Origin of the sequence: Pantoea phyllosphaerae, from assembly GCF_051025595.1 — a bacterium.
GTDB lineage: Bacteria > Pseudomonadota > Gammaproteobacteria > Enterobacterales > Enterobacteriaceae > Pantoea.
The window spans coordinates 170601-225337 of the sequence record NZ_JBPFDE010000007.1 but is presented as its reverse complement, the minus strand read 5'-3'; the positions used below and the strand labels follow the sequence as shown (position 1 = coordinate 225337).

General features: G+C 59.6%; 59 protein-coding genes (1 of these 59 only partly in view). 41 read left to right on the top strand and 18 right to left on the bottom strand.

Annotation, left to right across the window (positions count from 1 at the left end; genetic code table 11):
• From ACR6A7_RS11970 to ACR6A7_RS11935, 8 genes are all read left to right on the top strand, one after another.
• A protein-coding gene (locus tag ACR6A7_RS11970) for a fimbria/pilus periplasmic chaperone (protein WP_434125061.1) crosses the window boundary here: on the top strand, nucleotides 1–838 show its 3' portion. The gene continues 50 nt to the left of window position 1, outside the view; the window shows 838 of its 888 coding nt (coding positions 51–888); its start codon lies beyond the left edge, outside the window; its stop codon occupies nucleotides 836–838.
• A gap of 61 nt (nucleotides 839–899) precedes the next feature.
• On the top strand, nucleotides 900–3482 hold the full coding sequence (locus ACR6A7_RS11965) for a fimbrial biogenesis usher protein (protein ID WP_434125060.1): 2583 nt from the start codon (nucleotides 900–902) through the stop codon (nucleotides 3480–3482).
• A 53-nt stretch (nucleotides 3483–3535) separates the two neighbouring features.
• Entirely contained in the window at nucleotides 3536–4198 is a 663-nt protein-coding gene (locus tag ACR6A7_RS11960; protein WP_434125059.1) for a fimbrial protein, read from the top strand.
• 79 nt (nucleotides 4199–4277) lie between these two features.
• The gene (locus ACR6A7_RS11955) at nucleotides 4278–4823 is read left to right on the top strand and encodes a fimbrial protein (RefSeq protein WP_434125058.1); all 546 of its coding nucleotides are present in this window, start codon (nucleotides 4278–4280) and stop codon (nucleotides 4821–4823) included.
• Nucleotides 4816–5442 (top strand): fimbrial protein, encoded by a 627-nt coding sequence (locus ACR6A7_RS11950; RefSeq protein WP_434125057.1) that lies wholly within the window; start codon nucleotides 4816–4818, stop codon nucleotides 5440–5442. Before ACR6A7_RS11955 ends, ACR6A7_RS11950 begins: the two co-directional genes overlap by 8 nt.
• Before the next feature lie 108 nt (nucleotides 5443–5550).
• Nucleotides 5551–6090, top strand: coding sequence for a fimbrial protein (locus ACR6A7_RS11945; RefSeq protein ID WP_434125056.1), 540 nt, complete (start codon nucleotides 5551–5553; stop codon nucleotides 6088–6090).
• Nucleotides 6083–6640 (top strand): hypothetical protein, encoded by a 558-nt coding sequence (locus ACR6A7_RS11940; protein ID WP_434125055.1) that lies wholly within the window; start codon nucleotides 6083–6085, stop codon nucleotides 6638–6640. Before ACR6A7_RS11945 ends, ACR6A7_RS11940 begins: the two co-directional genes overlap by 8 nt.
• 88 nt (nucleotides 6641–6728) lie before the next feature.
• On the top strand, nucleotides 6729–7532 hold the full coding sequence (locus ACR6A7_RS11935) for a hypothetical protein (protein ID WP_434125054.1): 804 nt from the start codon (nucleotides 6729–6731) through the stop codon (nucleotides 7530–7532).
• Between the two features lie 64 nt (nucleotides 7533–7596).
• Here ACR6A7_RS11935 and pspF read toward each other — a convergent pair whose 3' ends face one another.
• The gene (pspF, locus tag ACR6A7_RS11930) at nucleotides 7597–8586 is read right to left on the bottom strand and encodes a phage shock protein operon transcriptional activator (RefSeq protein ID WP_434125053.1); all 990 of its coding nucleotides are present in this window, start codon (nucleotides 8584–8586) and stop codon (nucleotides 7597–7599) included.
• A 163-nt stretch (nucleotides 8587–8749) separates the two neighbouring features.
• Between pspF and pspA the strand changes: the two genes are divergently transcribed.
• The 7 genes from pspA to tyrR all read left to right on the top strand — a co-directional run bounded on the left by pspA (nucleotide 8750) and on the right by tyrR (nucleotide 14497).
• Nucleotides 8750–9415, top strand: coding sequence for a phage shock protein PspA (pspA, locus tag ACR6A7_RS11925; RefSeq protein WP_434125052.1), 666 nt, complete (start codon nucleotides 8750–8752; stop codon nucleotides 9413–9415).
• Nucleotides 9416–9451: 36 nt separating this feature from the next.
• Nucleotides 9452–9676 carry an envelope stress response membrane protein PspB gene (pspB, locus tag ACR6A7_RS11920; protein ID WP_033746941.1) on the top strand — a complete coding sequence of 75 codons (225 nt, stop codon included), beginning with the start codon at nucleotides 9452–9454 and terminating at the stop codon, nucleotides 9674–9676.
• A complete protein-coding gene (gene pspC / locus ACR6A7_RS11915) occupies nucleotides 9673–10020 on the top strand; it encodes an envelope stress response membrane protein PspC (RefSeq protein WP_434125051.1) in 348 nt (115 codons plus the stop codon). Before pspB ends, pspC begins: the two co-directional genes overlap by 4 nt.
• A 56-nt stretch (nucleotides 10021–10076) precedes the next feature.
• Entirely contained in the window at nucleotides 10077–10322 is a 246-nt protein-coding gene (gene pspD, locus ACR6A7_RS11910) for a phage shock protein PspD (RefSeq protein WP_033746947.1), read from the top strand.
• Nucleotides 10306–11700, top strand: coding sequence for a YcjX family GTP-binding protein (locus ACR6A7_RS11905; protein WP_434125050.1), 1395 nt, complete (start codon nucleotides 10306–10308; stop codon nucleotides 11698–11700). The genes pspD and ACR6A7_RS11905 overlap by 17 nt, the downstream gene beginning before the upstream one ends.
• Nucleotides 11697–12764: a TIGR01620 family protein gene (locus tag ACR6A7_RS11900; protein WP_434125049.1), complete on the top strand. Its 1068-nt coding sequence runs from the start codon at nucleotides 11697–11699 to the stop codon at nucleotides 12762–12764. The genes ACR6A7_RS11905 and ACR6A7_RS11900 overlap by 4 nt, the downstream gene beginning before the upstream one ends.
• Nucleotides 12765–12910: 146 nt before the next feature.
• Nucleotides 12911–14497 carry a transcriptional regulator TyrR gene (gene tyrR, locus ACR6A7_RS11895; RefSeq protein WP_434125048.1) on the top strand — a complete coding sequence of 529 codons (1587 nt, stop codon included), beginning with the start codon at nucleotides 12911–12913 and terminating at the stop codon, nucleotides 14495–14497.
• A gap of 18 nt (nucleotides 14498–14515) precedes the next feature.
• On the opposite strand, the gene tpx is transcribed toward tyrR, so the two are convergent.
• On the bottom strand, nucleotides 14516–15019 hold the full coding sequence (gene tpx, locus ACR6A7_RS11890; protein ID WP_434125047.1) for a thiol peroxidase: 504 nt from the start codon (nucleotides 15017–15019) through the stop codon (nucleotides 14516–14518).
• 143 nt (nucleotides 15020–15162) lie between these two features.
• Here tpx and ycjG point away from each other — a divergent pair, with 143 nt between their 5' ends.
• A complete protein-coding gene (gene ycjG, locus ACR6A7_RS11885) occupies nucleotides 15163–16146 on the top strand; it encodes an L-Ala-D/L-Glu epimerase (protein ID WP_434125046.1) in 984 nt (327 codons plus the stop codon).
• Here ycjG and mpaA read toward each other — a convergent pair.
• Nucleotides 16121–16828: a murein tripeptide amidase MpaA gene (gene mpaA / locus ACR6A7_RS11880; RefSeq protein ID WP_434125045.1), complete on the bottom strand. Its 708-nt coding sequence runs from the start codon at nucleotides 16826–16828 to the stop codon at nucleotides 16121–16123. The genes ycjG and mpaA overlap by 26 nt on opposite strands.
• A gap of 156 nt (nucleotides 16829–16984) precedes the next feature.
• Between mpaA and ACR6A7_RS11875 the strand changes: the two genes are divergently transcribed.
• From ACR6A7_RS11875 to ACR6A7_RS11865, 3 genes are all read left to right on the top strand, one after another.
• A complete protein-coding gene (locus tag ACR6A7_RS11875; protein WP_434125044.1) occupies nucleotides 16985–18604 on the top strand; it encodes a peptide ABC transporter substrate-binding protein in 1620 nt (539 codons plus the stop codon).
• A 119-nt stretch (nucleotides 18605–18723) separates the two neighbouring features.
• Nucleotides 18724–19707 carry a zinc transporter ZntB gene (zntB, locus tag ACR6A7_RS11870; RefSeq protein ID WP_434125043.1) on the top strand — a complete coding sequence of 328 codons (984 nt, stop codon included), beginning with the start codon at nucleotides 18724–18726 and terminating at the stop codon, nucleotides 19705–19707.
• 305 nt (nucleotides 19708–20012) lie between these two features.
• Nucleotides 20013–20159, top strand: a complete 147-nt coding sequence (locus ACR6A7_RS11865) for a hypothetical protein (RefSeq protein ID WP_434125042.1) — start codon at nucleotides 20013–20015, stop codon at nucleotides 20157–20159.
• A 51-nt stretch (nucleotides 20160–20210) separates the two neighbouring features.
• Here ACR6A7_RS11865 and ttcA read toward each other — a convergent pair whose 3' ends face one another.
• Nucleotides 20211–21140: a tRNA 2-thiocytidine(32) synthetase TtcA gene (gene ttcA, locus ACR6A7_RS11860; RefSeq protein WP_434125041.1), complete on the bottom strand. Its 930-nt coding sequence runs from the start codon at nucleotides 21138–21140 to the stop codon at nucleotides 20211–20213.
• A gap of 32 nt (nucleotides 21141–21172) precedes the next feature.
• Here ttcA and ACR6A7_RS11855 point away from each other — a divergent pair, with 32 nt between their 5' ends.
• Both ACR6A7_RS11855 and ACR6A7_RS11850 read left to right on the top strand, forming a co-directional pair.
• Nucleotides 21173–21382, top strand: coding sequence for a hypothetical protein (locus tag ACR6A7_RS11855; RefSeq protein ID WP_434125040.1), 210 nt, complete (start codon nucleotides 21173–21175; stop codon nucleotides 21380–21382).
• 176 nt (nucleotides 21383–21558) lie between these two features.
• Nucleotides 21559–21882 (top strand): colicin E1 family microcin immunity protein, encoded by a 324-nt coding sequence (locus ACR6A7_RS11850; RefSeq protein ID WP_434125039.1) that lies wholly within the window; start codon nucleotides 21559–21561, stop codon nucleotides 21880–21882.
• A gap of 34 nt (nucleotides 21883–21916) precedes the next feature.
• On the opposite strand, the gene ACR6A7_RS11845 is transcribed toward ACR6A7_RS11850, so the two are convergent.
• From ACR6A7_RS11845 to ACR6A7_RS11835, 3 genes are all read right to left on the bottom strand, one after another.
• Nucleotides 21917–23026, bottom strand: coding sequence for a colicin-like pore-forming protein (locus ACR6A7_RS11845; protein ID WP_434125038.1), 1110 nt, complete (start codon nucleotides 23024–23026; stop codon nucleotides 21917–21919).
• Nucleotides 23027–23841: 815 nt separating this feature from the next.
• Entirely contained in the window at nucleotides 23842–25050 is a 1209-nt protein-coding gene (locus ACR6A7_RS11840; RefSeq protein WP_434125037.1) for an MFS transporter, read from the bottom strand.
• Nucleotides 25051–25322: 272 nt separating this feature from the next.
• Nucleotides 25323–26096: a COG4705 family protein gene (locus tag ACR6A7_RS11835; protein ID WP_434125036.1), complete on the bottom strand. Its 774-nt coding sequence runs from the start codon at nucleotides 26094–26096 to the stop codon at nucleotides 25323–25325.
• A 260-nt stretch (nucleotides 26097–26356) separates the two neighbouring features.
• Between ACR6A7_RS11835 and ACR6A7_RS11830 the strand changes: the two genes are divergently transcribed.
• Together ACR6A7_RS11830 and ACR6A7_RS11825 are read left to right on the top strand one after the other, a co-directional pair.
• Nucleotides 26357–26650, top strand: coding sequence for a hypothetical protein (locus ACR6A7_RS11830; RefSeq protein WP_434125035.1), 294 nt, complete (start codon nucleotides 26357–26359; stop codon nucleotides 26648–26650).
• Nucleotides 26651–26763: 113 nt separating this feature from the next.
• Nucleotides 26764–26916, top strand: coding sequence for a hypothetical protein (locus ACR6A7_RS11825; protein WP_434125034.1), 153 nt, complete (start codon nucleotides 26764–26766; stop codon nucleotides 26914–26916).
• Between the two features lie 138 nt (nucleotides 26917–27054).
• Here the strand turns inward: ACR6A7_RS11825 and ACR6A7_RS11820 are convergent, their stop codons facing one another.
• Nucleotides 27055–27660, bottom strand: coding sequence for a TetR/AcrR family transcriptional regulator (locus tag ACR6A7_RS11820; RefSeq protein ID WP_434125033.1), 606 nt, complete (start codon nucleotides 27658–27660; stop codon nucleotides 27055–27057).
• 139 nt (nucleotides 27661–27799) lie between these two features.
• On the opposite strand from ACR6A7_RS11820, the gene ACR6A7_RS11815 reads away from it, so the two are divergent.
• The 3 genes from ACR6A7_RS11815 to ACR6A7_RS11805 all read left to right on the top strand — a co-directional run bounded on the left by ACR6A7_RS11815 (nucleotide 27800) and on the right by ACR6A7_RS11805 (nucleotide 30387).
• On the top strand, nucleotides 27800–28195 hold the full coding sequence (locus ACR6A7_RS11815) for a RidA family protein (RefSeq protein WP_434125032.1): 396 nt from the start codon (nucleotides 27800–27802) through the stop codon (nucleotides 28193–28195).
• 112 nt (nucleotides 28196–28307) lie between these two features.
• On the top strand, nucleotides 28308–28850 hold the full coding sequence (locus ACR6A7_RS11810; protein WP_434125031.1) for a GNAT family N-acetyltransferase: 543 nt from the start codon (nucleotides 28308–28310) through the stop codon (nucleotides 28848–28850).
• Nucleotides 28851–28962: 112 nt separating this feature from the next.
• Nucleotides 28963–30387, top strand: a complete 1425-nt coding sequence (locus ACR6A7_RS11805) for an alpha,alpha-trehalose-phosphate synthase (UDP-forming) (RefSeq protein WP_434125030.1) — start codon at nucleotides 28963–28965, stop codon at nucleotides 30385–30387.
• Nucleotides 30388–30551: 164 nt separating this feature from the next.
• Here the strand turns inward: ACR6A7_RS11805 and ACR6A7_RS11800 are convergent, their stop codons facing one another.
• The 5 genes from ACR6A7_RS11800 to dgoR form a co-directional block, all read right to left on the bottom strand.
• Nucleotides 30552–31943 (bottom strand): MFS transporter, encoded by a 1392-nt coding sequence (locus ACR6A7_RS11800; protein WP_434125029.1) that lies wholly within the window; start codon nucleotides 31941–31943, stop codon nucleotides 30552–30554.
• Nucleotides 31944–32028: 85 nt separating this feature from the next.
• Nucleotides 32029–33177: a galactonate dehydratase gene (dgoD, locus tag ACR6A7_RS11795; protein WP_434125028.1), complete on the bottom strand. Its 1149-nt coding sequence runs from the start codon at nucleotides 33175–33177 to the stop codon at nucleotides 32029–32031.
• Nucleotides 33174–33791, bottom strand: coding sequence for a 2-dehydro-3-deoxy-6-phosphogalactonate aldolase (locus tag ACR6A7_RS11790; protein WP_434125027.1), 618 nt, complete (start codon nucleotides 33789–33791; stop codon nucleotides 33174–33176). The genes dgoD and ACR6A7_RS11790 overlap by 4 nt, the downstream gene beginning before the upstream one ends.
• The gene (locus ACR6A7_RS11785; protein ID WP_434125026.1) at nucleotides 33775–34650 is read right to left on the bottom strand and encodes a 2-dehydro-3-deoxygalactonokinase; all 876 of its coding nucleotides are present in this window, start codon (nucleotides 34648–34650) and stop codon (nucleotides 33775–33777) included. The genes ACR6A7_RS11790 and ACR6A7_RS11785 overlap by 17 nt, the downstream gene beginning before the upstream one ends.
• Nucleotides 34647–35336: a D-galactonate utilization transcriptional regulator DgoR gene (dgoR, locus tag ACR6A7_RS11780; protein WP_434125025.1), complete on the bottom strand. Its 690-nt coding sequence runs from the start codon at nucleotides 35334–35336 to the stop codon at nucleotides 34647–34649. The genes ACR6A7_RS11785 and dgoR overlap by 4 nt, the downstream gene beginning before the upstream one ends.
• 289 nt (nucleotides 35337–35625) lie before the next feature.
• Here dgoR and ACR6A7_RS11775 point away from each other — a divergent pair, with 289 nt between their 5' ends.
• From ACR6A7_RS11775 to ACR6A7_RS11745, 7 genes are all read left to right on the top strand, one after another.
• On the top strand, nucleotides 35626–36855 hold the full coding sequence (locus ACR6A7_RS11775; RefSeq protein ID WP_434125024.1) for an MFS transporter: 1230 nt from the start codon (nucleotides 35626–35628) through the stop codon (nucleotides 36853–36855).
• Between the two features lie 21 nt (nucleotides 36856–36876).
• Complete coding sequence (locus tag ACR6A7_RS11770; RefSeq protein ID WP_434125023.1) at nucleotides 36877–37932, top strand: sugar phosphate isomerase/epimerase family protein; 1056 nt, start codon at nucleotides 36877–36879, stop codon at nucleotides 37930–37932.
• Nucleotides 37933–38065: 133 nt separating this feature from the next.
• On the top strand, nucleotides 38066–39046 hold the full coding sequence (locus tag ACR6A7_RS11765; RefSeq protein ID WP_434125022.1) for a LacI family DNA-binding transcriptional regulator: 981 nt from the start codon (nucleotides 38066–38068) through the stop codon (nucleotides 39044–39046).
• A 226-nt stretch (nucleotides 39047–39272) separates the two neighbouring features.
• Entirely contained in the window at nucleotides 39273–39497 is a 225-nt protein-coding gene (locus tag ACR6A7_RS11760) for a YgdI/YgdR family lipoprotein (protein WP_434125021.1), read from the top strand.
• Between the two features lie 121 nt (nucleotides 39498–39618).
• On the top strand, nucleotides 39619–39921 hold the full coding sequence (locus tag ACR6A7_RS11755) for a hypothetical protein (RefSeq protein WP_434125020.1): 303 nt from the start codon (nucleotides 39619–39621) through the stop codon (nucleotides 39919–39921).
• 77 nt (nucleotides 39922–39998) lie between these two features.
• Complete coding sequence (locus tag ACR6A7_RS11750) at nucleotides 39999–40421, top strand: DUF4354 family protein (RefSeq protein ID WP_434125019.1); 423 nt, start codon at nucleotides 39999–40001, stop codon at nucleotides 40419–40421.
• 782 nt (nucleotides 40422–41203) lie between these two features.
• Complete coding sequence (locus tag ACR6A7_RS11745; RefSeq protein WP_434125018.1) at nucleotides 41204–41902, top strand: RluA family pseudouridine synthase; 699 nt, start codon at nucleotides 41204–41206, stop codon at nucleotides 41900–41902.
• Nucleotides 41903–41950: 48 nt separating this feature from the next.
• Here the strand turns inward: ACR6A7_RS11745 and ACR6A7_RS11740 are convergent, their stop codons facing one another.
• A complete protein-coding gene (locus ACR6A7_RS11740; RefSeq protein ID WP_434125017.1) occupies nucleotides 41951–42487 on the bottom strand; it encodes a DUF2058 domain-containing protein in 537 nt (178 codons plus the stop codon).
• A gap of 137 nt (nucleotides 42488–42624) precedes the next feature.
• A complete protein-coding gene (locus tag ACR6A7_RS11735) occupies nucleotides 42625–42855 on the bottom strand; it encodes a transcriptional regulator (RefSeq protein ID WP_434125016.1) in 231 nt (76 codons plus the stop codon).
• A 295-nt stretch (nucleotides 42856–43150) separates the two neighbouring features.
• On the opposite strand from ACR6A7_RS11735, the gene ACR6A7_RS11730 reads away from it, so the two are divergent.
• Nucleotides 43151–43354 carry a DUF3606 domain-containing protein gene (locus ACR6A7_RS11730; RefSeq protein WP_434125015.1) on the top strand — a complete coding sequence of 68 codons (204 nt, stop codon included), beginning with the start codon at nucleotides 43151–43153 and terminating at the stop codon, nucleotides 43352–43354.
• A 6-nt stretch (nucleotides 43355–43360) separates the two neighbouring features.
• Here ACR6A7_RS11730 and ACR6A7_RS11725 read toward each other — a convergent pair whose 3' ends face one another.
• Nucleotides 43361–44809, bottom strand: a complete 1449-nt coding sequence (locus ACR6A7_RS11725) for a methyl-accepting chemotaxis protein (protein WP_434125014.1) — start codon at nucleotides 44807–44809, stop codon at nucleotides 43361–43363.
• Between the two features lie 332 nt (nucleotides 44810–45141).
• Here ACR6A7_RS11725 and ACR6A7_RS11720 point away from each other — a divergent pair, with 332 nt between their 5' ends.
• Entirely contained in the window at nucleotides 45142–46920 is a 1779-nt protein-coding gene (locus tag ACR6A7_RS11720) for a sensor domain-containing diguanylate cyclase (RefSeq protein WP_434125013.1), read from the top strand.
• Nucleotides 46921–46932: 12 nt separating this feature from the next.
• Here the strand turns inward: ACR6A7_RS11720 and ACR6A7_RS11715 are convergent, their stop codons facing one another.
• Nucleotides 46933–47115, bottom strand: a complete 183-nt coding sequence (locus ACR6A7_RS11715) for a hypothetical protein (RefSeq protein ID WP_434125012.1) — start codon at nucleotides 47113–47115, stop codon at nucleotides 46933–46935.
• A gap of 210 nt (nucleotides 47116–47325) precedes the next feature.
• Here ACR6A7_RS11715 and ACR6A7_RS11710 point away from each other — a divergent pair, with 210 nt between their 5' ends.
• The 3 genes from ACR6A7_RS11710 to ACR6A7_RS11700 all read left to right on the top strand — a co-directional run bounded on the left by ACR6A7_RS11710 (nucleotide 47326) and on the right by ACR6A7_RS11700 (nucleotide 50424).
• The gene (locus tag ACR6A7_RS11710; RefSeq protein ID WP_434125011.1) at nucleotides 47326–47565 is read left to right on the top strand and encodes a FeoA domain-containing protein; all 240 of its coding nucleotides are present in this window, start codon (nucleotides 47326–47328) and stop codon (nucleotides 47563–47565) included.
• On the top strand, nucleotides 47562–49691 hold the full coding sequence (feoB, locus tag ACR6A7_RS11705; RefSeq protein ID WP_434125010.1) for a Fe(2+) transporter permease subunit FeoB: 2130 nt from the start codon (nucleotides 47562–47564) through the stop codon (nucleotides 49689–49691). The genes ACR6A7_RS11710 and feoB overlap by 4 nt, the downstream gene beginning before the upstream one ends.
• 460 nt (nucleotides 49692–50151) lie before the next feature.
• Nucleotides 50152–50424 carry a putative hemolysin gene (locus ACR6A7_RS11700; RefSeq protein WP_033790146.1) on the top strand — a complete coding sequence of 91 codons (273 nt, stop codon included), beginning with the start codon at nucleotides 50152–50154 and terminating at the stop codon, nucleotides 50422–50424.
• 39 nt (nucleotides 50425–50463) lie between these two features.
• Here ACR6A7_RS11700 and ACR6A7_RS11695 read toward each other — a convergent pair whose 3' ends face one another.
• Nucleotides 50464–51462: a 2-hydroxyacid dehydrogenase gene (locus tag ACR6A7_RS11695; RefSeq protein ID WP_434125009.1), complete on the bottom strand. Its 999-nt coding sequence runs from the start codon at nucleotides 51460–51462 to the stop codon at nucleotides 50464–50466.
• Nucleotides 51463–51605: 143 nt separating this feature from the next.
• On the opposite strand from ACR6A7_RS11695, the gene ACR6A7_RS11690 reads away from it, so the two are divergent.
• The 3 genes from ACR6A7_RS11690 to ACR6A7_RS11680 are packed head-to-tail and all read left to right on the top strand — an operon-like array spanning nucleotide 51606 to nucleotide 54732.
• The gene (locus ACR6A7_RS11690) at nucleotides 51606–54218 is read left to right on the top strand and encodes a YdbH family protein (protein WP_434125008.1); all 2613 of its coding nucleotides are present in this window, start codon (nucleotides 51606–51608) and stop codon (nucleotides 54216–54218) included.
• Nucleotides 54215–54403, top strand: a complete 189-nt coding sequence (locus ACR6A7_RS11685) for a YnbE family lipoprotein (protein WP_033747068.1) — start codon at nucleotides 54215–54217, stop codon at nucleotides 54401–54403. Before ACR6A7_RS11690 ends, ACR6A7_RS11685 begins: the two co-directional genes overlap by 4 nt.
• Complete coding sequence (locus ACR6A7_RS11680) at nucleotides 54403–54732, top strand: YdbL family probable chaperone protein (RefSeq protein WP_434125076.1); 330 nt, start codon at nucleotides 54403–54405, stop codon at nucleotides 54730–54732. The genes ACR6A7_RS11685 and ACR6A7_RS11680 overlap by 1 nt, the downstream gene beginning before the upstream one ends.
• The last annotated feature ends 5 nt before the right edge of the window (nucleotides 54733–54737 follow it).

Here is a 54737-nt window from a genome sequence, read left to right as displayed (position 1 = left end):
GCAAATCGCGCATCGCTTTTATATTGCCTGCGCTTTCTGTTTTAGCCTTATTTATCCCATAAACGCCGCCTTACTTTTCCTGAGGGCAGGTAAGAACCGTTTCATTCGTCAAAAACGAGGTAAAAGCATGTCGTTCCATTACAGCTTCAGAAAAACCGCGCTGGCCGCTCTTACTGGCGCCTGCGCCTGCCTGAGTCTGCCAGCCCTGGCTGGCGGCGGCATCTCCATTCAGGGCACCAGGATCGTTTACCCGCAGGATGCAAAACAGGCGAGCCTGTCGGTAAGCAATTCTTCCGCGACTGACTCCTTTCTGGTGCAGTCCTGGGTGGAAGACGCGGCCGGGCATAAGACCGCGGATTTTGTCGTCACGCCGCCGCTCTACCTGAGCGGCCCGAAAAATGAAAATACCCTGCGGCTTATCCGCACGGGCGGGGGGCTGCCGACCGACCGGGAAACGCTCTACTACTTCACGGCCAAGGCCATTCCGTCAATCGACGACAGTCACTCCTCAAGCAACAGCGCCGTGCTGCATATCGCCACCGCCAACCGGATAAAGATGTTTGTCCGGCCGGCCGGGCTGAAGCCCGCGCCGGATCAGGCGCCGGCCCAGCTGGCATTTCATCAGCAGGGCGGTGAGCTGGCCATCAGCAATCCCACGCCGTACTACCTCACCCTGACGGGGATGAGCTCAGGCGGCAAGGCGCTGAAGGACGTGATGGTTCCGCCAATGGGTAGCGCATCCGATCCGCTTCCGGCGGGACACGGCGGCACGGTTTCCTACCGGACCATCAACGACTATGGCGCAACCACCCCAGCTCTTACCGCGGCCATCCGTTAGCGCCGTCAGAAGCTGCCTTCGTCGCTGTGTCGGGTTTTTATTGTGGGTGGGATTGCGCCAGATGTTCTTCAGGTTACGACCATTATTCACTCTGATAGGGCTCTCCCTGTCCAGCCACGCGCTGGCCGGGCTGCACTTTGATCCGGCCATGCTGTCGGATGACCCGCACGCCGTGGCGGACCTCTCGCGCTTTGAGAGCGGTCACGCCCAGGCGCCGGGCAGTTATCCGGTGGATATCTACCTGAACGGGACCTTTCTGCGCGCCGCTACCGTGCGGTTCGACGCCCTGGCGGGCGACGGCCAGCGGGAAGATATTCATGACAGCACTGGCCTGGCCGCCTGCCTGACTCGCCGCGACCTGACGAATATGGGCGTGAACGTAGCGGCCTTTCCCGGGCTGGCCTCCGCGCCTGACGACCAGTGTGTATCGCCGGGCAAGGTCATTCCACAAGCCTTCACGGCCTTTGACTTTCAAAAAATGCGTCTCGACGTCAGCATTCCCCAGGCGGCCTTGCTCAGTCACCCACACGGCTGGATAGCGCCTGAACGGTGGGACAACGGCATTAACGCTGCGCTGCTGAGCTACCAGTTTAGCGGCAGCGACAACCGGGGAAGCTACGGCGACAGCCGCAGCAGCTACCTCAATCTGACCAGCGGTCTGAACCTGGGAGCGTGGCGACTGCGCGACAACAGCACCTGGAGCGATAACCAGAGCCGCTACGGCGACCAGCGCCGCTGGCAGCATATCCGCACCTACCTGCAGCGGGCGATAGTTCCCTGGCGAAGCGAATTCACCGCCGGGGACGACTACACCAGCGGAGAGATGTTTGATTCCGTTTCACTGCGGGGCGTGCGGCTCACTACCGACGACGACATGTACCCAGACACGCAGCGCGGCTACGCGCCCGTTATCCGGGGGATCGCAAACAGCAATGCGCAGGTCAGCGTGCGTCAGAACGGCAACGAGATCTACCGCACCTTTGTGGCGCCCGGCGCCTTCGTTATCCGTGACCTTTACCCGGTGTCGTCAGGGGGCGATCTGGACGTCACCGTCACGGAGGCGGACGGCACGAAGCGCACCTTTACCGTGCCCTATTCGTCACTGCCGGTTCTGCAGCGCCAGGGGCACGTCCGCTATGACCTGGCCGCAGGCCGCTTTCGCGGCGGCAGCGATCGCTACGACACCCCGTCCTTTGCTCAGGGCTCCGTACTCTGGGGACTGCCTCACAACATCACGCTTTACGGTGGCGCCCAGCTGGCAAATAACTATCGCGCGCTTGCGGCGGGAATCGGATTCAGCATGGGCGAGTGGGGCGCGGCCTCAGCCGACGTGACCCAGGCCGACAGCACGCTTGCGGACGGGTCGCGGCATCAGGGGCAGTCTTTGCGGTTTATGTACGGCCGCTCGCTGGTCTCCACCGGCACCACCGTGACGCTGGCCGGCTACCGCTATTCCACACAGGGCTTTCACACCCTGGCTGAAACCGCCCTGAAGAGCATGTCGGGCTGGCTGCACGACGACGATGAGGTTGACGCTGCGGGCCGGCCGGTAAAGCGCAACTGGGCAGATCACTACAGCCTGTATAACAACCGGCGCGAGCGCATTCAGATCAGCCTCTCCCAGCGGCTGGGTAAGCTCGGTTCGCTCTATGTGACGGGCACACATGAGACCTACTGGCAGGAGAGTGAAAAGAGCGACACGGTGCAGGCTGGCTTCAGCAGCACGCTGGGGCCGGTCAGCTATAGCCTCTCCTGGGGCTACAGCCACGTCAGCGGTCAGCCCGGGGCCGACCGGACCCTGTGGCTCACCGCCTCGCTGCCGCTGGACGCGCTGCTGTCACATGAGGGCATCGCGTCGCACAACCATCAGCTGATGGCGACCTACAGCGCCGGGCAGAGCGCGGATGGACACCTTACCCATCAGGCCGGGCTCAGCGGAACGGCGCTGGAGGACGACAACCTTAACTGGAGCGTCACGCAGGCCTACGGGCAGGGCGCTGGCACCAGCGGGGATGTCAGCCTGGGCTATCAGGGTGGCGCAGGCAGCGCTTCGCTTGGGTACGGCTACAGCCACGACTACCGGCAGGTGCGCTACGGGCTGTCGGGCGGCGCGCTGTTGCACAGCGGTGGTCTGACGCTGAGTCAGCCGCTGGGCGAGACCAGCGTGCTGATTGCCGCCCCAGGCGCCGCAGAGGTGCCGGTGGAGAACGGCACCGGTATCCATACCGACTGGCGCGGCTACACGGTGGTGCCCTATGCCGGGCCCTATCGCGAAAACCGGGTAGCGCTGGACGTCAGTCGGCTGGACGACCACACCGATATCGACAACGCCGTTACCCACGTGGTGCCGACGCGCGGGGCGGTGGTTCGGGCAGAGTTCACCGCCCACACAGGCATTCACGCGCTGATGACGCTGCTGCATAACGGTGCGCCGCTGCCCTTCGGCACGCCAGTGAGCGCGGAGGGCGGCGGCAGCGGACTGGTCGGTGACGGCGGTCAGGTGTGGCTGACCGGCCTGCCGCTGAAGGGCATCCTGAAGGCGAAGTGGGGAGAGGACGCCGACCAGCACTGCACGGTGCGCTACAGCCTGCCGGTGAAAGTGCTCCGGGATCCGGTGGTTCAGGTGCAGGCGGTTTGCCGCTAAAGGTCGGCGCGACGCCAGCGCCGGCGACCGATTTTACCCGCGGCGGATGCCGCATGTGTTCATCATCCATAAACAACAGAGATAAGGAAAACGGTATGTCTTTCAACCTGAAAAAAAACGGTTCTGCCTGCGCCGTCGCGGCCGCGCTGCTGGCGGCGTCATGGGGGGCGCATGCCGGGAGCGGCGGCGGAAGTACGGCCACAACGAACCCGGCTCAGGCGGATGTGAAGTTCAAGGCGACGGTGACGGCGCAGACCTGTACCCCCTCGTGGAAAGCCACTGACGCCGTCACGGTGGACTTCAAAAACGTATCCGTTGCTGCCCTGAAGGGCACGGGCAGCGTCGGCTCGTCTCTGCCGTTCTCCCTCAGCCTGACGGAGTGCGCTGGCGTTCAGGGCGTCACCGTTCAGGCGGGCGGCACGGCGGACGCCAGCTACGCGCAGGCTTTTGCCAACACGAGTACGGAAAGCGGCGCCGCCACGGGCGTCGGCTTCGTGCTGCTGGGCGGAGACAAGCAGACGGTAATGACGCCGAATGACGCTACCACCGCAGTCGAATATGCCATGCCGATCGTCACTCCGGCCGGCGACAGCACCCCGGCTGTTTACGATACGAAGCTGACGATGCCATTCATGGCCGAGTTTGTGGCGACCGCCGATACGGTTGGTCAGGGACCGGCCAGCGGCGAAGCCACGCTCTACATGACCTACGAGTAAATCGAACCGGAACGGTAAGGCATCGGCGGCAGAGCGCCGCCGGTGTTTCGGCCGGAAAAGATAAGGAGGAGGGCCATCTGTGTTTAAACGAAACAAGGTAAAGGCGGTGTGTGTGCTTTCACCTCTGCTGACTCTTTTGTGGGCGACAGGGGCACAGGCCGGCGCCACGGCCAGTATTACCATCACCGCTACCATCGTTAACCGCACCTGCACGGCGAACTGGACGGATGACCCGACGAAAACAGACATCAAGCTGGGTGAGATTGATGCTGCAACGATGACGGCGAAAGGAATTATCGGCGGAAGTCGGGAGTTCACCCTGACGCTGACCGACTGCAGCAATGTCAATAAGGTCAAGGTGACCGCCAGCGGCACGCCTAGCGACGAAGATTCTACCGATTTCAAAAACAACGGCGATGCAGCGCACATCGGCCTTTATATCAAAGGTGGTCCGGATGAAAGCGTCACGCTGCATCCTGACGGTTCCGGCGAAGGGGATTATACGGTTAGCAACGGCACGGTCGCCATGAACTTCAAGGCTATTGTAGAGCGAACCAGTAGCTCGGATGCCCCAACGGCGGGTTCCATCAAGGTTCCGGTTACTCTCAAGATGAATTATGAGTAATACCCTAATGAAAATGCTGAATGAACCTGTGGATTTGCCTGTTCAGCGCCTGCGCTTCTGGCATGGCTTCACCTTGAAAAGATCGATATTTTTCAGTGGTATTCTGCTGCCGGTTTTCTGGACGGCGGTGGTCGATGCGGATGCGAGTGCCAGTGCCAGTGCCAACATGACCTTTACGGGTAGCGTCGTCAATCGAACCTGCACGCCGGGATGGCACGACACGATAACCGTTCCTTTTAATTCGGTTGACCAATCAAGCCTTCCAGCCCATGGCAGTATCAATAGTATTTACAAAGTATTTACCCTTTCACTGACGAACTGCAGTAGCGACGTCAGCAAAGTCAAGGTCACTGCCAGCGGCGCAGTTGACCCGGCTGATGCCAATATGTGGGCGAACAGCCTTGATTCGGGCGCAACGGGCATCGGCATGTATTTGATGGCTGAAGATGAAGATGGCACAGCATTACTGGCTGATGGTCGTGGTCAGGCAACCTTCCCGGTATCCAGTGGGGCTGTTGACATGAAGTTCAAGGCCTATCTGGAGGTCGATAACGATGCCAGGACGGTTACAGAAGGTAAGTTCAGCGTCCCGGTTACGCTCAACATAAATTATGAATAGGCGCGGGAGACGCCGGGCTCTGCCAGTACGGACAGAGAAAGCGGCGAGGCTATGCGCCTGCGAGCACAACAAACCGGACCTCAGCTCAGAAGGGTGAGAAAGGAGAAGATGTTGTATCAGAAGAAGTTAAGGGCTGCGCTGGTGCTTTCTACCCTGATGACCGTTTTAGGGTCGGCGGAAGCACTGGCTGGTGACATGGCCAGCGTTGACGTAACCGCCACGCTGGTAAACCGCACCTGCACGCCTGACTGGACCAATGACCCGAATAAAACAAACATCAAGCTGGGTACGATTGATGCCGCCTCTGCTGCCAAAGGAGACCTGAAGACCGTCGAGTTCACGCTGGGCCTGACGGACTGCAATGACGTAAAAAAAGTGAAGGTGACGGCACAAGGCCACGCTCACCCGTCCGCTACTACGGAATTTGGCAATACGGCCAGTAATGGCGCACTCGGTTTTGCCGTTCATCTTGAAGGGGGACCGAATGAAGACACCCGCCTTAAGCCGGACGCAAGCACCTCGGTCACTTATCCGCTCACTAATAACGCAGTGGATATGAAATTTAAAGCCACCCTGGAAAAGGTGGCTGACAAAACCACGAGCGGTGAGTTTTCAGCTCCCATTACCCTGACGATGGACTATGAATAATTTCGTAATAATTCGTATGCCGGGAGGCGTAGCCGCGTCGCTTTTGCTCTGTCTGCTGCCCGTCCTGTCGGGCAGCGCGCAGGCCAGTGACGGAGGAGGCGCCTCTGCCGGAGTGACCGTGACGGCAAAGATCGTCACCTGCCGGCCGGTGATTACCACGACGAAGTATGAGGTCGAGGTGAAGCCCAGCTCTGGCCTGAAGGAGAATGCGGCGGACAGCGGAGAAAGCTATTACCCCAGCAAGGTCGCGACCATCGACAATTCAGCCTGTGATTACGATGTCGATGTCACAGGGGATGTCTCGTCAGTTTTAATCAGCAGTCCCAATGTCGCTCTGAATGATATCAACGCACGGATTTCACTGGACCAGGTCGCAGGCGGGGTCGGGGGCGACTGGACAGAAAGTAATAACCACACCAAAAGTACGACGACGGTCAAAGCCGGGAAGACGCTGGTGCTCTACGCGGGCATTAACCCGCTGACGAGCCACACCGCCTATATCACCGGCAGCCACGAGGGGGCGCTTACTCTGACCCTGACGCCACACTGAGCAGCGACGCGCTCTGGTTAGTGACGAGAGAAACGTTGTACGGCAGGCCCGTGGGAAGTCGTAAGCAACAGGATATAAAGGAGAGACAATGAAGAGCAAAATCGCGGCTGCCACTATGCTGCTGGTAGGAGGATGGAGTGGCGCGGGACACTGTCATGGACTGTCGGCCACCTCCGGTTCGACGGTCCTGTTCGGAGGTGGCGCTTCCACCACAGTTGTTATGCTCACCCAGCTTCAGGCGATCATGTGGGATCAGACGCCCGACGCCAGCGATGTCAGCAAGAATATGGCTGATGCCGTCATGGCCGCGCACACGACCGATGTCGTGGAACAGGTCAAGTGCTACAATGCGGCGGGAAATTATTTGGGAACGGTGAGTTTAACGTCGTGGCGTACTAACTATGCCGCTCCGTCTGGTAGCTATAAATGTACGATGGATAGTGCATCCGTTACCAACAAGGGAAGCAACGATATCTGGCCAGCCTACGTGGGCTTTATCGCTGCAAGCTACGGCGGAGCAACGACCAGCGGGGCATGGCAGTACAGCGCTTCCATTCCCGGACAGAAATCATGCTCAGCCACGGTGAATGACGTGGACTTTGGCACTGTCGTCAACGGAGAGGACTTCTACAAAGATCTTGTTATGACGATGTCTGACCCTAATGGCACCATTACAATAACGGGAAAGGACTTCGATGGGGTGGGCAAGCTAATGCTTGGAGGTAACCGGTTCTTGTTGGTGACGGCTGCTAAAGATACCCCAGTCGGTTCCAATTCTTGGGTCGTCCATGGCTCGCAGAATGTGACTATACCGCTACTTTTGATAGATAAAGTTGTAATCAATCCGGGTCGATATACGTCCACAGTCACCGCTACCCTGACCTGCGAGTAACAGACACAGAGAAAGCGGCTTATGTTCAGGCGGCCAGGCTGTTTCTGTGGGATGCGGGATACCATCACGCCTTTTCTATCCCGTGCTTCTTCACTATCGCTCGTAGCTGATGATAGGTCACGCCCAGCAGCTCCGCGGCGCGGCGCTGATTATATTTCGCCTGCTGCAGGCTGGCTTCCACCAGCGCGCGCTCCTGCTGGTTCTGCCACAGGCGCAGATCGAGCGGCAGAGCGGGCAGGGCACTTAAGGAGGCGTCCGGCGCAGCGGTCACGGGCTGCGCGCGCGGCGCAAAGGGATTGATAATAATCCGGTCCAGCGGCTCGTCGCTGCTGTGATGACGGTAAACCGAACGCTCCACCACGTTTTTTAGCTCGCGCACGTTGCCCGGCCACTGATACGCCAGCAGCGTCTCCTGCGCCTCGGGCGTAAAGCCCGGAAACAGCGGCAGGCCTAGCTCGCGGCACATCTGAATAGCGAAATGCTCCGCCATCACCAGAATATCGCTGCGCCGCTCGCGCAAAGGCGGCAGCTGCACCACGTCAAAGGCGAGGCGGTCGAGCAGATCGGCGCGGAATTTTCCCGCCGCCGCCAGCGCGGGCAGATCCTCGTTGGTGGCGCACACCAGACGCACGTTAACCTGCAGCGCGTGATTGCCGCCGACGCGCTCCAGCTGGCCATACTCGATAACGCGCAGCAGCTTCTCCTGCACCAGCATCGGCGCGGTCGCCAGTTCGTCGAGAAACAGCGTGCCGCCATCCGCCCGCTCGAAGCGGCCCAGATGGCGCTTCTGCGCGCCGGTAAAGGCGCCCGCCTCATGGCCGAACAGCTCGGAGTCGAGCAGGTTTTCGTTCAGCGCGGCGCAGTTAAGCGAAATAAAGGGGCCCTGCCAGCGGTCGGAGAGGTAATGCAGGCGGCTGGCGATCAGCTCTTTGCCGGTGCCGCGCTCGCCCACCACCAGCACCGGCTTATCCAGCGGCGCCAGCATAGAGACCTGCTCGAGCACTTCGAGAAAGTTATTGGATTCGCCTAACAGGTTATCGTTACTGTCTGCCATGATGAAATTCACCACCTCTTAATCAATTTCACTACCTTACGCGACCTGCGCAACGCTGTAAAATATAAATATCCAGAATAATCAGGTATATAAAAACTGGCACGCCTTTTGAATATAACAATCAGCGCATCGCGCACCAACATAATCAAAGAGGAACATCATTATGGGTATTTTTTCTCGTTTCGCCGACATCGTTAACGCCAACATCAATTCGCTGCTGGAGCGTGCGGAAGATCCGCAGAAACTGGTACGCCTGATGATTCAGGAAATGGAAGACACGCTGATTGAAGTGCGCTCCACCTCGGCGCGCGCGCTGGCGGAGAAAAAACAGCTGAACCGCCGCATCGAACAGGCGGAAACCCAGCAGGCCGAATGGCAGGAAAAAGCGGAGCTGGCGCTGCGCAAAGAAAAAGAGGATCTGGCGCGTGCGGCGCTGATCGAAAAACAGAAGCTGACCGACCTGATCGCCTCGCTGCAGCAGGAAGTGGTCCATGTCGAAGAGACGCTGGAGCGCATGAAGGGCGAAATCGGCGAGCTGGAGAAAAAGCTGAGCGAAACCCGCGCCCGTCAGCAGGCGCTGACCCTGCGTCATCAGGCTGCTTCTTCCTCGCGCGACGCGCGTCGTCAGCTCGACAGCGGCAAGCTGGATGAAGCCATGGCGCGCTTTGAATCTTTTGAGCGCCGCATCGACCATATGGAGGCGGAGGCGGAAAGTCAGCGTTTCGGCAAGTCGAAATCGCTGGACGCGCAGTTCGCCGATCTGCAGGCCGATGACGAAATCAGCCAGCAGCTGGAAGCGCTGAAAGCCAAACTGAACCGTAGCGAATAACACTATTTGATCTGCGAGAGTGATTAAGGAGAGTCAATGAGCGCACTTTTTCTCGCTATACCGCTGACCATTTTCGTGCTGTTTGTCGCGCCGATCTGGTTATGGCTGCACTACAGCAATCGCCGCAGCGGCAATGAACTGTCGGCAGGCGATCTTCAGCGCCTGCAGCAGCTGACGCAGGATGCAGAACGTATGCGCGACCGCATCCATGCGCTGGAGTCTATTCTCGACGCCGAGCATCCCAACTGGAGGCAGCCATGATCAAACGCAAGCTGTGGCGCAAGCCGGAGGAAGGGAAGCTGATGGGCGTCTGCGCCGGCGTGGCGGAGTACCTGGATATCCCGGTGCGGCTGCTGCGCGTTATCGTGGTGCTGTCGCTGTTCTTCGGCCTGTTCGCGATTACCCTCTGCGCCTACTTCATTCTGGGGTTCGTGCTTGAGGTAAAACCGGCGGATGCCGAAGAGGGCGCGGCGAAGCCCAACGCCGGCGAACTGCTCGACCGGCTGGAAAGCGCGCTGCGGCGCGATGAGTACAGCGTGCGCGAGATCGAACGCTACGTCACCTCTGAAACCTTCAGCGTGCGCAGCCGCTTTCGCCAGCTCTGACTTTCCCTGAACGGGGCCGCTTCGGCCCCGTTATCCCCGTCAACCGGAGGTATACTTTGTTATATTCACGCACGTCCTCTTTTCGCCGCCGCGCGACCCCCGCGTTGAAGTCGGTCGGGAAATTCATCATTATCAATGCCGTGAGCTATGGACCGGCCGGACTGACCGGCTGGGCGGTCAAATCGGTGGCGCGTCGCCCGCTGCGCATTCTGCTTTCCCTGGCGCTGGAGCCGTTGCTGCAGCGCGTGATGAAGCGGGCGGCGGCGCGCTTCATCAGGGAAAAAGATGATAAACAAGTCTGAACTACTGTCACTCCTCAACCGCGGCGCGGATCGTCATCTGCGCCTGGCGGTCACCGGCCTGAGCCGCAGCGGGAAAACCGCCTTTATCACCTCACTGGTCAACCAGCTGCTTAACGTGCACAGCGGCGCGCGGCTGCCGCTCTTTTCCGTGGTGCGCGACGAACGCCTGCTGGGCGTGAAGCGCATTCCGCAGCGCGATATGGGCACGGCGCGCTTCACCTACGACGAAGGGCTGGCGCAGCTTTACGGCACGCCGCCCGCCTGGCCGACGCCGACGCGCGGCGTCAGCGAAATGCGGCTGGCGCTGCGCTACCGCTCGCAGGATTCGCTGCTGCGCCACTTCAAAGAGAGCGCCACGCTTTATCTGGAAATCGTCGACTATCCCGGCGAATGGCTGCTCGATCTGCCGATGCTGGCGCAGGATTATCTCGACTGGTCGCGGCAGATGGTCGGGCTGTTACAGGGCGATCGCGCCCAGTGGGCGCAGCCGTGGCGCGAACTCTGCGCGTCGCTCGATCCCTTTGCGCCCGCCGATGAAAACCGGCTGGCCGCCATCGCCGCCGCCTGGACCGACTACCTGCACCGCTGCAAGGCCGAAGGGCTGCACTTTATCCAGCCGGGGCGCTTTGTGCTGCCGGGCGAGATGGCGGGCGCGCCCGCGCTGCAGTTTTTCCCCTGGCCGCTGGCGGACGAGGCGGAACGCGGCAAGCTGGCGCAGGCTGATAAAGGCAGCAACTTCGCCATGCTGCAGCAGCGCTTTCGCTACTACTGTCAGCACGTGGTGAAGGACTTTTACCGCAATCACTTCCTGCGCTTCGACCGCCAGATCGTGCTGGTGGACTGCCTGCAGCCGTTGAACAGCGGCCCGCAGGCGTTTAACGACATGCGGTTGGCGCTGACGCAGCTGATGCAGAGTTTCCACTACGGACAGCGCACTCTGTTCCGCCGGCTCTTTTCGCCGGTGATCGACAGACTGCTGTTCGCCGCCACCAAAGCGGACCATATCACCGCCGATCAGCACGCCAATATGGTGTCGCTGCTGCAGCAGCTGGTGCAGGACGCGTGGCAAAACGCCGCCTTTGAGGGCATCAGCATGAATTGCGTCGGCCTGGCGTCAGTGCAGGCGACCCAGAGCGGGCTGGTGGATCACCGCGGTGAAAAGATCCCGGCGCTGCGCGGCGAGCGGCTGGCGGACGGCGAGGCGCTGACCTTCTATCCAGGCGAAGTGCCGCCGCGCCTGCCTGGCCACGCCTTCTGGCAGCAGCAGGGGTTTCAGTTTGAACAGTTCCGGCCGCAGCCGCTCGATATCGATCGACCGCTGCCCCATATCCGCATGGACGCCGCGCTGGAATTTTTATTAGGAGACAAGCTGCGATGAACGATGAACAACTTAAGCCGCGTATCGATTTCGCCCGCCCGCTGGACGCCCCGCGCGAGCCCGCGCTGCGTCCGGCGCAGGCGTTCGAGGGCGAGGCGCGCCAGGCGTTTCTCGCCCTCGACGAGCAGGCTGACGAGGTGGCAGAAGAGGGCGCAGGCGAGCGGGCGGTGGAGCAGGCGCTGCGGCCGAAGCGCAGCCTGTGGCGTCGGCTGATCGGCGCAGGTGTGGCGCTGTTCGCCGTCAGCGTCGCGGCAAACAGCGTCCAGTGGATGCACGACGCCTGGCTGACGCGCGACTGGTTTGCGCTCGGCAGCGGCGCGGCGGGCGCCTTGATTGTGATCGCTGGCGTCGGCGCGCTGACCAGCGAGTGGCGCCGCCTCTATAAGCTGCGCGCCCGCGCCGAAACGCGCGACGTCGGACGCGAGCTGCTGCACAGCCATAGCGTCGGCAAAGGGCGCGCCTTCTGCGAAAAACTGGCGCAGCAGGCGGGTCTGGACCAGGCGCATCCGGCGCTGCAGCGCTGGCACGCTTCGCTGCATGAAACCCAGAACGACCGCGAAACCGTCACGCTCTACGCGCAGCTGGTGCAGCCGGTGCAGGACCGCCAGGCGCGGCGCGAAATCGGCCGTCACGCCGCCGAGTCAACGCTGATGATCGCCGTCAGCCCGCTGGCGCTGGTGGATATGGCGTTTATCGCCTGGCGCAACCTGCGGTTGGTCAACCGCATCGCCGCCATCTACGGCATTGAGCTGGGCTATTTCAGTCGGCTGCGGCTCTTCCGGCTGGTGCTGCTGAATATGGCGTTCGCTGGCGCGTCGGAGCTGGTGCGCGAAGTCGGCATGGACTGGATGTCGCAGGATATCGCCGCCCGGCTCTCCGCGCGCGCCGCGCAGGGCATCGGCGCCGGTCTGCTCACCGCGCGGCTCGGCATCAAGGCGATGGAGCTGTGCCGTCCGCTGCCCTGGCTGGAGGAGGATAAGCCGCGGCTGGGCGACTTCCGCCGCGATCTTATCAGCCAGCTTAAAGAGACGCTGCCGAAAAGCGGCGCGAAACGCGAAGGCTAAGCGCCTTTTCCTGCTGGTGCGCCGCCGCTGGCGCGGCGCGCACCGCAGGATGAACACACCTGTCAACTTTTGCTTCCACGCCTCTTCAGACCTGCCGCAAGTTAGCGTATTATCTCCCGATTCTTCACCTGACTAAGGCCATCGCAATGCGTCTTGAAGTCTTCTGCCAGGACCGCATCGGTCTGGCGCGCGAGCTGCTCGATCTGCTGGTCGCCCGCAACATCGATTTACGCGGCATTGAAATCGCGGCGCTCGGCCGTATTTACCTTAACTTCTCTGCGCTTGAATTCGACCAGTTCAGCAGCCTGATGGCGGAGATCCGCCGCACCCCCGGCGTGACCGACGTGCGCACCGTCGCCTATATGCCGTCGGAGCGGGAGCACCGCGCCCTGAGCGCGCTGCTGGTCGCCATGCCGGAGCCGGTTTTTTCGATTGATTTGAAAAGCAAAGTCGAGCTGGCCAACCCGGCCGCGCAGAACCTGTTCGATCTTGACGAGCAAAAAATTCGCAACCACAGCGCGGGCAACCTGATCAGCGGCTTTAACTTTCAGCGCTGGCTGGAGAGCGACCGCGTCGAGGCGCAGGCGCAGCATGTGGTGATCGACGGCCGCGACTTCCTGATGGAGGCGCGTCCTATCTACCTGACCGCCGACGAAGGCGCAGGCGATCAGCCGGTCGGCGCCATGGTGATGCTGAAATCCACCGCCCGCATGGGGCGTCAGCTGCAAAACCTGGTGGTCACCGACGAGTCGGAGTTTGACCATATCATCGCCGTAACGCCGAAGATGCGTCAGGTGATCGATCAGGCGCGCAAGCTGGCGATGCACGATGCGCCGCTGCTGATCGTCGGCGATACCGGCACCGGCAAAGATATGCTGGCGCGCGCCTGCCACCTGCGCAGCGCGCGCGGCAAGAAGCCGTTCCTGGCGCTTAACTGCGCCTCGCTGCCGGACGACGTCGCGGAGAGCGAGCTGTTCGGCCATGCCGCTGGCGCCTATCCCAACGCCCTCGAAGGGAAAAAGGGCTTCTTCGAGCAGGCCAACGGCGGCTCGGTGCTGCTTGACGAGATCGGCGAAATGTCGCCGCGCATGCAGACCAAGCTGCTGCGCTTTCTTAACGACGGCACTTTCCGCCGCGTCGGGGAGGAGCATGAGGTGCATGTCGACGTGCGCGTCATCTGCGCCACCCAGAAGAACCTGATCGAGCTGGTGCAGCGCGGCGAGTTCCGCGAAGATCTCTTTTATCGTCTGAACGTGCTGACGCTGCATCTGCCGCCGCTGCGCGAGCGCCCGCTCGACATTCTGCCGCTGACCGAGATGTTTGTGGCGCGCTTTGCCGACGAGCAGGGCATTCCGCGTCCGCGCCTCTCGCCGCAGCTTAACGGCCTGCTGACGCGCTACAACTGGCCGGGCAACGTCCGCCAGCTGAAGAACGCGCTCTATCGCGCGCTGACGCAGCTGGAGGGCCATGAGCTGCGCCCGCAGGATATCGTGCTGCCTGAACAGGCGCTGGACGCCTCGCTGGGCGAAGAGGCGATGGAGGGCACGCTCGACGAGATCACCAGCCGCTTCGAGCGTTCCGTGCTCACCCGGCTTTATCTCTCCTATCCCAGCACCCGTAAGCTGGCGAAACGGCTGGGCGTCTCGCATACGGCTATTGCCAACAAGCTGCGTGAGTATGGGTTAGGGCAGAGGCGCGGCGAGCAGGAGGAGAAGGAGAAAAACGGCGGCTAACCGCCGCCGGGGGTAACGCTACTTCAGTACGGCCAGCGCCGCGTCATAATCGGGTTCCGTGGTGATCTCATCGACCAGCTGGCTGTACAGCACCTTGTCATGCTCATCCAGCACCACCACCGCGCGCGCCGTCAGGCCCGCCAGCGCGCCAGCAGCAATCGCCACGCCATAATCCTGTTTGAATTCCGCGCCGCGCAGCGTCGAGAGCGTCACGACGTTGTTCAGGTTGTCGGCGCCGCAAAAGCGCGACTGCGCAAACGGCAGATCGGCGGAGACGCAGAGCACCACCGTATTGGTCAGATCGCTGGCCAGCTGGTTAAAGCGGCGCACCGAGGCGGCGCAGACGCCGGTGTCGACGCTGGGAAAAATATTCAGAACCTTGCGTTTTCCTGCATACTCAGAGAGCGACACGTCGGCGAGGTTTTTCGCCACCAGCGAAAAGGCTTTCGCCTGCTCGCCTGCCTGGGGAAAGTGACCAGCAACCTCAACCGGGTTGCCCTGAAAATGAACAGTGTGAGACATAACGATTCCTTAAACGTCAGATAACGGACTGCAGCTAAGTATGATGCGAAAAAAAGGTTTATGACATACCTGGAAAAGAGTTACGAGCGGAAAACGCAGATTATCCGAGACGACGCGCAGTTATCGAATGACATGGAGAGAGTATGAGAACGGTAAAAAGCTATCCCGAATCCTGGCCGCTGCATACCCCTTTCGTCATCGCCCGCGGCAGCCGCACCGAAGCGAAAGTGGTGGTGGTGGAGATTGAAGAGGATGGCATCAAAGGCACCGGCGAGGCGACGCCCTATGCCCGCTATGGCGAAACCGAAGCCTCGGTGCTGGCGCAGATTGCCGGGATCCTGCCGACGCTACAGCAGGGCATGACGCGCGAGGCTCTTCAGATGGCGATGCCGGCTGGCGCGGCGCGCAACGCTATCGACAGCGCGCTATGGGATCTGCAGAGCCGCCAGCAGCGCCAGGATCTCTGGGCGTTGAGCGGCGTCGCGGCGCCTGCGCAGGTGGTGACGGCGCAGACCGTCAGCATTGATACCCCCGAAGCGATGGCGAGCAGCGCCCGGGCGCTCTGGCAGCACGGCGCGACGCTGCTGAAAATCAAGCTGGACGACGCCTTTATCACCGAGCGGCTGGTGGCGATCCGCACGGCGGTGCCGCAGGCAACGCTGATTGTCGACGCCAATGAGTCCTGGCAGGCGGAAGGGCTGGCGGCGCGCTGCCAGCTGCTGGCGGATCTGGAGGTGGCGATGCTGGAGCAGCCGCTGCCCGCCGGACAGGATGCGGCGCTGGCGAACTTTATCCATCCGCTGCCGATCTGCGCCGACGAAAGCTGCCATACCCGCGACAGCCTGCCTGCGCTGCAGGGACGCTATGAGATGGTCAATATCAAGCTGGATAAAGCGGGCGGGCTGACCGAAGCGCTGGCGCTGGCCGCAGAGGCGAAGGCGCTCGGGCTGGAGGTGATGCTCGGCTGCATGATCTGCACTTCACGGGCGATTCATGCCGCGCTGCCGCTGGCACCGGGGGCGCGCTTCGCTGACCTCGACGGGCCGACCTGGCTGGCGGTGGATGTTGAACCGGCCATTCAGGTCAGCGGCGGCAAAGTGGTTATCGCTGCCAGCGCAGCAGGCTGATCATCGGCTCCAGATAGCGCTCCGTCGCTTCATCCACTGAAATGGCCGGCATCTCGGCGGTAATGCAGGGCAGGCCGAGGTCGTTGCACCAGCTGCCGAACGAGCCGGGCGTGTCATAGCCGACGCTGCCTACCAGCGGCAGCGCGGTCTGCTGCGCCAGCCAGTGGCCGAGCGCGCTGCCGCGCGGATCGTCGATACAGGCCAGCGGCTCGTGCCAGGAGACCACCCAGCGCGGCTTCAGCCCGTGGATCAGCTCGCACAGCGCCTGCGTCTCCGGCTCCGAGCCGGGCCGATCGCCGGCCGAGAGCAGCACGTCACGCGCCTCAGCGGCGCTGTTCCAGCGATAGACCGTCTCGCCGCTCTGCCAGTTGGCCGCCGGAAAGTTGCGGTTGAGATCGACGCCGTGCGCGTTGGCGCGCAGGCCCAGCTGACAGCCGTCCGGATTGACCGCCAGCACCACGTGATGACGGCGCAGCCGGTCCGGCAGCGTGCGCATCGCGGCGGACAGGGTGGCGACGGCGGCGTTTTCATCACCGTGGGTGCCCGCCAGGATAAGCCCGCTGTCGCTATCGGCGGCCGGTGCGGGAAACCAGAGCAGCGGCGCGCCCAGCACGCTGTCGCCGTAGCGCTGGTATGGAATCTCAAGTTTGCCGCGTCGCGGTCGCGGATGTAACACCGTCATCGGCTTTCTCCTTTAATGCCCTGTTCAGACAAAGTAGCGGAAAAGATGCGCGCGGAAAATCGCTATTTATCCTTCAGCCATTTGCGCTACAGTGCCTGGGTCATGCTGCGCCCTGCAGTGCGTTGCGCAGCGCTTCATTAGGGTAAGGGAGTGAAGATGAAAAGCACATTTCGCAAGACGCTGACGGCGCTGATCCTCGCCGCTGTCGCGACGCCGACGCTGGCGGCGCAGCTGCCGGCTGGCGCGCAGCTGGCCGCCCGGCAGGAGATCGTCCGCCATATCAAAGATGAGCCCGCCTCGCTCGATCCGATGAAAGCGGTCGGCCTGCCGGAAATTCAGGTGATCCGCGATCTTTTCGAAGGGCTGACCAACCAGGATGCGCAGGGCAATATCGTGCCGGGCGTGGCTGAAAGCTGGAGCAGCAGCGACAATAAAACCTGGATTTTTACGCTGCGCGGCAACGCGAAATGGTCCAACGGCGAGCCGGTGACGGCGCAGGATTTTGTCTACAGCTGGCAGCGTCTGGTCGAGCCGAAAAACAGTTCGCCTTTTGCCTGGTTCGCCGGGCTGGCGGGCATCAGCAACGCGGGCGCGATAACCAAAGGCGAGATGCCGGCGGATCGGCTCGGCGTCAGCGCCGTCGACGCGCAGCATCTTAAAGTGACGCTCGATCGGCCGGTGCCCTGGTTCCCGGCGCTGGCGGCCAACGTGGCGCTCTTCCCGGTGCCGCAGCGCGTTATCGCCAGCGCAGGCGACGGCTGGACCATGCCCGGCAAGCTGGTGGGCAACGGCGCCTATCAGCTGGAATCGCGCGTGGTGAATGAGAAGATCGTGCTGACGCGCAATCCCGCCTACTGGGACGACGCGCATTCGGTGCTGACCAAAGTGACCTTTATCCCCATCAACGAAGAGTCGAGCGCAACCAAGCGCTACCGGGCAGGCGATATCGACATCACCGAATCATTCCCAAAAAACCTGTATGCGCAGCTGAAAAAAACGCTGCCGGGCGAGGTCTATACACCTGACCAGCTCGGCACCTACTACTACGCCTTCAACACCCAGAAAGGCGCCACGGCGGATGCGCGCGTGCGCAAGGCGCTGTCGTGGAGCATCGACCGCCGCATCATTGCGGAAAAAGTGCTGGGCACCGGCGAGAAGCCCGCCTGGCGCTTTACCCCCGACGTGACCGCAGGCTTCAAGCCCGCGCAGTCCTATATCGAGCAGCACAGCCAGCAGGAGCTTAACGCTCAGGCGAAGGCGCTGCTGGCTGCCGCTGGCTACGGCCCCGACCGACCGCTGCACCTGACGCTGCTCTACAACACCTCGGAAAGCCATCAGAAAATCGCTATCGCCGTCGCGTCGATGTGGAAGAAGAACCTGGGCGTTCAGGTGACGCTACAGAATCAGGAGTGGAAGACCTATATCGACAGCCGCAACAGCGGCAATTTCGACGTGATCCGCGCCTCCTGGGTGGGCGACTACAATGAGCCCTCTACCTTTCTCAGCCTGCTGACCAGCGGCAACAGCAGTAATATCGCGCGCTTCAGCAACGCCGACTACGACGCGGTGCTCGCCAGAGCGAGCGGCGAAACCCAGGCTGAGGCGCGCAACAGCGACTACAACAAGGCTGAGCAGATTCTGGCGGACCAGGCGCCGATCGCGCCGATCTACCAGTACACCAACGGCCGCCTGATCAAGCCGTGGGTGAAAGGCTATCCCATCAACAATCCTGAAGATGTCGCCTACAGCCGCGAACTGTGGATCGAAAAACACTAAGCCCGGGGCGGCCTGCCAGGCAGGCCGCCTGCAGACATCTTTGCTCACAGCCTGATGATTGCAACTCAACCGCGCCGCGCTAGACTGTATCGTATTGATTTTTTTAGTGAGGCAAGTGAGTGAACGTCATTGAAGGCAAAGCGTTGCAGGTATCCGACGCCATAATCGCCTGCCAGCTTGATGGCAAGGGCGGCGTGATCCCCATTGAAGATAAGGACGTCATCCACTGCGAGCGTCCCTGCTGGCTGCATCTTAACTATACCCATCGCGAGAGCGCCGACTGGCTGCAGTCTACGCCGCTGATCCCCGACACGGTGCGCGACGCGCTGGCGGGTGACAGCATGCGGCCGCGCGTCAGCCGCCTTGGCGACGGCTTTATGATCGTACTGCGCAGCGTCAACCACAACGCCGACTCCCGGCCGGAGCAGCTGGTGGCGATGCGGGTCTTTATCAACGACAAGCTGATCGTGTCGACGCGCCGCCGCAAGGTCTATGCGGTGGATGCGGTGCTGACCGATCTGCAAAACGGCAACGGGCCGGAAGATGGCGGCAGCTGGCTGGTGGATATCTGCGACGCGCTGACCGATCACGCCAGCGAATTTATCGAAGAGCTGCACGACAAAATTATCGTGCTGGAGGATGCGCTGCTGGACCAGCGCGTGCCGGCGCGCGGCGAACTGTCGCTGCTGCGCAAGCAGCTGATCGTGATGCGGCGCTATATGACGCCGCAGCGCGACGTCTATTCGCGCCTCGCCAGCGAGAAGCTGCCGTGGATGGATGACAGCGACCGCCGCCGTATGCAGGAGGTCTCCGACAGGCTAGGGCGCGGGCTGGACGATCTCGACGCTGGCGTGGCGCGCACCGCCGTACTGGCCGATGAGGTCGCCTCGCAGATGGCGGAGGCGATGAACCGCCGCACCTATACCATGTCGCTGCTGGCAATGATCTTTCTGCCGACGACGTTTTTAACCGGGCTGTTTGGCGTTAACCTCGGCGGCATTCCGGGCGCCAACTGGCATTTTGGCTTTAGCATGTTCTGCCTGCTGCTGCTGATCATGATTGTCGGCGTCGCCTGGTGGCTAAGACGGCGGCACTGGCTGTGACGATAATGTAATCAAATGGTTGCTGAGGTTAAGGGCAGGAGAATAATGCGCGGCAAGAGGCAAAAAGGGAAAAAAAGCTGATCGAGGTCAATAACCTCCCCGGGCAACAGCGGCAAACTCAGTCCCGCAGGTGAATGCAACGTCAAGCGATGGGCGTTGCGCTCCATATTGTCTTACTTCCTTTTTAGAATTACTGCATAGCACATATTAATTCGATACGCCGGCCTTATCCGCCGGCTTTTTTTTTGCCCCTGCGGCTGAGTTGTACCTATGCTTAAAGGACAACGAACACAGAGGAGCAGGGTATGACATCCATTTTCGCCAGCGATCCGATTCCTACCGATCCCGTCCCAATCCCCGATCCCATGCCGCAGCCGCCGCCGAGTCCGCAACCGGATCCGCAGCCAGAACCCGGTTATCCGCCCATCCTCGATCCTGAGCCGCACAGGTAAAAAAAAAGGCGCGCTGACTGAACCGCGCGCCTTTTTTATTTCGGCGCCTAATTAGGGCAGCTGCAGCACGTCGAGGCGTACCGTCGGCGCCGCATCCTCCTCTTCCTGCCAGCCAGCAGGCTGCACCGGCAGCGTTTCGCGGTCAAAAGCGAGATCGCCGCCGTCTACGACCGCATCGCCGTGCTGGATGCCTTTAAAATCGAACAGCGCGGTATCCGCCAGGTGTGACGGCACAACGTTTTGCATCGCGCTGAACATCGTCTCAAGCCGTCCCGGATAGCGCTTGTCCCAGTCGCGTAGCATATCGCCGATCACCTGGCGCTGCAGGTTTGGCTGCGATCCGCAGAGGTTACACGGGATAATCGGGAACTTGCGCGCCTCAGAGAAGCGTACAATATCTTTTTCCCGGCAGTAGGCCAGCGGGCGGATAACAATATGCTTGCCGTCGTCGCTCATCAGCTTCGGCGGCATGCCTTTCATTTTCCCGCCATAGAACATGTTCAACAACAGCGTCTGCATAATGTCATCGCGATGGTGGCCCAGCGCGATTTTCGTGCAGCCCAGCTCGGTGGCGGTGCGATAGAGAATGCCGCGGCGCAGGCGCGAACAGAGCGAGCAGGTGGTTTTGCCTTCCGGGATTTTCTCTTTGACGATGGAGTAGGTGTCTTCCTCGACGATTTTGTATTCGACGCCCAGCGATTCCAGATATTCCGGCAGGATATGCCCCGGGAAGCCCGGCTGTTTCTGGTCGAGGTTGACCGCCACCAGGGAGAAATTAACCGGCGCGCTCTGCTGCAGATTGCGCAGGATCTCCAGCAGCGTATAGCTGTCTTTGCCGCCTGACAGGCAGACCATAATGCGGTCGCCCTCTTCAATCATGTTGTAGTCGGCGATAGCGGCGCCGACGTTGCGGCGCAGGCGCTTCTGGAGTTTGTTGAGGTTGTACTGTTCTTTCTTGTCAACCGATTGATTTTCTTGCATTAAGTTATATCTCAGCAACCAAAAGAGGGCAGATGACGCGCAGCGCTTCGGCGCGCCATCCTGCTATTCAGCATCGCCAGCAGGCAAAAGTATGCCGCGTATGGTACGGATTACGGCGGCGAATGCCAGCACGTTTTATCGCGATGTTCAGAGTTCTCCTGTACTGGATAGAGGGCAGTGCGGCTTTTGCACGCCTTACCTTTTTGCATGATGAACAAATTGCACCTGCGGATCCTTTGTAAGCTCATACTCCCGGTGGTGAATAACTATTTTGGTGTATGGGTAGGTGGCATTACCTAAAGATGAATTCACTCAAAGTTGATGTCGCTTTAATTATCCTGTGTATAATAACGTCAATTGTTTAGTTGATTTAGTCAGACGCTTGCTGAAGTTTAAAGGAAATTTTCAGGAGGAGAAAATGAAACTAAAATATTATTTTGTCAATTTGCTTATTGGGTTAATTGGCGTTTTAGCTATCGTTCAAGGATGTTATGAGAATCCATATGATCCCGTAAATCAGCTTTGGATGGGATTTGCATTTCTATCGTGGTTAGCGTTTCCATTTGCAAGATTTGCTGTAGAGAATGTCGCCCTGAAATTTACGGAAGAAAATTTCTGGCACCGAGGTTTTTTCAAAGACGATATAGGTAAAAATGGATTGGTTGCACTCTATTGGGTCTTCTGTTTTTTCTTTGCAATACCCCTCTCCTTAGGGGCGATTCCTTTTCTTAAGAAAGGCTGAACACTGTTCAGCCTGTTGTGCTTGCTTTGGGGTATTAAATACCTAAACGCCCATTGATTGTTTCTATAAGTTGTTCATTTACCAGCGCTCCCACTAATGCCATTATCGAAGCAAAACCTATAATACCTAATGGCAAACCAAAGATTGAGGAAAAAGCGAATGCAGTAACAGCACTGGCAACTTTTCCAGCAGTGAGCGCTTCGATTTTGACTAATGCAGGGCGCCAGTTATCAGTCTCAAACCCTCTTTTAACCTCCTGGAAAACACCATATGCATCTGTTGCTTTGCCATAATAACCAAAAGCCTTGCTCATTTTAGATAGCTGAGACGCCATTCGTGCCATATCCACGGAGTTAAGGGCATTAAGGATTGCAGCCCTGTCTGCTGCGCTAAATTTTGCGCCTAAATATGAGCGGTATCTATCATAGGCAACCAGCGCGTTGTCAACATTGCGGATTGTTTTGCCCTTAGCCTGTTCTGCAAGCTCCTGAGCAAGTGCAGCTGCTTGTTGCCCATATTTACCAGTAAGTTCACTGTAGAAATCAGCAACCAGCTTGATGCCGTCTTGCAGATCCAGGGCTTCTTGCGCTTTTTGCTGGCGTGAATAATTAATTGATGCCAGTTCTCGTTGCGCTTTTAGAGAGTCTTGCCTGGCTTTATAAATGCGATTTCCACTTTGAGTGCTATGCGCTAATGTATAATTTTTGCGGATAGTCTCCTTCAATCGCGCAATGCGGGCTTCAGACTGGTCTCCAGTGTAACCTGGGCCAGGTCCTTGCAATGGTGCGTCCTTACGAATGCCGCCGTTATTTCCACGTGCTGACAGAGAACCAAGATCCTGACCATTAGCATCATCTGTTCCAACAGGGAATTGTCCGACTACATTACCATAGTCATCTACAATATAGCCAAAATACAAACCAGGTTGCATGCCTGCAGCTTGCGCTGCAGCCTGTCCAACGATTGATGAAATTACTGTATAAGATTGAAGCTGAGGGTTACTACCTCTGCTACTGCTTCCCCCTGAACCCGCATTATCTCGATTTCCGGCATTTCCTTTGCTACCGCCACCTGGAGCAGGGCCGCCCCTTTCTGAACTCCAGTTCGTACCATCCCCTTGTCCGCCATAATTGAATCCGGCCATATAAAACTCCCTTTTCAAAATTGATCTAAATTAGCGATTAGTTCGCTAGCAATATCTTTCATACATCAGTAAAAGCAATTATTGCAATCAAAATTTAAATGCCTGGGCGTGTAGTTTATGTGGCTGGGAAGGTTAATATTTTTCAGGGTTAATTAACTTTTTTAAAAACCTCCATCCAAAAAAACAAGACACCTAAAATAAGGGGGGTTAGCTAATGTTAGGTAAGGATGATTAATTCTTTGCTGGGGCTATCGAGTGTGAGTTGCTTCGAGAAGTTATTATGTCAATGCAGTTTTAATTATCTTGTTTTGACTAAACGCATAGCAAATTTCTCAAGTTACGCTACGTCCTCATTATCGAATGAGAGGGAATTAAGAAATGAAATATGATGAATTGATAACGCTAACCGTCATACCGTTGATGCTGGTTGGCTGCGACGAACCGTCGATTTAGCAAAAGGCAAAAGAACAAGCAACAGCCCTTTTGGTATTTATTGGCCTGCTGTTGACTGCGCTCGACCTGGGGAGCACGGATGATTTCAGGGGGCAGGCCGTTATGATTAAGGATTTGGTATGGAACTCTGGCGAAGGGCTCTGCGGGTTTTATCTCTGGCAAAGCGGGTAGTAAGAGTCAGTCCAGCTATAACTGGCGGTATCGCAGCATGGCTCTCTGCCTGTCGTACCTAATAAGCAGCGCTTCTTACCAGTCGTACAGATTAGCCTTTCCATTCAGCCAGAATCCTTATCTCCGCGTTGCCATGAGTCTGCAAAGGCACTGTGTCGTTAGCGTACTTCACCGCTGCAGTCTGATAGCCGTTATGTGAGCTTTAGGCTATCTCGCTTCTTAAACCAGATCGCCAGCGCCAGCGCCAGAAACCCCGTCGCGCCGGTCATGACCGCGCTCCAGCCTCCCGCGTGCCACAGTAGGCCCGCCAGCGCTGAGCCCATCGCCGCGCCGATAAAGTTAGAGACGACAAAGATGGTGCTTAGTCGGCTCCGCATTGTTGGGTTAACAGAAATGATGCGTGTCTGATGCAACACGTTCAACGTCTGTACGGCGATATCGATCAGGATAATCGCCAGGATGATCAGCCAGATGCTGTTGCGGCCCCAGGCGGCCACGCCGATAGCCACCAGGGCCAGTAACAGCGCCAGGCCCGTCGCCGCCACCGAGTACCCCCGGTCATGCAGAATGCCTGCCCGTCTGGCCATCAGCGCGCCGGCCAGTCCTGCCAGCCCCGTCAGGCCGATCTGGCTGACCGTATAGGAGAAGGGCGCTGCACTTAACAGAAACGTCAGGCTGGTCCAGAACATCGTGAAAACAAGAAAGCCGCAGGCAGCGATAAACAGGGTAATACGCACCGTTGCGCTTTCCGCTATCACCGACAGCAGCGAGCGCATTAACGCTCTGTAGCTCAGGTGCTGACGAGGAATATCGGCTGGAAGCATACGCAGCATCAGGAATGACAGGATCAACGCGCCGCCCGCCGCGATAAAATAGACCGCACGCCAGCCGAGCAAATCGGCAATCAGCCCACTGACGGTTCTGGACAAGAGGATGCCGATAAGCATCCCTGAAATGATCGTGCCCAGCACTTTTCCTAACTGGGACGGGCTCGCCAGATCGCCAGCAAAAGGCGTCAAAAGCTGGCCAGCGACGGTCGTCAGCCCTGTCAGCGCCATTGCCGCCATCAGCAATGGCATAGAAGGCGCGACGGCGGTCAGACAAAGAGAAAGTGCAGAGAGAAAAAGTAGCATGGGTATCAGCCGGCGGCGATTTCGGATGTCACCCAGCGGCACCAGCAGCAGAATGCCGGTTGCGTAGCCCAACTGCGTGAAGGTGACCAGCATACTCGCAGAGTCTGGCTGTACGCCAAATGAGAGGGCGATATCATTTAGCAGTGGCTGTGCCCAATAGAGATTACCGACCGCCATCCCGCCTGTGATGGCAAACAGCAGGATAAGCGTGCGGTTTAACGTTGATTTTTCTGACGTGCCGCTATTCTCAGGGCTATTGCTCTTCACTCAACCTCCATTTCATCCATTACGGGCTCATTCCCCTCTCTTATCGCTCTGCGTAACTCGATCACCACTGAGGCGAGGCGCGGCGGAGGAGTTTCTCCAATGATACGAGCCATATGATCCGGATGTTCAATAATAGCCTGCTCTGCCCCTGGCGTACGAGCCGCGCGACTTTTCCATCCCCCAGATAATACAAAAGCCGCCATCGCTGGCGGCTTTAAAATAATCTCATTGCGATAAATATTGTCAGCCAGGCTGCCGCTGGCGCTGTGCTATTAACTCGCCGTCGCGGTCTTCACCGCCGCACGCTGCGGCAGCAGCCAGAGAAACGCAATGATAATCAGCGCCAGCGTCAGCGAGGCGCTATAGCGGCTCAGCGCAAGGCCGCCCGATGCGACGGGCTTATCCAGAAAATCGCCTACCACCGCGCCCAGCGGTCGGGTCAGGATAAAGGCAGCCCAGAACAGCGCGGTGCGTGAGAGCGAGGTAAAGCGGCTGGCAGCCCAGATAATCGCCAGCGCGCCGACAAACAGCAGGATCCCGCCGTCGTAGCCCAGCCCTTCGCTGTCTGCGGTCCAGTCGCCTAACGCCGTGCCCAGGGTTTGCGAGAACATAATGGTGACCCAGTAAAAGCTCTCGGTTAGCCGGTTGTTGACAGAATGCACGGCGATGGAGCCGCAGGTAATGCGCCAGACAAACAGCGAGAGAACCAGCAGCGTGCTCAGCAGCAGCGTGCCGCCCAGATAGCCTATTCCCAGCGAGCGATCGGCAAAGTCTGCCAGCGTGGTGCCGACGGTGGTGGTAGCAACCACGGTAAACCAGTAGCTCCACTTATTAAAGCTGTGGCGTTTAATCTGCACCACGACAGCGACTAAAAAGATAATGGCGAAAATCAGCGTACCGGTGAGGTAGCCCAGATTCATCGACATGGTCACCGCATCGCCGCCGGTTTCACCCAGCGTGGTGGCGGCAATTTTGGTTAGCCAGAACGCCAGCGTAACGGCGGGGACTTTACTGAGGAATTGAGAATCTGCGATCTTATTTTGCATGAGAGTAGGCTCCGGAAAAGCCCGGGTTGGGCTAATACAGCGCCTATCCTATAAGATTATTCTTAAGTGAAGATTAAGCAGCGTGAATGTATAAGCGAACAGGGCGTACCTGGCAGCACGCTGGCGCAGGTCAGGCCAGGCGTTCGGCATAAATTGCGTACCCTGCGCACCGGGGGCAAGATAGCCTCTTTGAACATAAAGCAGGCAGGGCCGGGGAGATCCGCTACACTGTCGTTTCTTTTAACAGCAGGAAAATAAAAGTGAAAGCATGCATAGCCACTACTCTGTTGCTGGCGCTAACCGCCTGCTCCAGCGCCACAGGGCGAAATTTTGATACGGCGAGCATTCAGAAAATACGCGCAGGCTTGACCACCCGCGCCGAGCTTATTGAGATGTTCGGCCCGCCCGATACGGAAACGCCATATCCCAACGGACAGCAGCTGCTGATGTGGAACTACAGCGAAGCGAGAACGCTCGATACGACGGCAGGCAAAACGCTAACCGTACAAACCAAAAATGGCCGCGTCTTTAACTACACGCTGAATAAAAGCTGACCAGTCAGTCATCAGCGCTCTCGGCGCAAAAAAAGCGCATAAACGGGGTTTTTTCGCCTCATTGCCAGCCGGCGGGCTGGCGTAATCTGTCCCCCTTATCATCAGGGGGAATTATGGATACACGCACCATTGCTGTTTCGCTTGTTATGGCCATCAGTTTGCTCTGGATCCGGGCTTCAGCGGCGCAGTCGCCGCAGCAGACCGACGAGCAGGTCCGTCAGCTGATTATTGAAGATTCTATCGCCGCACCACCGCATCACTGGTAATGCAATTGAGCTTTAGCGCGGTAGCGGGCGTGACGCTGCTCTCTCTTTTCGCCCTGCACTGGGGCGAGTTCGCGCTTACCATTTTTCTAATAGTGCTGTTTTCTCCCGCGATCCCGGTCAGTGCGAACGGCAGTTTTCTCACGGCAGGCTGCCAGGCGTCTGACGCAACCCCATCACCAGCAGTGTGAACACCTGAACGACTTTCGGCAGCGCCTGCTGCGGATCGTCGCTGGCGGCAATCCACTGGGCGGCATTGAGCGCGGCGCTATTCAGCAGGCAGGCGGTCGCGTCCGGGTCTACCGTCTTAATGACGCCGCGTTCCAGCATCTCGGCAATGCGCTGGCGGGTGGATTCGAGGCAGCTATTCTGGCTTGGCCACTGGGCCGGATTGCCTAAGAAAGCGGGGCCATCCAGCAGCACGATGCGCCGCACTTCCTCATCCAGCGCCATCCTGATATAGGCAATCCCTTCCGCCAGCAGCTTTTCCCACTCATCTATAGCCTCTGCGGCGGCATCCCGCGCGTGCTGCGCCATCTCGCTATCGATCTGGGTGACGACGGCGGCCAGCAATCCCTTTTTATCGCCAAAGTTATGGTACAGCGCGCCGCGAGTCAGATTGACGCTGGCGGTCAGCTCATCCATCGATGCGGCGGCAAAGCCTTTTTCCGCAAAGGCTTTTCGCGCGGCGGCTATCAGCCTGGCGCGGTTTGCCTCCATGGTTTCGGCGCGGCGTTTCACAGCCATAAGCACTCCTTGTCACATACGCGTCGTATCTGAATTGACATACGGCGCGTATGTGTGATTAATATTACATACGCGGCGTATATTAAATGTTTTATACCGGCTGCGCATCCCGCTTGATGACCTGAAAGAAGGAAATACCATGAATCAGCCTCAACCCGTTTTCCCGGCTAACCGCCACGCGCTCTATGAAGAGCATGGTTATTCCGCCGCCATCCGTTCTGGGGATTTGCTGTTTGTCTCAGGACAGGTTGGCAGTCGCGCCGACGGCACGCCGGAGCCCGATTTTGCCGTGCAGGTGCAGCTTGCTTTCGATAACCTCCGGGCGACGCTGGCCGCCGCCGGATGTAGCTTTAACGATCTGATTGACGTCACGACCTTTCATACCGATCCGGAAAGGCAGTTTCCGACCATTATGCAGGTCAAACAAGCTGCTTTCCCCAGGCCCCCTTATCCGAACTGGACGGCAGTTGGCGTCAACTGGCTGGCAGGCTTCGATTTTGAAATCAAAGTGATTGCCAGAATCCCCGCGCAGTAAACAGCGCAGCACCTTTACTCAATTTTTATTTGCGCGCCTCTCATTAATACAAAATTTTTATACGGCCCATGGTTGAATCTTCTGCAGCACCTGCATAAGGAGAATGAACCTGATGAAATGCCTCAATGGAACCTTTCCTCGCGTTTTCAGCAGCGAGACGGCGGTAGCGGATCTGGCCGCGCAGCAGCGGCGTAAAATCCTCTCGACCCGCAAGTGGTATCACAATGACTTTTACCTCAGCACCGACCATGCAGCGCTGGACGCCGGTTTTATCTGCCGCTCGCTGCATCATCCCGCCGGACGGCGACATCTGGCGCTGGCGCTGCACGGCAGCCTCTGTTTCGGCCTCTATCGCAAAGCGAGGCAGATTGGCTTCGCGCGTATGGTCACCGATCTGGCGGGCACGGTGGTGCTGCGCGACCTGATTGTCGCGCCGGAGTACCGCTTTATCGGACTGGGCTCCTGGATGCTGAGCTGCAGTCTGAGCCATCCCGCCACGCAAAGCTGCTGCGCCGTTCTCAGCTGGTGCAGCGAGGCGTCGCCGTTCCTGATCAAGAACGGCTTTAGCGCCGTGCCGACCGTTCCAGGGCTGCATATTTTTCGCCTCCTGAACGCCGACGTCGAGGCGCACGCCGAATCCTGCGCGCTGCAGTAACGGCCGCAGCATCATGAGCGGCCTTATCCAGATGTTGTTGCGTCAGCCCATTAATCTGTCCAGTTCATCTTCGCCGTCCGGCAATAATCCGGCGGCACTACAGGATCCTTCCATGTCAGGCTTAATTCTGGTTTCACATAACTACTCTCAGCACGCCACGCTCTCGGCGCTGTATGAAACTATCCTGTCGCGCCGCGGCGGACTATGGGTTAGCTGGAACGGAAAATGCGAAGCGATCGCGCCCGACGCGCTGCGCACGCTCTCATTTCGCCACGGAAAAAAATTTGACACCCTGACGTTTCCGCTGACCCAGGAAGAGCTGGATGTCGGCTACCACGGCTATGTTCATCAGGGACTATGGCCCGTTTTTCATCAGCGCCCCGACCTGGCGCGCTTTACCCACCACGGCCGCCGTCACTACCAGAAAATCAACGAAGCCTATGCCCGGGCGATCGCGGAGTATGCGATGCCGGACGATCGGCTGCTGATTCAGGACTACCATCTCATTCCCTGCATAAAACTGCTGCGCGAGGCGGGGCTGCTCAACCGCACCGCATTTTTCTTTCATCAGCCGTTTCCTGCGGGGCAGGGATTTGAGGCGATTCCAGACTGGCAGTGGCTGGCCGAGTCGCTGCTTTGCAGCGATGTGATTGGCTTTCAGACGCTTCAGGACATGAATAACTTTCTGCTGTGGATCGAAAGCGAATACCGCACCGAGCGTCTCAGCGCCACCCGCGTACGCGTCCATGGCCGCATCATTACGACCGGCGTCTTTCCTGTGGGGATCGACCTGGAGGATGTGGAGTATCTGAAAGAGAGCAACAGCTGTCGCCTGATGGAGCAGCAGTGCCGCGACACGCTGCCGGAACACACCGTGCTTAGCGGCGGTCATCTGGACAGCAGCGCCGGGCTGCCGTATCGCCTCAGCGCCATGGAGGTGCTGCTGCGCGCCCATCCCGAGCATGAGGGATCGATTCGCCTGCTGCAGCTCGCCTCAAAGGCCGCCGGGCATCTTCCGCGCGTCAGAGAGGTCGCTCAGGATCTGGAAAGCCGGTGCGGTGAAATGAACGGCGCGCACGGTATGCTGGGCTGGTATCCGGTGAGCTGCCTGACGCACGCCTACAGTCGGGAGGAGCAGGCGGGCATCTACCGTGCGTCACGCGTCGCACTGGTGACGCCGCTGATGGCCGGCATGAGCCTGATGGCGAAAATGTATGTGGCGCTGCAGGACCGCGCCAATCCCGGCGTGCTTATTCTGTCGCAGTTCGCAGGCGCTTCGGAGCATCTGGATGGGGCGATTGTCGTCAATCCCTACGATCCCGACGCCATTGCCGACGCTATTCATACCGCGCTGCGGCTGCCGCTAAAGGAGCGTCAGAACCGGCACGCCAGGCTGATGAAAGGCATCCGACGCCTCGACTGCCACTGGTGGGCCGACAGCCTGCTCGCCAGCCTGAACGAGACGGAAGAGGAGAGTCTGGCGCCGCAGGAGAGCAGCCTGTTGATCGCGGGACGCCATGGGCGCCTCCGCTACTAGCGAAGGGCAACCGCTTAGTCAGAAAAGGCGAGGCGCGCCTGAGGCAGAACAGATATCCGCCTCAGGCATCAGATGCTTCGCGTCAGGGCATCAGGCGCTGCCTTCAGGCAGCACAAAGGTGCCGGTGGCCGCGCCCGCGCGCGGGTGGCGCCGCTGCTCAACCCCTATTTTGACTGAGGGGTCTCCAGTGGACGCAGACCCTTCTGGCTTGCTTCAGGTTCGGCGATGCGTTTTACCTCGCCCACCAGCAGGATATAGGAGAGCGCGCCGATCAACGCCACCGCCGCGATATAGAGCAGGGCCGGGCCAAAGCCGTAATCCTGCGCCAGATAGCCGACCACCAGCGGAACGGTAATGCCGCCCAGCCCGCCGACGAAATTAAATACGCCGCCGGTCAGGCCAATCAGACGCATCGGCGCCAGCGACGACACCAGCGACCAGGTGATCGACGCGAAGCCGTTGCCGAAAAAGGCCACCGCCATCAGCGCCATAATCCAGACGGGATCGTCGGTGTAGTTGGCGCCCATAATGCAGGTGGAGATCAGCAGCCCGCAGATAATCGGCGTTTTACGCGCCGCGCCGAGCGAATAGCCTCTTTTCACCAGCCTGTCCGCCAGCCAGCCGGAGAGCAGCACGCCAACAAAAGCGGCGAGAAAGGGCACCGTGGTCATAAAGCCCGCTTTCAGCGCGGTGATGCCTTTTTCCTGAGTCAGATAATTTGGGAACCAGGTCAGGAAAAACCACAGCGTCGAGGTCACGGCGAACTGTCCCAGATAGACGCCCAGCAGCTTGCGATGAAACACCAGCTTCCAGTCAGCTTTGCTCAGCGTCTGGCGCGCTGCGCGGGTGGTGGGCGCGTCACCGTCAACCAGGCCGCCGCCGCGCTGAATATAATCGAGCTCCGCCTTGCCGATGCTTTTGGTAAGACGCGGCGGCTGGTAAACCCTGAACCAAACCAGCGACCAGATAATGCCGACACCGCCGGTGACGATAAAGACCCAGTGCCAGCTCAACAGCTCCTGAATCCAGATTAACAGCGGCGTCAGAAAGGCCAGGCCGACAAACTGTCCAGAGGTGAAGAAACCCACCGCGGAGGCGCGCTCCTGTTCCGGAAACCAGCTGGTGACCATGCGGTTATTGGTGGGAAAGGCGGGCGCTTCGAAAATGCCGGTTACGGCGCGCAGGGCGATCAGCGAGACCAGCCCGGTGGCGAAGCCCTGCAGCAGGGTCGCCACCGACCAGCCCAGAATGGCGATAAAATAGGTCAGCCGCGAACCAACGCGGTCAAGAAACCAGCCGCCGGGGATCTGGCACAGGGTATAAAGCCAGGCGAAGGCGGAAAAGAGATAGCCCATCTCCGCTTTAGTGATGCCGAACTCCTGCTGAATATGCGCGGAAGCCACGGCCAGATTAGCCCGATCAACATAGCAGATTACGACGGTAATAAAGATCATCAACAGCGTGAGATAACGACGTCGCCCTGGTTTTGCCTTGCTTACAGAAATAGTCATCGTAATCTGTCTCCAGATTTTGGGCATGGCGAAGCCGTTCACCATGCCCTGTTATTTACAGAGGGTGTGTTTTCTATTTATTGATTGTCAGATAGTCCGCGGCGAGCGGAGCCGGGCTACATCATTCGCCCTACCACTCCGCGACGGAACCGTCCGCATGACGCCACAGCGGGTTACGCCAGTCTGGCGCGTTTTTGCTGCGTGCGATCACCTGCTCCTCATCGATCTCCACGCCGAGCCCCGGCTTCATTAAGGGTTTAAAGAAGCCGCCTTCCATGCTGAAGTCCGCCTTGTTTTTCACAAAGTCGAGCAGCTCCGCGCCCTGGTTGTAATGAATGCCCATGCTCTGCTCCTGGAAAACCGCGTTGCGCGAGACGAAATCGACGTGCAGGCAGGCGGCGAGGGCGATCGGGCCGAGCGGGCAGTGCGGCGCCAGGGCGACGTCATAGGCTTCCGCCATCGCGGCGATTTTAACGCACTCGGTGATGCCGCCGGCGTGGGAGAGATCGGGCTGCAGAATCGCCAGCCCGCCCGCCTCGAGCACGCGTTTGAACTCAAAACGCGAGAACATGCGTTCGCCCGCCGCGATAGGGATAGCGGTTTGCGCCGCCAGCCTCGGGTAATATTCCGCCTGCTCCGCCAGGACCGGCTCTTCGATAAACAGCGGGCGGTAGGGCTCAAGCTCTTTGATCAACACCTTCGCCATCGGCGCGCTCACGCGGCCGTGAAAGTCGAGGCCGAACTCAATCTTATCGCCGAACGCATCGCGAATTTGCGCAACGGTATTCACTGCGGCGTCAACTTTGCGCGAGTCGTCGATAATCCCCAGCTCTTCGCAGCCGTTAAGCTTGAAAGTGTCGAAGCCGATTTCGCGTAATCTATGGATGCCGGCGATCGCGTCCGCCGGTCGATCGCCGCCCACCCAGCTATAGGCTTTGATTTTATCCCGCACCAGACCGCCCATCAGCTGCCACACCGGCGCGTCCAGCACCTTGCCTTTGATATCCCACAGCGCCTGATCGATGCCGGCGATGGCGCTCATCATGATCGGACCGCCGCGGTAAAACCCGGCGCGATACATGACCTGCCACAGATCGTTGATGCGCGCCGGATCCTGACCAATCAGGTAGTCGCCGAGTTCATGCACGGCGGCTTCGACGGTGCGCGCGCGTCCCTCGATAACGGGTTCTCCCCAGCCGACGACGCCTTCGTCGGTTTCGATTTTAAGAAACATCCAGCGCGGGGGTAAACGGTAGGTGGTGAGCCGGGTTATTTTCATTTCACTGCCTCTCTGTATGCCTGAACAAATGCGGCCGCCTGCTGCGCGGTTCGCTCCACGGGCTGACCGGCGCGATAGAGATCGCTGCCGAGCCCGGCGCCTGCGCAGCCCGCTTCAAGCCACTGCGCCAGGTTTTCCGGCGTAACGCCGCCCACGGCAAGCACCGGCACGTCGTCGGGCAGCACCGCTTTTAGCGCTTTGATGTAGCCTGGGCCGAACGCGGAGGAGGGGAAGATTTTTAACGCCTGTGCGCCAGCCTCCAGCGCGTTAAAGGCTTCGCTGGCCGTCGCGCAGCCAGGGCAGACGATCATGCCGAGGCTCACGGCGTGGCGGATCAGCGCCGGCTGAATATTCGGCGTCACGATAAGCTTGCTGCCCATCTCCGCCAGTCTGTCCACCTGTTCGATTTTCAACACCGTGCCGGCGCCTATCAACGCCCTGTCGCCGTACGCCTCAAGGATCAGCGGGATGCTGAGCGCCCACTGGGGCGAATTGAGCGGAATTTCTACCGCATCGAAACCCGCGTCGATAACCGCGCCGACATGCGCCACGACCTCGTCGGGCGTGACGCCGCGCAGAATCGCGATAAGGGGAAGTTCAGTTTGCCATTGCATTAACGATGCTCCTTATGCCTGCCTGAAAGGCGGTATCGCCAGCTATTACGCTGGCCTGCTGGCCAATGGCGGCCAGCGCCTGTTGATATCGGCGGGTCAGCGATGCTCCGCCGACGAGGGCGATCGGCTGATGGCCAAAGCGTTCGCGCAGCGTGGCGACCTCTGCGCCAATCAGCAGACCGGATAAGAAGTCGCTGACCTCTTCAGGCGCCAGGCTGCCGAGGATATGCGCGGCGCGGATCTCGAAGAGCTGCGCCAGCAGCGCCGGTGTCGCAATTCCGCGTGCCAGCCCGGCGTCAAACGCCGTCTGCGACGGCTGCTGCTCAGGCAAACCGGCGCCAATGAGAGAGTGGCGCAGCAGCAGCGCGTGAAGTTCGCCGGTCATCACGGTGTGAAAGTCGAGAATACGTTCGTTGTCGATCTGCACCCATTTGCAGTGGGTGCCCGGCATCACGTAAACGGGCGAGGGCGCCAGCGCGTGGGCGCCGAGCAGCTGCGTCTCTTCGCCGCGCATCACGTTATGGTGATCCTCGCGGCTGACGCACAAGCCGGGTACGATCCAGACGTTGTGGTCGATCGGCGTCAGCTGCTCGCCGATCGCTGATAAGCGGGCAGGCAGCGGCAGATAGGGCACGCTTTTCCAGCCCACGTTGCTGCCCACCATGCCGGCCATCACCACCGGCGTCTTGCCGTCGCGCCACCCCTGCGTGATCTCGTCTAATACCGCCTGCGGGCGCTTTCCGTTCAGCCGGGTAACGCCCGCTTCTGACGTTCTGCTTTCCTGGCAGCGTTCATGGTCGAAAAGCCAGGCGCGCAAATTGGTGGAGCCCCAGTCAACGGCGATATAGCGAGATCTCATGTGATGTCCTTTAACCTGTGTGTCGAGCTGGCGATCATGGTGTAAGCCGCCTGCTCTGCCGCCTCGCCGTTCTGCAGCCGTATGGCGTCGAACAGCGCTTTATGTTCGCTTAGCGTTTTCGGCATATTGGCCTCGTCGCCCTGCCAGGTGCGCTCGAAGACGGCGCGCTGGAGGGAGCTGATCGCCACGCTGAGCTGTTCAAGCACCGGGTTGTGCACCGCGCGCAGCACCGCTTCGTGATAGCGAATGTCCGCCTCGTTAAAGGCGTCCCGGTCCTGGTTATTAGCGATCATGTCGTTGAGCGCCAGTTCAATCTGCGCCAGATCCTGGGACGTCGCGCGCTCCGCCGCCCAGCGGGCGATGGCCGGTTCAACCAGATTGCGCACTTCGCTCATGGCCGCAATCAGACGCGGATCGTCGTCGTTTTCCAGCACCCACTGCAGTACGTCCGAGTCCAGGTAGTTCCACTGATTGCGCGGCGTGACGAAGGCGCCGTAGTAACGCTTTATTTCAATAAGCCGCTTCGCCGTCAGCGATCGGAACACCTCGCGGATGATATTGCGCGAGGTGGCGAACTCGTCGCACAGCTCCGCCTCGGCCGGCAGCGGCGCGCCGGGCAGATATTTGCCGCTGACGATCTGCTGGCCCAGCGTAATCACGATACGGTCGGTTTTATTGAGGGTCATAGAAGCTCCTTGTGCCGGTCTGTTTGCCTCTACTTTACCCCGGGCGCTCAGTTTCGCCTCATGTTTGAAGTACAACGCGGAAATAAGCAGCTCTCTGCATGGCGCCATTGTAGTACGATAAAAAATATTTGTACTACAATGTGGATCACAAAAACGCCATTTCGTAAAAGGCGTTTGCCTCCAGCCCGTTGCGCAAAATGTGATCAATAGATGAGAAAGATGCTTTGTAATCGATTACTTTTTTAGCAGATGTTAATTGTAATCGATTACTTTTCACTGCGAGGCGGCTATGGTTTCTGATACGCAAAGTAACGATCACGCTGTAGCGGCGCAGCGCATGCTGGTGCCGCGGCTGTCGCTGATGATGTTTCTGCAGTTCTTTATCTGGGGCAGCTGGTCGGTCACGCTCGGGCTGGTGATGGCGCAGCACAATATGTCGCTGCTGATTGGCGATGCCTTCTCGGCCGGGCCGATAGCGTCGATACTGTCACCCTTTGTACTGGGCATGCTGGTGGATCGCTTCTTCCCGTCGCAGAAGGTGCTGGCGGTGATGCATCTGGCCGGCGCGGTGATCCTGTGGTTTGTGCCGCAGGCGGTGGTGGCGGAAAACGGCGGCTTGTTAATCGCCTTACTGTTCGGCTACACCCTGTGCTATATGCCCACGCTGGCGCTGACTAATAATATCGCCTTTCACAGCCTGACGAGCAGCGAGAAGAGTTTCCCGGTGGTGCGGGTATTCGGCACCATCGGCTGGATCGTGGCGGGGATATTTATCGGCGTTGTCGGCATCGCCTCCAGCGTCGCCATTTTTACGCTGGCGGCCATCAGCTCGGTCGCGCTGGCGATCTACAGCCTGACGCTGCCGCACACGCCCGCGCCAGCGAAAGGCGCGCCTTTTCACCTGCGCGATCTCTTCTGCGCCGACGCCTTCGCGCTGCTGAAAATCCGTCACTTTTTTATCTTTTCGCTTTGCGCCACCCTGATCTCTATCCCGCTTGGCACCTACTACGCCTTTACCGCCTCCTGGCTGGCCGATGCGGGCGTGAAAAACGTCAGTACGCTGATGTCGTTTGGCCAGATGTCGGAAATCTTTTTTATGCTGGTGATCCCGCTGCTGTTCCGTCGCCTCGGCGTGAAAGTCATGCTGCTGGTGGGCATGGCCGCCTGGTTTGTACGCTATGCGCTGTTCGCCATGGGCATGGGCGAAGAGGGACGCGCCCTGATCTGGCTGGGCATCTTGCTGCACGGCATCTGCTACGACTTTTTCTTTGTGGTCGGCTTTATCTACACCGACCGCATCGCGGGCGAGAAAGTAAAAGGTCAGGCGCAGAGCATGATCGTGATGTTTACTTACGGCATCGGCATGCTGCTGGGGTCGCAAATCTCCGGCGCGCTCTATAACCATCTGGTCGCCGGTCAGGTTTCCGCCGCCAGCTGGGCGCTGTTCTGGTGGATCCCGGCGATTGCCGCCGCGGCGATCGCCATACTGTTTCTGTTCACGTTCAGGTATCGCGACTGAGCGAATAGAGGGGAGGTGATTTTGAAAACGCTGAAAGGTCCAGGCATTTTTCTTACGCAGTTTATCGGCCAGCAGGCGCCGTTTAATTCGCTGGCGGGGCTGGCGCAGTGGGCGGCTTCGCTCGGCTACAAAGCCCTGCAGATCCCCTGCAATCATCCTGGGATATTCGATCTGCAGCGGGCTGCCAGCAGCCAGACCTACTGCGACGAGGTGCGCGGCGTGCTGCAGGAGAAGGGGCTGTGCATCAGCGAGCTCTCAACGCATCTGGAGGGACAGCTGGTCGCGGTGCATCCGGCGCACGACGCCGCCTTCGACAACTTTGCGCCAGCCAGCGTGCGCGGCAAGCGCGAGGCGCGCACTGCCTGGGCGACAGAGCAAGTGAGGCTGGCGGCAGCCGCGTCGCAAAACCTCGGGCTGCGCGCCCATGCGACCTTTTCTGGCTCGCTCGCCTGGCCCTATCTCTATCCCTGGCCGCCGCACAATCCGCAGCTGTTCGAGGAGGCGTTCGCCGAGCTGGCGCGCCGCTGGCAGCCGCTGCTCGACATCTACGATCGCCACGGCGTTGACCTCTGCTATGAGCTGCATCCCGGTGAAGATCTCCATGACGGCGTGACCTTCGAGCGCTTCCTGGAGAAGGTTGAGCACCATCCGCGCTGCAATATTCTCTTTGACCCCAGCCATCTGCACCTGCAGCACATTGACTACCTGCAGTTTATTGACATCTACCACGCGCGCATCAAAGCCTTTCACGTCAAAGATGCGGAGTACCTGCCGAATGGCCGCAGCGGCGTCTACGGCGGCTACCAGACGTGGATCGACCGCGCCGGACGCTTTCGCTCGCCGGGCGACGGTCAGATCGACTTCAAGGGTATTTTCAGCAGGCTGGCGCAGTACAACTATGATGGCTGGGCGGTGCTGGAGTGGGAGTGCTGCCTGAAAGAGGCGGAGGCTGGCGCGCGCGAGGGCGCGGAGTTTATTCGCCGCCACATTATTCCAGTGGCGCAGCACGGCTTTGACGACTTCGCCGCCCGGCAGAGCAGCGCCAGCGTGCGCGCCGCGCTTGGGCTGCCGGATTGATCGCCGCGTTACCGAGGTCATCAGGTGGCGCGCCTTGTCGCTGCGCGCCAGCGGCGGAGCTGGACTCACGTCTTGTCTCGCAGGGGATTATGATAGCGACAGACCCGAAACTGACCCAGGAAGTCATCCCTTTATGTCCATTCAAAAAATCGCGAAGCTGGCTGGCGTTTCCGTTGCCACGGTTTCTCGCGTCATTAACCACAGCGGCAGCGTCAAGGAAGTCAACCGGGATAAGGTGCTGAAGGCGATAGAAGCCAGCAACTATCAACCCAACCTGCTGGCGCGCCAGCTACGCACCGCGCGCAGCTCAATGGTGCTGGTGCTGGTTTCCGATATCTCCAACTCGTTTTGTGCCGAAATCGTCAAGGGGATTGAGGAGCAGGCGGAGCAGAACGGCTATCGCATTTTGCTGTGCAACGCCGGTGGCGATATCAATCGCTCACGCTCCAGCCTGCAGCTGCTGGCGGGAAAAGTGGTGGATGGCGTGATTACCATGGACGCCTTCACCCGGCTGCCAGAGCTGACGCAGCTGATTGGCGAGATGCCCTGGGTGCAGTGCGCGGAATATGCTGATGGCGGTGATATCTCCTGCGTAGGGATCAACGATACCGACGCAGCGCGCCAGCTGGTCGCCCACCTGGCTGAGGGCGGCCATCGTTATATCGCCCTGATTAACCACGATCTCAGCTACAAATATGCCCAGCTGCGCCAGCAGGGCTATCAGCAGGAGCTGAAGCGCCAGGGGTTAAGCTGGCAGGCGATCGGCTACGCCAGCGATCTGAGCTTCAGCGCCGGCAAGCAGGCGATGCAGGCGCTGCTGAAGGGCGCCACCCGGCCCGACGCGGTGTTTGCCGTATCGGATACGCTGGCGGCTGGCGCGATGTCCGCCATCGAGTCTGCGGGCCTGCGTATCCCGCAGGATATCGCCGTGGCCGGTTTCGACGGCACCGAATTAGCCGAAATCGTTTCGCCGCCGCTCACCACCGTTGCGCAGCCGTCGCGTGCGATTGGCCGCACGGCCTTTGACCTGCTGCTGAAAAAAATAGCCGATCCGCAGGCGCCCACGGAACGGGTAATGATGGCGTGGCGGCTGATTTTGCGCGCCAGCGCCTGAGGAAAAAATCGGCACCGGTTATGTTCATCCGTTAATAGCGTATTAATGCTTTACACATTAGGCGGACGAAATTTTCGCAGGCGAACTTTTTTATTGATAAAAGTCAGCTATGGGTCAGATCCGAATATATCAGCACCGTCTGTTTAAGACGGGTTTAATTTATGCGCGCCAGGATGGCAGGTGAAATTAACACTTTCTGATTCTGATTAACAAAAGGAGCAAAGTCATGCTTATCAAAAAGGCAGCGGTAAGTTTAATGTTGCTGGCGGCAGCGTCAACGCTCTCCGCCTGTGCAGGGCGCTACATTATTTCCACCAATGACGGGCATATGATTAATGCGAACGGTAAACCTGCCATTGATAAAGAAACAGGTATGATCTCCTATGAAGATGCGAGCGGAAATATGCATCAGCTACAGAAGCGTGATGTAAAAGAGATCGTAAAAGAATAGGGACCGGCTTTACTGCGCCGCATCCTGAATACTTTCGCAAGCGGCTTTTTCGAGACGTAAGCGCACAACTCGCGGTTTGCAGCAGATTCAGGTTTTAAATAGAAGCAGGTTGAAGGTCGTTATGAAAAGAATGATTTTGCTGATATTGCCTCTCTTTCTGACAAGCTGCGCTGAATATAAGTGGGTCAAGCAGGGGGCAAGCGAGCGCGATGAGACTGTGGTTGAGACCGCCTGCGAGGCTCAGGCGCTGCGCGACCTGCCGCCAGATAATGTCGTGAGCGGTAAGTCCATCTCCCATGATAAAAAGCGCGACGAATCTGACGTGAGCTATAGCGTAAGCGATTCGAATCGTTATCAAAGGGAGATTTTAGTTAAAGACTGTATGTATAAACAAGGCTGGAATCAGGTTGAGGTTCAGCATTGATTGACTGCCACTTCAGTGGCTGTGGTAGCGCGCCTCAGCGCCACCACACAGCTTATTTTTAAACAAGGGTAAATCACGTGTCTAAATCCGCTAAAGCACTGCTTCTTACCGCCGCTATGCTTGTCACCGGCAGCGGCATCGCCTCGGCAAGTACGCCTGATATTACCGTTTTCGCCTCGAAGGATGCGCAGGGCAGCGTCTGGAACAGCGTAACGGACAAAGCACAGTATCAGGTCTCCTATAAAGTGACGATCAATAACAACGGAAAAGAGGCGTTTACGCCGGGCAAAAATAATAAGATGTGCCTGTTTCTGTTCGACAGTCAGGGACATCAGCTGATGAGCAACGGTATTCAGCTGGAGCTGCTTTCGCCCTATAAGTCGGGAGAGTCGCGTTACGGCACCGTGATGTTTACCAGTGATAACGCTGCGCTGTTTGACCTGCCTTTTGTCAAACTTGCGACGGGTGACCAATGCCTTACCGCGGCGGTGAAGCGCTGAAGGGAGCGCGTCGAAAGATGAGTAAGAGCGGCTGGTGAGATAAAAAATCCGCGCTCTTGAAATAGCACTCCACTCATTTTATTTCGCTAAGTCATCATGCGGCAATAGCTAATGGCATTGATTGACATTAAACCAGCGCCTGAATGCTATCCAGGCGCAAGGCAGTTTGCTGCAGGCCTTAATTTATTATTTTTGTCCACTTTGCGGTATTTTCGTTGCCTCGCGCCGGCGAGGCCGCGGGTAAATAATCAGAGGAAATAAAATGGTTAAGCACGCATTCGCGGCTCTGACACTACTTTTAGGATCTGCCGCAGTGTCAGGCTGCGTCATGGCGGATGGAGGAGGGCATCACCACTATGCATCCTCCCCAGGCAGGCATCATCATCGCGCACCTGGCGCTTCATATCATAGTGGGCCGCCGCCCGCGCCGGACAGCGCTTCTCAACATCTGGGCCCGCCACCTGCGCCAGGCAGCGCCGCTCAGCATTTAGGCCCGCCGCCAGCGGATGGCATTCACCGCTGGTAACGTCACAGGCCCGCTCGCGCGGGCCGTTGCTTTCTGCTTAGCCCGGCCCCTCGCTGCCCGCCGCAATCACCGCGCACGCCAGCCTTTCCCCGATCGTCAAGGTCTTGCCGAGGAGCAGATAGCCCGGCACGGTGGCAGACAGCACGCTGGTCTCGCGCCGCGTAAAAGCGCGCGCGGCCTCTTAAAGAGGAGAGGCCGCGTCGCCAGCGCGGAAAAAATTCGCTACTATCCGCGCTCACTCTCTTTGGACCGCCTGATGTCACTTATTGTCGATACCTTTATCGCCCCGCCGTGTCTGGAACAGATCGAGACGCTCTATGAGGATGACCATCTGGTGCTGATCAATAAACCCGCCGGACTGCTCAGCCTCTCGGGGAAAAATCCCCTTAACCTCGATTCGGTGCACTACCGGCTGGCGGCGCGTTTTCCCGGCTGCACCCTGGTGCATCGACTCGATTTTGGGACCTCGGGGCTGATGGTGATTGCGCGCAATAAAGCCGTTAACGCCGCGCTCTGCCAGCAGTTCAGCCAGCGCACGGTGAGCAAGGGCTACAGCGCGCTGCTGTGTGGACATGTGACGGAAAACGAGGGGATGATCGAGGCGGCGATCGCCAAAGATCCGGCGCGCTTCCCGCTGATGACGATTTGCGCCGCAAGCGGCAAGCCCGCGCGATCTCGCTATCGCGTCGTTGAGCGCTTTTATCAGGCGGGAGAAGAGGGCGTGGCGCTGCCGCTGACGCGCGTCGCGCTGACGCCGGAGACCGGGCGCACCCATCAGCTGCGCATTCACTGCCAGCTGCTGGGGCATGCTATTTTGGGCTGCGATCTTTATGGCGGGCGTCTGCTGCCGGGGGCCGACCGCGCGCCGCGGCTGATGCTGCACGCCAGCGAGCTGCATTTTACCCATCCGGTGAGCGGAGAGCGAATAGAAGCGCGCCATGCCAGCCCGTTTTAACCGCGTTTCAGCGGAGGTTTGCTTCCACAGCGCGCAGTGGGGCGGGCATTACCACATCAGATCGTCAGGCACCTTGAAGTCAGCGTAGGGATCGTCTTCATCCTGCTCTTCCTGACTGAGCGCGCTGTTTAATACGATGCTGCTGGCGTCGCGCTGCGCGATCTTATCGGCGACGCTGGCGGGGATAATGGCGTAATGGCTTTCGCCGTTCTCCGCCGCCAGGCGCGCAATGGCGAGCCGGCCGCTAATCAGCTGTGCCTGAGTCGCCTTGTCGACCTCAATTTTTTTGATCAGATTATTATCGGTGAAGTTAAAACCGATAGTGCCGCGTGAAATGTCGATGCGGTTCATCTCAATCAGCTGCTTGATCTGCGCCTTATACTCGCGCGACAACACCGCCTGCTTTTGCTGTTCGTTAAGCAGCTTATCGCGCGCCTGCTGCGCCTTTTTATTCTCTTCCACCGCCTGTCGCGCCTCGCGCGCCTGCACGCGCGATTTTTTGGCGGTTCTCTGCACCTTGTCCATTTTCTTGCTGCTGACCAGGCCAGCTTTGAGCATCTGCTCTTGTAAGGTAAGTTTCGTCATCGTTATTACTAAGCCCGCTAAAAAATTTTTCTGATTATACCTGTAAATCGGGTGGCCGCCGAGGGCCGGTCGCGCGATTCCGGCCCGCGCGCAGCAGCGGGAACGCATTAGCGAAGGCGGAAAGCACTGCGGAGAGGCTAGCGCGGGGCAAGCGTGAAATGGGGATGTTTGCCAGCCAGCAACAGCAGCAGCTCATATTCTCCCTGGCTGAGCAGTCCCGGGTTGGATGTGGCTTCCTTAAGCTGCCAGCCGCGCAGACTCAGATCGAACCGTTCGGCGGCGCGCTCCTGCGTCAGGCCAGCGGCGATGCGCAGAGAGCGGACATCAGGCTGAACAACCACGCCTGGCATAAAGGATTTATTGGTCATCATTTTTCTCATTTATGCAACAAGCTCGGTTCCAGCAGGACCTTTGCTGTAAGACCCAATGGGTTAACAGACGTTATGCCTCCTGGAAGCGGGCTTTTGCTGTTTCTGGGGGATATCGTCACACGCCACCCGATTTTATCCAGGCTGCGCCTCTCAGAACCCTCTCATAATTCCGCGACAGAATCGTTTAGGGATAAATCCGCTTTATATCCCGAGCCAGACATTCAGGATGTGTGGCTTCGCAAGCTGATTAATATCCTGGCGTTTTTGTCTTGCCGATAATAAGGACCCTGATATGAGAGACCCAATCGTTCGTCGCGTCCCTGCCGATCTTTCCTGCGTGGAAGTAAACGAACAGTGGCAAATCACCTTCTGGATGCTGACGCTGCATATTACTCAGGACCGGCTCATCCGGGCTGTCAAAGAGGCCGGCCCGGATGTGGAAAAGGTGCGCCGCTGGCTGAAAGAGAATCCGCCTTCGCGCCGCCCCTGTTACTGACGCCCTTTATAAGGCAGCGGCGCCAGCCGGCCGCGGCGCGGCAGGCGTATTGGCGCTGTTTAATTTCGCGTTACGGCTCGGGTCATGCCCTACGTCAGCTGGCGTAATAAAGTGGCTGATAACGGCGGCAAGGGTTTCTGTGCGTCCGTTCAGGCTGCCCGCTGACGCGGTAACCTGCTGAACCAGCGAAGCGTTCTGCTGCGTGACGCGATCCAGATCGGCAACAGCCAGCGCGACCTGAGAAAGGCCTTTGCTTTGCTCTTCTGAGGCCAGCGCAATTTGGCCGATAAGATCGTTCACCGCCGAGACGCGCTGCGTGACGCTGTCCATGGTTTCCCCGGCCCGGCCGGCTGCCGCCGCGCCTTCCTGTACGCGCGTTACCGCGCCGCTGATTAACTCCTCAATCTCTTTAGCTGCCGCGGCGCTGCGCTGGGCGAGCGTGCGCACCTCGGAGGCGACCACGGCGAAGCCGCGGCCCTGTTCGCCTGCGCGCGCCGCCTCAACGGCCGCGTTGAGCGCCAGAATGTTGGTCTGAAAAGCGATGCTGTTGACCGTAGCGGTAAACTGCCGAATTTTTTCCGCTTCATCAGCGATATCGCGCATCAGCGTAGAGACGGAGTGAACCAGCACCTCGCCCTGTCGGGTGGTCTGCGCGGTGGCGCCTGCCAGCTCGCGCGCTTCCCGGGCGCTCAGCGCGTTATTCTTCACCGTGGCAGTCAGCTGCTCCATGCTGGCGGCGGTCTGTTCGAGCGCCGCCGCCTGGCGGGTGGTGCGGTCGGAAAGATCGGTATTCCCGGCGGCGATGTCCGCCGCTTCCCGGCGCAGCACGCCGCTATTGTCACGTACCGCCTGCACCGTAGTGAGCAGGCTCTGCTGCATCAGCCGCACCAGTGGAACCAGCTGCCCGACACAGTTGCGGCCAAACTCCTGCGGCTCGCGCGAGAGATCGCCTGCTGCCATGCTTCTGAAATGCTCGCGCATCACGCCAAGCGGCTTCACCAGATGGGTGACCAGAAAGCGGTCGCAGAAGATCAGCAGGCCCAGCGTCATTAGCGCGGCGACAAGAAATGTCCTCTGCAGACGCTCACGATCGCGGGCGGTCGCCGCTTCGTCCGATGCAGCCTGACGCTGCAGAAAGCTTAGCCGCTCTTTCGCCACGGCGGAGAAGCGTGCGGGGGTGTCGTGCAGGGCGGCGCTAAGGGGCGCCCAGTCCGCGCCGGCGGGGGCCTCAGCCTGCAGCAACGCTTTTTCCTCGGCAGAGCCTGAGGCCATCGCATTTCCGGCGCGCGTCAGGAAAACCAGCTGCGCGCTGACGACATCTCTCGCTTCGGCTCGCTGATGCAGGTCGCGCATAACAACAGAACCGTAAGCGCCAGCCAGCGCCACGACCAGCAGCGCAGCCAGCAAAATAGCCTGTACTACCCGACGAATAGTGAAATTTCTGAGGAAGTGCATAGTGAATTCCCTGGTGTTGTTATTGCTGTGTAAGGAACGGCGAAATTTTGATTTTATATAGTTTGCTATTTAATTGCGTGCAACTCTATTGACCTCTACAGTGTGGCAGTGAATCAGGAAAAAGGAAACGATCATTTTGTAATTTTTTTATTTTTCGGATTATTTGACATTGTTCATAAGAATTTAGTGTGCCATGCGGGCAAAATGCGCTTAAGATTTCGTACCAGATAAAATCAGATAATTTGCCTTGTACTTTAGTCGGTTTTTCCCGGTCTGCTTTTAAACACAATTATTTTCTGTTCGTTCCAGAACTGGTGCGGGCCGGAGGAACCATGCAAACATGTTCCGACGACGAAAGTCGCCTGCGCGCGCTTGAAGCGCTGCGCGAACCTGACGAAAGTCGCGATGGGGTTCTTGAGAAGTTTGTCCGGCTGGCGAGCCAGGCGCTCGGCATTCCCGGCTGTTTTATCTCCATCGTCGACGATGAATTTCAGTACATTCGGGCGGCGCGCAACTTTGCGCTTAAGTTCTCGACGCGAGAGGATTCGCTCTGTCGCTACGTGATCGATTCCGAAGCGCCGATGGTGGTTTCTGATACCTGGCTGGATGCCCGCTTTGTAAAGCACAAGTTCGTCATCGGCGATCCCTGGATTCGCTTCTATGCTGGCGTGCCGCTGAAAAGCCGCACTGGCCATATCCTCGGCACGCTGTGCGTGACCGACGGCGAGCCGCATTCGCTCAATCCTGAACAGCTGACTGCGCTGACGCTGCTCGGCGCGCTGGTAATCTCGTTTCTCGAAGCCTGGCACGCCGCCGGCTTCAGCGATCCGGTGACCGGGCTGCCTAATCGTCAGCGGCTGATCCGCGATCTGCACTACCTGACGGCGAGCGGCGATACGCAGCCGCGGCGGCTGATTCTGATTGACTGCATCGACATGGCGCGCGCCTATGAGCTGGCGCGCTCAATGGGGATGGGGCCGGTCGAGGGGCTGCTTAAAGATGTCGCCACGCTTCTGCCGCTGCGCCTGCGTCTGGGGCCTGGCGATCTGCTCTACACCGTGGCTACCGGCCGGTTTGCGCTGCTGACCAGCGAAAGAAGCCCGCTCAGCGCCGCTGGGGTGGCGAATCGTATGGAGGGCATCAGCGCGGATTTAGGCGAGGGGCTGTCGGTGACCCTGAATACCTTTACCGGCGGGGTGGACTTCACGGCCGTGGCGTCGCCGGCGCAGGAGATACTGCGGCGTGGCCTCAGCGCGCTGCATGAGGCGATCGGCAGCGGGGTGGCGACGCGGACCTATAGCGCGTCGGAGGATGTGCGCCGCACGCGCGATTTTAACCTGATGCATGAACTTGCCTCTGCGCTGAGAAACGAAGAGGGGCTCTATCTGGCTTACCAGCCCAAAATTTGTCTGCAGAGCGGCGCGCCGGTGGGGCTTGAGGCGCTGATCCGCTGGCACCATCCGCTGCTGGGCGAGCTGCCGCCCTCGGCGTTCGTCCCCCTGGCGGAGCAGACCGAACTGCTCTCCGAGATGAACACCTGGGTGATCGATCGCGTCATTGCCCGTCTGGCGCGGCTGCGTAATCACTGCATCCAGCTGCCGATTTCCGTCAACGTCAGCCTGCATGATTTCGCCCGGCAGGGGTTCGCCGACATGCTGGAGGATAAGATGCTGAAAGTCAGGCTGCCTAACGCGCTGCTCGGCGTGGAGTGTCTGGAGACCGAGCGGCTGATTGAAAATCCGGCCGCGCTGCGCGGGCTGGAGATGCTTAAGCTGCGCGGCTTCGGCATCTCGCTGGACGACTTTGGCACCGGCTACAGCAATATCAGCTATCTGCGCCGCATGCCGCTGGATGTCATCAAGCTGGACCGTTCGTTAATCAGCGGGCTCGCCACCGACACGGCGTCGCGTATTATCGCGCGCAACATTATCACCATGCTGAAAGAGCTGGACTATGTCGTGCTGGCGGAGGGCATTGAGTGCGGAGACGTAGCCAGCATGCTGTGCGAGTATGGCTGCGACCAGGCGCAGGGCTATTTCTATGCCAAACCGCTGCCCGATCGCGAGCTGGATGCGTGGCTCGACTGGCGGCTGCGTAACAAATGTCGCTGAGAAGCGCCTGCGCTACTGCGCCTCAGCGGCGGCCTGAGCCTGGGGACTCTCGGGCACGTCGTTCCAGGTGCAGTCGATCTCGCTGTCGTGGGAGGTGCACTCGGGCGGAGCGTTGAGGTTTTTGGCCTGATGATGGCGCGGCACCGCGCAGCCGGAGAGCAGCAGGCAGACAACAAGCGCAACAGGTTTCAGCATAAAGAGATTTCCGTTCACCATGTGACGGCTATCTTCGCTTTCCCTGCCTTAACGGCCGCTGAACCGTCCAGGCCGTAAGCGGCGGTTTCATCAACCCGGCATCAACCACGCTACTCTTTACCCGCATCTCGCCCTTAACGCGATCTAAATCAATAACGATAATTGTTCGCAATTGCATAGTTGCGGCACAGAGATATCGGAGATGAGATCATGCTGATAACCCCCGGGAGTCAATGGCGTATTACAGGGTTCAGGAACGACCTGTCCGAGCTTTTCCGTCGTAAACTTTTATCGCTGGGCTTCGTGCCTGGTGCGGTCATCGATATCGTCAGGTTTGCGCCGCTGGGCGATCCGGCGGAGGTGCGTCTCAGCCACAGCAGCTATGCGCTCCGTAAAGCTGAACTGGCGATGCTGCGCCTTGAGGCCGTTGACGGAGGCGAGCAGGCATGAAGCGTATCAACGCCGTACTGGCGGGCAACCCTAACGCCGGTAAAACCACGCTGTTCAATCTGCTGACCGGGCTGCGGCAGCGCACCGGCAACTGGCCCGGCGTCACCGTCGAGCGCAAACAGGGCACCTTCACCACCGGCGAGGCAGCCGTCACGCTGATCGATCTGCCTGGCATCTATTCCCTTGAAACGGTGCAGGCTGAAGACGGCCTCTCCGCCGACGAACGCGTCACCTGCAGCTATATAATGAGCGGCCAGGCGGACGTGCTGATCAACGTGATTGACGCGTCGAGCCTGGAGAAGAGCCTGTGGCTCACCCTGCAACTGCGCGAGCTGAACCTGCCGACGATCGTGGTGCTTAATATGGCCGACGTCGCCAGAACCTGCGGCGTTGAACTGGATGCCGATGCGCTGGCCGCCCAGCTCGGCTGTCCGGTAGTGCTGATGTCCGCCTCGACGTCCGAAGGGCTAACGGCGCTGCTGGCAGCCATTGAAAGCCTTGCCGCCGCGCCGCCTGCGGATCTACTGCTGAACCGAGCGGAAGTCGATGCGGAGGCGCGGCTGGCCCGCATCCGCGCCATCTGTCAGGCCGCTTGCGATGGCGGGTCGCGTCGCGCCCACCGTCTGACACGCGCGCTGGATAATCTGTTCCTCGACCGCTGGCTCGGTTTTCCCCTGTTTTTAGGGGTGATGTACCTGATGTTTTACTTCTCCATCAATATCGGCGGCGCGCTGCAGCCGGTATTTGATAAGGGGTCCACGGCGCTGTTTATCGACGGCGCCGCGCAGCTCTGCGCCGCGCTTCACTTTCCCGACTGGATCACCTCTTTTCTGGTGCAGGGCATCGGTGGCGGTATTACCACCGTCCTGCCGCTGGTCCCGCAGCTGGCGCTGATGTTCTTTTTTCTGACGCTGCTGGAAGAGTCGGGCTATATGGCGCGCGCCGCGTTTGTGGTCGATCGGCTGATGCGCTGGCTGGGGCTGCCGGGGAAATCTTTTGTGCCGCTGATCGTCGGCTTTGGCTGCAACGTGCCGGCCGTGATGGGAGCGCGCACGCTGGAAACCGAGCGGGAAAGGCTGGTTACGATGCTGATGGCCCCCTTTATGTCCTGCGGCGCGCGGCTGGCGATATTCGCCGTATTTTCCGGCGTCTTTTTCGGTAACGCCGGCGCGGGCGTCATCTTTTCGCTCTATCTGCTCGGTATCGTGGCGGCGGTTTTTACCGGGCTGGTGTTGAAGCATACCCTGCTAAAGGGCGGCGCCTCCTGTGCCATCATGGAGCTGCCGCTGTGGCATGTGCCGGTGATGCGCAGCCTCCTGCTGCAGACCTGGTTTCGGCTGCACGCCTTCGTTATTCGCGCGGGCAGGGTGATCGTCGCGGCCTGCGTGGTGATTGGCCTGCTTTCCAGCCTGACGGTGAGCGGCCATCGGGCGCCGCGCGTCGACGACTCGGTACTGGCTTCCGCCAGCCGCTACCTGACGCCGCTGTTTACGCCGATGGGGATCAAGCCCGACAACTGGCAGGCGACCGTTGGGCTGGTAACCGGCGCCCTGGCGAAAGAGAGTGTGGTCGGCACCCTGAACGCGCTCTACCAGGCGGAGCCGCAAAATGCGCCGGACGCTGAGCCAGCGCAAAGCCTGACGGCGGTTTTCGCCTCGGCGCTGGATGAAACCGGGCAGAATCTGAAACAGGCGCTCAGCCCGCAGACGCTGTTTAACCCTGTTGAAGCGAGCAAAGGAGACGGCGAAATGAGTCAGGGCGCGGTAGGCGTTATGCAGACGATGTTCGGCAGCGCGCTCGCGGCCTACAGCTATCTGGTCTTCGTGCTGCTCTACGTGCCCTGCGCCTCGGTGATGGGCGCGCTGGCGAAAGAGGCGGGACGGCAGTGGATGTGGTTTGCTCTGATCTGGGGAACCGTTATGGCCTATAGCGCGGCGACCCTGATTTACCAGATCGGCACCTTTACACAGCATCCCGGTTTCAGCCTGATTTGCCTGGCGGCTATTGTTGCGGCAGGCGTGGCTGCGGTGACCCTGTTGCGCCAGCAGCGCGTCAGCCTGCAGCCTGGGTTGCAGCCAGCCAAAGAGGGCGGCGGATGCGGCAGCTGTAAAGGGTGCGGGCATTAACCCGGCAAATAAAAAACGCTCCTGTCGTGGAGCGTTACCGGAAAACCCGGCTAAATGAATCAATAGCCGTACTTGTTGTAGTGAGGCGTTACCTCGACGCTGACTATAGTGCGGCATTTCTCAATCAGGCCTCAACAGTTCAGGAACAGGCGCGCCCTTTATTGCGCGAGATCAAAGGATTAGCGAGCAAGAAGAGAAGGCGGGGGGCGCTCGCTGGCATCACGAAGGTGAAGCAGCGGTGACAAGGAAGGTGGTGACAACGTCACTTTTGCTTGCGGCGGTCCTGCTATAACGCCAGCCATCAGCGGCTGAGAGAAGCGTTAGCGAAGCGAAACAGGATTATTCCGCTTGCAAAGCGCCAGAGAAAATTTTGTAAAAAGCTGTGTCGCCTATCGACCGGCTGCGACGCCTGTCTTATGCTTGACCGGCCTCTAACCCTAATACTTCCGGAGTCCGACTGATGAAAGCAGCCACCTTTCTGCTGGCCGGCGCTGCGCTGCTGCTCTCCGCATGCAGCAGCAACAGCGATAACGAACCGCCGCAACAAGCCACCGCAGCCCATATTCAGCCGCACGTCATTATGTCGTCGCTGGCGGAGAGCAACTGCGCGGGGGCCGGAGGCACGCTGGCCTTTTCTCACCAGCTGGACGGCACGCGCATCGGCATGTGCCAGCTGGCGAACGGACGCCGCTGCGATGAACAGGCGCTGATCGGCGGCAACTGCGCCCGCTAACAAAACCGCAGGCGCGACTCAACGGCTACGCCCGGTGGGTCAGGCCGAGGCGCACAGCTGGTTCTGGCAGACTTCGCCTTTTTCAAGCTGGCTGAGATTCGACAAGGTCGTTTCCGAAATCGCCGTCAGCGCCTCAGCGGTCAGAAATGCCTGATGGCCGGTAAACAGCACGTTATGGCAGGCTGACAGCCGACGGAACACATCGTCCTGAATCACGTCGTTAGACTTGTCTTCAAAGAAGAGATCGCGCTCATTTTCGTAGACATCCATGCCGAGCGAGCCGATTTTCTGCTGTTTGAGCGCCTCAATCGCTGCCTGGGAGTCGATCAGCTTGCCGCGACTGGTGTTAATCACCATTACGCCATCTTTCATCTGGCTAAAGGCGGCGGCGTTCAGCAGATGATGATTTTCCGGTGTCAGCGGGCAGTGCAGAGTGATCACGTCCGACTCGGCGAACAGGGTTTTCAGATCGACATACTCCGCGCCCAGCTCCAGCGCCTGCGCGCTCGGGTAGGGATCAAACGCCAGCAGGCGCATGCCGAAACCTTTCAGAATGCGCATCGTCGCTATGCCGATCTTGCCGGTGCCGACCACGCCTGCGGTTTTGCCGTGCATATTAAAGCCGGTTAAGCCGTCGAGCGAAAAGTTGGCGTCGCGCGTGCGCTGATAAGCGCGATGGATACGGCGGTTAAGCGTCATCATCATTCCAACCGTATGTTCCGCCACCGCCTCCGGCGAATAGGCGGGTACGCGCACCACCTTCAGACCCAGCTCCTCCGCTGCGGCTAAATCGACGTTGTTAAAACCGGCGCAGCGCAGCGCGATATACTTCACGCCAAGTGCCGCCAGCTCCTCCAGCACCGGACGGCTGGCGTCGTCGTTGACGAAAATGCAGACGGCGTCGCAGTCAACGGCGTTTTTTGCCGTCGCTTCCGTCAGTAGAAAGTCGAAATAGACCAGATCAAACTGGTAGCCTTCATTAACGCGATCGAGATATTTCTGGTCATAGTGCTTCGTGCTGTAAACCGCGATTTTCATCGTTACGCTCCTGCATTCGGGTATCCACACAGCATAACGTTTTATTGTGGATTTTGCTGCCGTCGGCGGCGCGCCTTCACCTCAGGCCGATTACATGCCATCATCAGGGGCAGGAACCTGTCAGGAAAAGGAATAGTGCTGCCATGCCGCGGAGCCTCCGCCGACTACTTGCTGCCTTACTGGCGCTGACGCTGCTGGTGCTGGGGCTGCTGCTCACCGTGACGCAATGGCTGCCGCGTCTGGCTGGCATCTGGCTGCCGGCGGATACGCGTATCGTGCTGGAAGGATCGCCACGCTGGCGCAACGGCGGCCTGTGGTTTCCGCAGGTACGCTACCTGGCGGGCGAGTGCGCGCTGGCAAGCGTTGAGCAGGTCTCGCTTGGCTGGCACGACCGGCGCTGGCGGCTCGCCGCGCGTCAGGTGACGCTCGACAGCGACTGCCTGCAGCAGCTGCCGCAAAGCGAGCAGCCCGGCACACCGAAAAGCCTCGCGGCGTGGCAGCAGCTGTTGCCCGGCGCCGATATCCAGCTCGATAATCTTACCATTGCGCCCTGGCAAGCCTACGCCGGCCGTTTCGATCTCAGCCTTACCCCCGCTAAACAGACGCTGCGCTATCGCGGCGACAACCTTAATATCGACGCCAGCCTGCAGGGGCAGCAGCTCAACGTAGAGCAGCTGACGCTGCGCCATAAGGCGCTGCCGCAGCCCGTGACGCTGCATGGCCGGTTCGAGCTGCCCGAGTTCGCCAACGGCCTGCCAATCGGCGGTCAGCTGGAGGGCGAGCTGCAGTACGCTGGCGAACCGCTGCGTCTGACGCTCGACTGGCAGCAGCAGCAGGGCAAACTGGCGCTCTACACCACCGGCGACGGCCAGCCGCTGCTGACGCTGCCGTGGCAGGCGGACGCGCGGCAGATCCGCATTGTTAAAGGGCGTTACCGCTGGCCGACCGGCGAGCAGACGCTCTCCGGCTTTCTCGATCTCAGACTTGCTAACTGGCGGCAGGGGCTGGAAGAGACGCAGATCGCCGGACGGCTCAACGTGCTGACCCAGGGACGCGGCGGCAAAGGCAACGCGGTGCTGAATATCGGCCCTGGAAGGCTGAGCATGACAAACAGCGCGCTGCCGCTGCGCCTTACCGGCGAAAGCAAGCTGGCGGCGATGCAGCTTTACGCCGCGCTGCCGGGCGATCTTAGCGGGCCGTTGCTCGACCCGCAGCTCAGGTTCCAGCCCGGCGCGCTGCTGCGCCTGCGCGGCCGCCTTCTCTCCACGCTGGAGGTCGATGAGGCGCGCTGGCCGCTGGCGGGCGTGCGGCTCGCCTCACAGGGCATCGACGGTCGCCTGCAGGCAATACTCAAGGCGCACGATCCGAGCTTCGGCCAGTTCAGGCTGCACCTCGACGGGCGCGCCAGCAACTTCTGGCCCGATAAAGGAGAGTGGAAATGGCGCTACTGGGGGAGCGGCGACATGCGGCCGCTCAACGCCGCCTGGACCATTCAGGGGGCGGGTGGCTGGCGCGACACCCTTATCCACCTCGACAGCCTGAATGCCGGTTTTAATCAGATGCAGTACGGCATGGCGCAGGTGATGCGGCCGCGACTGACACTCAGCGCGCCGGTCAACTGGCAGCGCGACGCGCAGCGACCCGCCTTTAACGGCGGCTTCCGAATCGACGCGGGAGAGACGCGGTTTGATTTCGGCGGGCGTCTGCCCGCCTCGTCGCTGCGCTTCGAGGCGAAAGGCCAGGATCCCAGCCACTTTATCTGGCGCGGCGCGCTGCAGGCGCAGGCGATTGGGCCGCTGCGCGTACACGGCCGCTGGGACGGCGAGCGCCTGCGCGGCGAGGCCTGGTGGCCGACGCAGTCGCTGAGGGTGTTTCAGCCGCTGCTCAACCCTGATCTCAAGATGAAAATCCGCGCGGGCGAGCTGCGCGCGCAGGTGGCGTTCTCCGCCGCGGCGAAAGAGGGATTCCGCGCGGGCGGGCACTGGACGGTGACGCAGGGCAGCCTCTGGACGTCGGACAACCAGATCAACGGCGTCGACTTCTCACTGCCGTTCCGGCTGAAAGATCAGCAGTGGCAGCTTGGCGTGCGCGGGCCGGTGCAGCTGCGCATCGGCGAAATCACCAACCAGTTTGCGATGCAGAATATCCGCGCCGATCTTCAGGGCTACTATCCCTGGAGCGAGGCGCGGCCGCTGACGCTGCAGGCGGTCAGCATGGCGCTGCTGGGCGGCAAGGTTACGCTGCCCGCGCTGCGGTTGCCGCAGCACCAGGCAGCGACGCTGAGCCTGCGCGATATCAGCCTGAGCAAGCTGGTCACCGCGCTAAAGCCTAAGCAGTTCGCTATGTCCGGCAGGATCAACGGCGAGCTGCCGCTGTGGGTAAACAATCCGCGCTGGCTGGTGCAGAATGGCTGGATCGCTAACAGCGGCGCTCTGACGTTCCGTATGGATAAAGATATGGCTGACGCGATCACCGCTGGCAACGTCGCCGCGGGCGCGGCGATGGACTGGCTGCGCTATATGGAGATCTCGCGCTCGTGGGCGACGCTCAGTCTCGACAACCTTGGCAATCTCGCTATGCAGGCGCAGGTGCAGGGCGTCAGCCAGTTCAGCAACCGCAAACAGACTGTCAATCTTAACTACCGCCATCAGCAGAACCTGTTTCAACTCTGGCGCAGCCTGCGCTTTGGCGATAATTTGCAATCCTGGGTGGAACAGAACGCCACTCTGCCGACCAAAAGGGATCAACAACCATGAGCCTCAGGGCGTTACTGGTGCTGGCAGTCGGGCTGCCGCTGACCGGCTGCGTGCCGCGCATCGAGGTGGCCGCGCCGAAGGAGCCGATCACCATCAATATGAACGTGAAGATTGAACATGAAATTCATATCAAGGTGGACAAAGACGTGGAGGCGCTGCTGAAGAATCAGAGCGATCTGTTTTGATGCGCGCGTTGCGCAAGCCGCTCCTGGCTGCGCTGCTGCTGATCGGCACGGCGCAGCCGGCGCTGGCGCTGACGCTGGATGAGGCGCGCCAGCAGGGGCGAGTCGGGGAAACCTTTAGCGGCTATATCGCCGCGCGCCAGCAGGATGGCGAGACGCAGGCGCTGGTAAAGCGGATTAACGCCGGACGAAGCGTGGAATATCAGCGCATCGCGCAGCAGAACAACCTCACCACCGATCAGGTGGCGCGTATCGCTGGCGCAAAGCTGGTGGCGCGCGCGGGCGAGGGCGAATATGTGCGCGGCCTCAACGGGCTGTGGATGCAGAAATAAAAAAA

Bases quoted from the DNA above. Each gene is read 5' to 3' on its own strand.
- ACR6A7_RS11965 (WP_434125060.1), top strand. From the start codon at position 900: ATGTTCTTCAGGTTACGACCATTATTCACTCTGATAGGGCTCTCCCTG.
- ACR6A7_RS11960 (WP_434125059.1), top strand. From the start codon at position 3,536: ATGTGTTCATCATCCATAAACAACAGAGATAAGGAAAACGGTATGTCT.
- ACR6A7_RS11950 (WP_434125057.1), top strand. From the start codon at position 4,816: ATGAGTAATACCCTAATGAAAATGCTGAATGAACCTGTGGATTTGCCT.
- ACR6A7_RS11945 (WP_434125056.1), top strand. From the start codon at position 5,551: ATGTTGTATCAGAAGAAGTTAAGGGCTGCGCTGGTGCTTTCTACCCTG.
- ACR6A7_RS11940 (WP_434125055.1), top strand. From the start codon at position 6,083: ATGAATAATTTCGTAATAATTCGTATGCCGGGAGGCGTAGCCGCGTCG.
- ACR6A7_RS11935 (WP_434125054.1), top strand. From the start codon at position 6,729: ATGAAGAGCAAAATCGCGGCTGCCACTATGCTGCTGGTAGGAGGATGG.
- pspF (WP_434125053.1), bottom strand. From the start codon at position 8,586: ATGGCAGACAGTAACGATAACCTGTTAGGCGAATCCAATAACTTTCTC.
- pspA (WP_434125052.1), top strand. From the start codon at position 8,750: ATGGGTATTTTTTCTCGTTTCGCCGACATCGTTAACGCCAACATCAAT.
- pspB (WP_033746941.1), top strand. From the start codon at position 9,452: ATGAGCGCACTTTTTCTCGCTATACCGCTGACCATTTTCGTGCTGTTT.
- pspC (WP_434125051.1), top strand. From the start codon at position 9,673: ATGATCAAACGCAAGCTGTGGCGCAAGCCGGAGGAAGGGAAGCTGATG.
- ACR6A7_RS11905 (WP_434125050.1), top strand. From the start codon at position 10,306: ATGATAAACAAGTCTGAACTACTGTCACTCCTCAACCGCGGCGCGGAT.
- ACR6A7_RS11900 (WP_434125049.1), top strand. From the start codon at position 11,697: ATGAACGATGAACAACTTAAGCCGCGTATCGATTTCGCCCGCCCGCTG.
- tyrR (WP_434125048.1), top strand. From the start codon at position 12,911: ATGCGTCTTGAAGTCTTCTGCCAGGACCGCATCGGTCTGGCGCGCGAG.
- tpx (WP_434125047.1), bottom strand. From the start codon at position 15,019: ATGTCTCACACTGTTCATTTTCAGGGCAACCCGGTTGAGGTTGCTGGT.
- ycjG (WP_434125046.1), top strand. From the start codon at position 15,163: ATGAGAACGGTAAAAAGCTATCCCGAATCCTGGCCGCTGCATACCCCT.
- mpaA (WP_434125045.1), bottom strand. From the start codon at position 16,828: ATGACGGTGTTACATCCGCGACCGCGACGCGGCAAACTTGAGATTCCA.
- ACR6A7_RS11875 (WP_434125044.1), top strand. From the start codon at position 16,985: ATGAAAAGCACATTTCGCAAGACGCTGACGGCGCTGATCCTCGCCGCT.
- ACR6A7_RS11865 (WP_434125042.1), top strand. From the start codon at position 20,013: ATGACATCCATTTTCGCCAGCGATCCGATTCCTACCGATCCCGTCCCA.
- ttcA (WP_434125041.1), bottom strand. From the start codon at position 21,140: ATGCAAGAAAATCAATCGGTTGACAAGAAAGAACAGTACAACCTCAAC.
- ACR6A7_RS11855 (WP_434125040.1), top strand. From the start codon at position 21,173: ATGACGCGCAGCGCTTCGGCGCGCCATCCTGCTATTCAGCATCGCCAG.
- ACR6A7_RS11850 (WP_434125039.1), top strand. From the start codon at position 21,559: ATGAAACTAAAATATTATTTTGTCAATTTGCTTATTGGGTTAATTGGC.
- ACR6A7_RS11845 (WP_434125038.1), bottom strand. From the start codon at position 23,026: ATGGCCGGATTCAATTATGGCGGACAAGGGGATGGTACGAACTGGAGT.
- ACR6A7_RS11835 (WP_434125036.1), bottom strand. From the start codon at position 26,096: ATGCAAAATAAGATCGCAGATTCTCAATTCCTCAGTAAAGTCCCCGCC.
- ACR6A7_RS11825 (WP_434125034.1), top strand. From the start codon at position 26,764: ATGGATACACGCACCATTGCTGTTTCGCTTGTTATGGCCATCAGTTTG.
- ACR6A7_RS11820 (WP_434125033.1), bottom strand. From the start codon at position 27,660: ATGGCTGTGAAACGCCGCGCCGAAACCATGGAGGCAAACCGCGCCAGG.
- ACR6A7_RS11815 (WP_434125032.1), top strand. From the start codon at position 27,800: ATGAATCAGCCTCAACCCGTTTTCCCGGCTAACCGCCACGCGCTCTAT.
- ACR6A7_RS11810 (WP_434125031.1), top strand. From the start codon at position 28,308: ATGAAATGCCTCAATGGAACCTTTCCTCGCGTTTTCAGCAGCGAGACG.
- ACR6A7_RS11805 (WP_434125030.1), top strand. From the start codon at position 28,963: ATGTCAGGCTTAATTCTGGTTTCACATAACTACTCTCAGCACGCCACG.
- ACR6A7_RS11800 (WP_434125029.1), bottom strand. From the start codon at position 31,943: ATGGTGAACGGCTTCGCCATGCCCAAAATCTGGAGACAGATTACGATG.
- dgoD (WP_434125028.1), bottom strand. From the start codon at position 33,177: ATGAAAATAACCCGGCTCACCACCTACCGTTTACCCCCGCGCTGGATG.
- ACR6A7_RS11790 (WP_434125027.1), bottom strand. From the start codon at position 33,791: ATGCAATGGCAAACTGAACTTCCCCTTATCGCGATTCTGCGCGGCGTC.
- ACR6A7_RS11785 (WP_434125026.1), bottom strand. From the start codon at position 34,650: ATGAGATCTCGCTATATCGCCGTTGACTGGGGCTCCACCAATTTGCGC.
- dgoR (WP_434125025.1), bottom strand. From the start codon at position 35,336: ATGACCCTCAATAAAACCGACCGTATCGTGATTACGCTGGGCCAGCAG.
- ACR6A7_RS11775 (WP_434125024.1), top strand. From the start codon at position 35,626: ATGGTTTCTGATACGCAAAGTAACGATCACGCTGTAGCGGCGCAGCGC.
- ACR6A7_RS11765 (WP_434125022.1), top strand. From the start codon at position 38,066: ATGTCCATTCAAAAAATCGCGAAGCTGGCTGGCGTTTCCGTTGCCACG.
- ACR6A7_RS11760 (WP_434125021.1), top strand. From the start codon at position 39,273: ATGCTTATCAAAAAGGCAGCGGTAAGTTTAATGTTGCTGGCGGCAGCG.
- ACR6A7_RS11755 (WP_434125020.1), top strand. From the start codon at position 39,619: ATGAAAAGAATGATTTTGCTGATATTGCCTCTCTTTCTGACAAGCTGC.
- ACR6A7_RS11745 (WP_434125018.1), top strand. From the start codon at position 41,204: ATGTCACTTATTGTCGATACCTTTATCGCCCCGCCGTGTCTGGAACAG.
- ACR6A7_RS11740 (WP_434125017.1), bottom strand. From the start codon at position 42,487: ATGACGAAACTTACCTTACAAGAGCAGATGCTCAAAGCTGGCCTGGTC.
- ACR6A7_RS11735 (WP_434125016.1), bottom strand. From the start codon at position 42,855: ATGACCAATAAATCCTTTATGCCAGGCGTGGTTGTTCAGCCTGATGTC.
- ACR6A7_RS11730 (WP_434125015.1), top strand. From the start codon at position 43,151: ATGAGAGACCCAATCGTTCGTCGCGTCCCTGCCGATCTTTCCTGCGTG.
- ACR6A7_RS11725 (WP_434125014.1), bottom strand. From the start codon at position 44,809: ATGCACTTCCTCAGAAATTTCACTATTCGTCGGGTAGTACAGGCTATT.
- ACR6A7_RS11720 (WP_434125013.1), top strand. From the start codon at position 45,142: ATGCAAACATGTTCCGACGACGAAAGTCGCCTGCGCGCGCTTGAAGCG.
- ACR6A7_RS11715 (WP_434125012.1), bottom strand. From the start codon at position 47,115: ATGCTGAAACCTGTTGCGCTTGTTGTCTGCCTGCTGCTCTCCGGCTGC.
- ACR6A7_RS11710 (WP_434125011.1), top strand. From the start codon at position 47,326: ATGCTGATAACCCCCGGGAGTCAATGGCGTATTACAGGGTTCAGGAAC.
- feoB (WP_434125010.1), top strand. From the start codon at position 47,562: ATGAAGCGTATCAACGCCGTACTGGCGGGCAACCCTAACGCCGGTAAA.
- ACR6A7_RS11700 (WP_033790146.1), top strand. From the start codon at position 50,152: ATGAAAGCAGCCACCTTTCTGCTGGCCGGCGCTGCGCTGCTGCTCTCC.
- ACR6A7_RS11695 (WP_434125009.1), bottom strand. From the start codon at position 51,462: ATGAAAATCGCGGTTTACAGCACGAAGCACTATGACCAGAAATATCTC.
- ACR6A7_RS11690 (WP_434125008.1), top strand. From the start codon at position 51,606: ATGCCGCGGAGCCTCCGCCGACTACTTGCTGCCTTACTGGCGCTGACG.
- ACR6A7_RS11685 (WP_033747068.1), top strand. From the start codon at position 54,215: ATGAGCCTCAGGGCGTTACTGGTGCTGGCAGTCGGGCTGCCGCTGACC.
- ACR6A7_RS11680 (WP_434125076.1), top strand. From the start codon at position 54,403: ATGCGCGCGTTGCGCAAGCCGCTCCTGGCTGCGCTGCTGCTGATCGGC.